Annotated in this window: 51 protein-coding genes (1 of these 51 cut by a window edge); 26 read left to right on the top strand and 25 right to left on the bottom strand. The window is 63.9% G+C overall.

Annotation, left to right across the window (positions count from 1 at the left end; translation table 11 throughout):
- The 9 genes from nusA to ACIPK7_RS26935 form a co-directional block, all read left to right on the top strand.
- Positions 1-271, top strand: the 3' portion of a protein-coding gene (gene nusA, locus ACIPK7_RS26975; RefSeq protein ID WP_017518943.1) for a transcription termination factor NusA. Its footprint begins 1,211 nt before the window's first position; the window shows 271 of its 1,482 coding nt (coding positions 1,212-1,482); its start codon lies beyond the left edge, outside the window; the stop codon is at positions 269-271.
- A 27-nt stretch (positions 272-298) separates the two neighbouring features.
- Positions 299-2,836, top strand: a complete 2,538-nt coding sequence (infB, locus tag ACIPK7_RS26970) for a translation initiation factor IF-2 (protein WP_401091305.1) — start codon at positions 299-301, stop codon at positions 2,834-2,836.
- 106 nt (positions 2,837-2,942) lie between these two features.
- Complete coding sequence (gene rbfA / locus ACIPK7_RS26965; RefSeq protein WP_045216758.1) at positions 2,943-3,329, top strand: 30S ribosome-binding factor RbfA; 387 nt, start codon at positions 2,943-2,945, stop codon at positions 3,327-3,329.
- Positions 3,330-3,332: 3 nt separating this feature from the next.
- Entirely contained in the window at positions 3,333-4,247 is a 915-nt protein-coding gene (truB, locus tag ACIPK7_RS26960) for a tRNA pseudouridine(55) synthase TruB (protein ID WP_401091303.1), read from the top strand.
- A 98-nt stretch (positions 4,248-4,345) separates the two neighbouring features.
- On the top strand, positions 4,346-4,615 hold the full coding sequence (gene rpsO, locus ACIPK7_RS26955) for a 30S ribosomal protein S15 (RefSeq protein WP_017518939.1): 270 nt from the start codon (positions 4,346-4,348) through the stop codon (positions 4,613-4,615).
- A 169-nt stretch (positions 4,616-4,784) separates the two neighbouring features.
- Positions 4,785-6,890 (top strand): polyribonucleotide nucleotidyltransferase, encoded by a 2,106-nt coding sequence (gene pnp / locus ACIPK7_RS26950; protein WP_192435596.1) that lies wholly within the window; start codon positions 4,785-4,787, stop codon positions 6,888-6,890.
- A gap of 94 nt (positions 6,891-6,984) precedes the next feature.
- Positions 6,985-8,406, top strand: a complete 1,422-nt coding sequence (locus ACIPK7_RS26945; RefSeq protein WP_192435597.1) for a DUF4013 domain-containing protein — start codon at positions 6,985-6,987, stop codon at positions 8,404-8,406.
- Between the two features lie 193 nt (positions 8,407-8,599).
- Positions 8,600-8,947: a BON domain-containing protein gene (locus ACIPK7_RS26940; RefSeq protein ID WP_192435598.1), complete on the top strand. Its 348-nt coding sequence runs from the start codon at positions 8,600-8,602 to the stop codon at positions 8,945-8,947.
- 46 nt (positions 8,948-8,993) lie between these two features.
- On the top strand, positions 8,994-9,191 hold the full coding sequence (locus ACIPK7_RS26935) for a CsbD family protein (RefSeq protein WP_081520707.1): 198 nt from the start codon (positions 8,994-8,996) through the stop codon (positions 9,189-9,191).
- A gap of 63 nt (positions 9,192-9,254) precedes the next feature.
- On the opposite strand, the gene ACIPK7_RS26930 is transcribed toward ACIPK7_RS26935, so the two are convergent.
- From ACIPK7_RS26930 to ACIPK7_RS26890, 9 genes are all read right to left on the bottom strand, one after another.
- Positions 9,255-10,709, bottom strand: coding sequence for a rhomboid family intramembrane serine protease (locus ACIPK7_RS26930; protein WP_401091300.1), 1,455 nt, complete (start codon positions 10,707-10,709; stop codon positions 9,255-9,257).
- Positions 10,710-10,781: 72 nt separating this feature from the next.
- Positions 10,782-11,105 carry a DUF2845 domain-containing protein gene (locus ACIPK7_RS26925; protein ID WP_401091298.1) on the bottom strand — a complete coding sequence of 108 codons (324 nt, stop codon included), beginning with the start codon at positions 11,103-11,105 and terminating at the stop codon, positions 10,782-10,784.
- Positions 11,102-11,392, bottom strand: a complete 291-nt coding sequence (locus tag ACIPK7_RS26920; protein ID WP_139791700.1) for a DUF2845 domain-containing protein — start codon at positions 11,390-11,392, stop codon at positions 11,102-11,104. Before ACIPK7_RS26920 ends, ACIPK7_RS26925 begins: the two co-directional genes overlap by 4 nt.
- 11 nt (positions 11,393-11,403) lie before the next feature.
- Positions 11,404-14,532, bottom strand: a complete 3,129-nt coding sequence (locus ACIPK7_RS26915) for a DUF748 domain-containing protein (RefSeq protein WP_401091296.1) — start codon at positions 14,530-14,532, stop codon at positions 11,404-11,406.
- A gap of 100 nt (positions 14,533-14,632) precedes the next feature.
- Positions 14,633-15,247, bottom strand: coding sequence for a response regulator (locus tag ACIPK7_RS26910; protein ID WP_401091294.1), 615 nt, complete (start codon positions 15,245-15,247; stop codon positions 14,633-14,635).
- A gap of 191 nt (positions 15,248-15,438) precedes the next feature.
- Complete coding sequence (locus ACIPK7_RS26905; protein ID WP_401091292.1) at positions 15,439-16,617, bottom strand: acetyl-CoA C-acetyltransferase; 1,179 nt, start codon at positions 16,615-16,617, stop codon at positions 15,439-15,441.
- 98 nt (positions 16,618-16,715) lie between these two features.
- Entirely contained in the window at positions 16,716-17,594 is an 879-nt protein-coding gene (locus tag ACIPK7_RS26900) for an oxygenase MpaB family protein (protein ID WP_192435603.1), read from the bottom strand.
- Positions 17,595-17,676: 82 nt separating this feature from the next.
- Positions 17,677-19,614, bottom strand: a complete 1,938-nt coding sequence (acs, locus tag ACIPK7_RS26895) for an acetate--CoA ligase (protein ID WP_401091290.1) — start codon at positions 19,612-19,614, stop codon at positions 17,677-17,679.
- Positions 19,615-19,675: 61 nt separating this feature from the next.
- Positions 19,676-20,767, bottom strand: a complete 1,092-nt coding sequence (locus ACIPK7_RS26890) for a DJ-1/PfpI family protein (protein ID WP_401091288.1) — start codon at positions 20,765-20,767, stop codon at positions 19,676-19,678.
- Between the two features lie 100 nt (positions 20,768-20,867).
- Here ACIPK7_RS26890 and ACIPK7_RS26885 point away from each other — a divergent pair, with 100 nt between their 5' ends.
- A complete protein-coding gene (locus ACIPK7_RS26885) occupies positions 20,868-21,842 on the top strand; it encodes a GlxA family transcriptional regulator (RefSeq protein WP_401091286.1) in 975 nt (324 codons plus the stop codon).
- A 46-nt stretch (positions 21,843-21,888) separates the two neighbouring features.
- Here the strand turns inward: ACIPK7_RS26885 and pgi are convergent, their stop codons facing one another.
- The 11 genes from pgi to dksA form a co-directional block, all read right to left on the bottom strand.
- Positions 21,889-23,553 carry a glucose-6-phosphate isomerase gene (pgi, locus tag ACIPK7_RS26880; RefSeq protein WP_401091284.1) on the bottom strand — a complete coding sequence of 555 codons (1,665 nt, stop codon included), beginning with the start codon at positions 23,551-23,553 and terminating at the stop codon, positions 21,889-21,891.
- Positions 23,554-23,637: 84 nt separating this feature from the next.
- Complete coding sequence (panD, locus tag ACIPK7_RS26875; protein ID WP_045216800.1) at positions 23,638-24,018, bottom strand: aspartate 1-decarboxylase; 381 nt, start codon at positions 24,016-24,018, stop codon at positions 23,638-23,640.
- Positions 24,019-24,140: 122 nt separating this feature from the next.
- Positions 24,141-24,992, bottom strand: coding sequence for a pantoate--beta-alanine ligase (gene panC, locus ACIPK7_RS26870; RefSeq protein ID WP_401091282.1), 852 nt, complete (start codon positions 24,990-24,992; stop codon positions 24,141-24,143).
- Entirely contained in the window at positions 24,992-25,789 is a 798-nt protein-coding gene (gene panB, locus ACIPK7_RS26865) for a 3-methyl-2-oxobutanoate hydroxymethyltransferase (RefSeq protein WP_192435609.1), read from the bottom strand. The genes panC and panB overlap by 1 nt, the downstream gene beginning before the upstream one ends.
- Positions 25,790-25,930: 141 nt before the next feature.
- A complete protein-coding gene (gene folK / locus ACIPK7_RS26860; RefSeq protein WP_401091280.1) occupies positions 25,931-26,416 on the bottom strand; it encodes a 2-amino-4-hydroxy-6-hydroxymethyldihydropteridine diphosphokinase in 486 nt (161 codons plus the stop codon).
- On the bottom strand, positions 26,413-27,825 hold the full coding sequence (locus ACIPK7_RS26855) for a polynucleotide adenylyltransferase PcnB (RefSeq protein WP_401091278.1): 1,413 nt from the start codon (positions 27,823-27,825) through the stop codon (positions 26,413-26,415). Before ACIPK7_RS26855 ends, folK begins: the two co-directional genes overlap by 4 nt.
- Positions 27,826-28,587: 762 nt before the next feature.
- On the bottom strand, positions 28,588-30,024 hold the full coding sequence (locus tag ACIPK7_RS26850) for a sigma-54 dependent transcriptional regulator (protein ID WP_192435612.1): 1,437 nt from the start codon (positions 30,022-30,024) through the stop codon (positions 28,588-28,590).
- Between the two features lie 26 nt (positions 30,025-30,050).
- The gene (locus ACIPK7_RS26845) at positions 30,051-33,002 is read right to left on the bottom strand and encodes a sensor histidine kinase (RefSeq protein WP_192435613.1); all 2,952 of its coding nucleotides are present in this window, start codon (positions 33,000-33,002) and stop codon (positions 30,051-30,053) included.
- Positions 32,986-33,162, bottom strand: coding sequence for a hypothetical protein (locus ACIPK7_RS26840; protein ID WP_015478907.1), 177 nt, complete (start codon positions 33,160-33,162; stop codon positions 32,986-32,988). The genes ACIPK7_RS26845 and ACIPK7_RS26840 overlap by 17 nt, the downstream gene beginning before the upstream one ends.
- 178 nt (positions 33,163-33,340) lie before the next feature.
- Positions 33,341-34,228, bottom strand: coding sequence for a tRNA glutamyl-Q(34) synthetase GluQRS (gluQRS, locus tag ACIPK7_RS26835; protein ID WP_401091275.1), 888 nt, complete (start codon positions 34,226-34,228; stop codon positions 33,341-33,343).
- 70 nt (positions 34,229-34,298) lie between these two features.
- Entirely contained in the window at positions 34,299-34,742 is a 444-nt protein-coding gene (gene dksA, locus ACIPK7_RS26830) for an RNA polymerase-binding protein DksA (protein ID WP_015478905.1), read from the bottom strand.
- 333 nt (positions 34,743-35,075) lie between these two features.
- Between dksA and ACIPK7_RS26825 the strand changes: the two genes are divergently transcribed.
- Together ACIPK7_RS26825 and sfsA are read left to right on the top strand one after the other, a co-directional pair.
- Positions 35,076-36,248, top strand: coding sequence for a pyridoxal phosphate-dependent aminotransferase (locus ACIPK7_RS26825; protein WP_401091274.1), 1,173 nt, complete (start codon positions 35,076-35,078; stop codon positions 36,246-36,248).
- Positions 36,248-36,955 (top strand): DNA/RNA nuclease SfsA, encoded by a 708-nt coding sequence (sfsA, locus tag ACIPK7_RS26820; protein ID WP_192435616.1) that lies wholly within the window; start codon positions 36,248-36,250, stop codon positions 36,953-36,955. The genes ACIPK7_RS26825 and sfsA overlap by 1 nt, the downstream gene beginning before the upstream one ends.
- A 107-nt stretch (positions 36,956-37,062) precedes the next feature.
- On the opposite strand, the gene ACIPK7_RS26815 is transcribed toward sfsA, so the two are convergent.
- Positions 37,063-37,398 (bottom strand): Rieske 2Fe-2S domain-containing protein, encoded by a 336-nt coding sequence (locus tag ACIPK7_RS26815; protein WP_192435617.1) that lies wholly within the window; start codon positions 37,396-37,398, stop codon positions 37,063-37,065.
- A 269-nt stretch (positions 37,399-37,667) separates the two neighbouring features.
- On the opposite strand from ACIPK7_RS26815, the gene ACIPK7_RS26810 reads away from it, so the two are divergent.
- The 5 genes from ACIPK7_RS26810 to ACIPK7_RS26790 are packed head-to-tail and all read left to right on the top strand — an operon-like array spanning position 37,668 to position 42,335.
- Entirely contained in the window at positions 37,668-38,723 is a 1,056-nt protein-coding gene (locus ACIPK7_RS26810; protein WP_401091272.1) for a hemin-degrading factor, read from the top strand.
- Between the two features lie 10 nt (positions 38,724-38,733).
- Complete coding sequence (locus ACIPK7_RS26805) at positions 38,734-39,627, top strand: hemin ABC transporter substrate-binding protein (protein WP_401091270.1); 894 nt, start codon at positions 38,734-38,736, stop codon at positions 39,625-39,627.
- 50 nt (positions 39,628-39,677) lie between these two features.
- Positions 39,678-40,661 carry a FecCD family ABC transporter permease gene (locus ACIPK7_RS26800; RefSeq protein WP_401091333.1) on the top strand — a complete coding sequence of 328 codons (984 nt, stop codon included), beginning with the start codon at positions 39,678-39,680 and terminating at the stop codon, positions 40,659-40,661.
- A complete protein-coding gene (locus ACIPK7_RS26795) occupies positions 40,661-41,428 on the top strand; it encodes a heme ABC transporter ATP-binding protein (RefSeq protein ID WP_401091268.1) in 768 nt (255 codons plus the stop codon). The genes ACIPK7_RS26800 and ACIPK7_RS26795 overlap by 1 nt, the downstream gene beginning before the upstream one ends.
- A 10-nt stretch (positions 41,429-41,438) precedes the next feature.
- Positions 41,439-42,335 (top strand): ChaN family lipoprotein, encoded by an 897-nt coding sequence (locus tag ACIPK7_RS26790; protein WP_401091266.1) that lies wholly within the window; start codon positions 41,439-41,441, stop codon positions 42,333-42,335.
- 525 nt (positions 42,336-42,860) lie between these two features.
- Here the strand turns inward: ACIPK7_RS26790 and ACIPK7_RS26785 are convergent.
- The 3 genes from ACIPK7_RS26785 to ACIPK7_RS26775 all read right to left on the bottom strand — a co-directional run bounded on the left by ACIPK7_RS26785 (position 42,861) and on the right by ACIPK7_RS26775 (position 45,833).
- Complete coding sequence (locus ACIPK7_RS26785; protein ID WP_192435622.1) at positions 42,861-43,661, bottom strand: Crp/Fnr family transcriptional regulator; 801 nt, start codon at positions 43,659-43,661, stop codon at positions 42,861-42,863.
- A 104-nt stretch (positions 43,662-43,765) separates the two neighbouring features.
- Positions 43,766-44,038: a TfoX/Sxy family protein gene (locus ACIPK7_RS26780; RefSeq protein WP_024767178.1), complete on the bottom strand. Its 273-nt coding sequence runs from the start codon at positions 44,036-44,038 to the stop codon at positions 43,766-43,768.
- 232 nt (positions 44,039-44,270) lie between these two features.
- Entirely contained in the window at positions 44,271-45,833 is a 1,563-nt protein-coding gene (locus ACIPK7_RS26775; RefSeq protein ID WP_401091264.1) for an AAA family ATPase, read from the bottom strand.
- A gap of 216 nt (positions 45,834-46,049) precedes the next feature.
- Here ACIPK7_RS26775 and mrcB point away from each other — a divergent pair, with 216 nt between their 5' ends.
- From mrcB to ACIPK7_RS26760, 3 genes are read left to right on the top strand one after another with little or no spacing between them, the layout of a single operon-like run.
- Entirely contained in the window at positions 46,050-48,374 is a 2,325-nt protein-coding gene (gene mrcB, locus ACIPK7_RS26770; RefSeq protein WP_139791701.1) for a penicillin-binding protein 1B, read from the top strand.
- Between the two features lie 16 nt (positions 48,375-48,390).
- Entirely contained in the window at positions 48,391-49,215 is an 825-nt protein-coding gene (locus tag ACIPK7_RS26765) for a tetratricopeptide repeat protein (RefSeq protein WP_192435625.1), read from the top strand.
- Complete coding sequence (locus tag ACIPK7_RS26760; protein ID WP_401091261.1) at positions 49,215-49,544, top strand: YqcC family protein; 330 nt, start codon at positions 49,215-49,217, stop codon at positions 49,542-49,544. Before ACIPK7_RS26765 ends, ACIPK7_RS26760 begins: the two co-directional genes overlap by 1 nt.
- Before the next feature lie 6 nt (positions 49,545-49,550).
- On the opposite strand, the gene ACIPK7_RS26755 is transcribed toward ACIPK7_RS26760, so the two are convergent.
- Positions 49,551-50,000 carry a DUF4124 domain-containing protein gene (locus ACIPK7_RS26755; protein ID WP_192435627.1) on the bottom strand — a complete coding sequence of 150 codons (450 nt, stop codon included), beginning with the start codon at positions 49,998-50,000 and terminating at the stop codon, positions 49,551-49,553.
- 403 nt (positions 50,001-50,403) lie between these two features.
- On the opposite strand from ACIPK7_RS26755, the gene ACIPK7_RS26750 reads away from it, so the two are divergent.
- The 6 genes from ACIPK7_RS26750 (at position 50,404) to msrQ (ending at position 56,339) form a co-directional block, all read left to right on the top strand.
- Complete coding sequence (locus ACIPK7_RS26750; protein ID WP_401091259.1) at positions 50,404-52,134, top strand: acetolactate synthase 3 large subunit; 1,731 nt, start codon at positions 50,404-50,406, stop codon at positions 52,132-52,134.
- Between the two features lie 2 nt (positions 52,135-52,136).
- Entirely contained in the window at positions 52,137-52,628 is a 492-nt protein-coding gene (ilvN, locus tag ACIPK7_RS26745) for an acetolactate synthase small subunit (RefSeq protein ID WP_081520739.1), read from the top strand.
- Positions 52,629-52,672: 44 nt separating this feature from the next.
- Positions 52,673-53,689 carry a ketol-acid reductoisomerase gene (ilvC, locus tag ACIPK7_RS26740; RefSeq protein ID WP_017516327.1) on the top strand — a complete coding sequence of 339 codons (1,017 nt, stop codon included), beginning with the start codon at positions 52,673-52,675 and terminating at the stop codon, positions 53,687-53,689.
- 149 nt (positions 53,690-53,838) lie between these two features.
- Complete coding sequence (pssA, locus tag ACIPK7_RS26735; RefSeq protein ID WP_017516328.1) at positions 53,839-54,663, top strand: CDP-diacylglycerol--serine O-phosphatidyltransferase; 825 nt, start codon at positions 53,839-53,841, stop codon at positions 54,661-54,663.
- Positions 54,664-54,720: 57 nt separating this feature from the next.
- Entirely contained in the window at positions 54,721-55,731 is a 1,011-nt protein-coding gene (gene msrP / locus ACIPK7_RS26730) for a protein-methionine-sulfoxide reductase catalytic subunit MsrP (protein ID WP_192435630.1), read from the top strand.
- On the top strand, positions 55,731-56,339 hold the full coding sequence (gene msrQ / locus ACIPK7_RS26725; RefSeq protein ID WP_401091258.1) for a protein-methionine-sulfoxide reductase heme-binding subunit MsrQ: 609 nt from the start codon (positions 55,731-55,733) through the stop codon (positions 56,337-56,339). The genes msrP and msrQ overlap by 1 nt, the downstream gene beginning before the upstream one ends.
- Positions 56,340-56,515 lie beyond the last annotated feature (176 nt).

Genomic DNA, 56,515 nt, shown 5'->3' with positions numbered 1-56,515 from the left:
CGTCAACGAGCTGCGCTCGCGTGCCAAGGACCGCCTGCTGACCAAAGCCATCGCCACTGAAGAGAAACTCGCCGACGCACAACCTGCCGAAGACCTGCTCAGCCTCGATGGTATGACCAAAGAGCTGGCCGTGGATCTGGCACTGCGTGGCGTAACCACCCGTGAAGATCTTGCCGAGCAATCTATTGACGATCTGCTCGACATCGACGGCATGGACGAAGAGCGTGCCGGCAAGTTGATCATGGCCGCCCGGGCCCATTGGTTCGAGTAAGCATTCGCGGCCTGAGGAGAGAAGTGCATGACGCAAGTCACGGTGAAAGAACTGGCCAAGACGGTCGATACGCCGGTGGAGCGCCTGCTGCAGCAGATGCGCGAAGCCGGTCTGCCCCATAACGATGCCGAGCAGGTAGTGACCGACAGCGAGAAGCAAGCGCTGCTGGCCCACCTGAAAGGCAGCCACGGTGATCGCGCGGATGAGCCGCGCAAGATCACCCTGCAACGCAAGACCACCTCGACCATTCGAGTCGCTGGCAGCAAGACCGTCAGCGTCGAGGTTCGCAAGAAGAAGACCTACGTCAAGCGTGACCCTGAAGAGGTCGAGGCCGAGCGTCAGCGCGAGCTGGAAGAGCAGCGTGCCGCCGAAGAAGCTGTACGTGTGAAGGCCGAGGAAGAGGCTCGCCAGCGCGCCGCTGCAGAAGAGGCTCGCCGTCAGGCCGACGCCGCTCGCCAGACCGCTGGTGTCGCTCCTGCGGCTGCCGCCCCGGCCTCCGCCGAGGCACCGCGTACCGCTGCTCCGGCTGCCGTGCCCGCTGCTCCGGCCGCTGCCGCTCCTGCTGCGGACGACCGCAAGAAGGACGAAGTGCGCCGCGCGCCCAAGCGTGACGAAGAAGACGAGCGTCGTGATCGCAAGCATGCCCAGCATCGCCCGTCGATCAAGGAAAAGGAAAAGACCACTGCCCCGCGCGTTGTTCGCAGCGGTGGTGGCGACGACGACGACAGCTTTGGCCGTCGTGGCGGTGGCCGCGGCAAAGGCAAGCTGAAGAAGCGTAACCAGCACGGGTTCCAGAGCCCGACAGGACCGATTGTGCGTGAAGTGAATATCGGCGAAACCATCACCGTGGGCGAGCTCGCTGCCCAGATGTCGGTGAAGGGTGCCGAGGTCGTCAAGTTCATGTTCAAGATGGGCACCCCGGTGACCATCAATCAGGTACTCGACCAGGAAACCGCTCAGCTGATCGCCGAAGAGCTCGGCCACAAGGTCAAGCTGGTTAGCGAGAATGCCCTGGAAGAGCAACTGGCCGAATCCCTGAAGTTCGAAGGCGAAGCCGTCTCCCGCGCGCCGGTCGTGACCGTCATGGGCCACGTCGACCACGGCAAGACTTCGCTGCTCGACTACATCCGTCGTGCGAAGGTTGCAGCTGGCGAAGCCGGCGGCATCACCCAGCACATCGGCGCCTACCATGTGGAAACCGACCGCGGCATGGTCACCTTCCTCGACACCCCTGGCCACGCTGCGTTCACCGCGATGCGTGCCCGTGGTGCCCAGGCGACCGATATTGTCATCCTCGTGGTGGCAGCGGACGACGGCGTAATGCCGCAGACCCAGGAAGCCGTACAGCATGCGAAAGCGGCTGGCGTGCCGATCGTGGTTGCGGTGAACAAGATCGACAAGCCCGACGCCAACCCGGACAACATCAAGAACGGCCTGGCCGCTCTGGATGTGATCCCGGAGGAGTGGGGCGGCGATGCTCCGTACGTTCATGTCTCCGCCAAGCTGGGTACCGGCGTCGACGAGCTGCTCGAAGCCGTACTGCTGCAGGCTGAAGTGCTCGAACTCAAAGCCACTCCTTCGGCCCCGGGCCGTGGCGTGGTAGTCGAGTCGCGTCTGGACAAGGGCCGTGGCCCGGTAGCCACCGTGCTGGTCCAGGACGGCACCCTGCGTCAGGGCGACATGGTCCTGGTCGGCGTCAACTACGGCCGCGTTCGGGCGATGCTCGACGAGAACGGCAAGCCGATCAAGGAAGCGGGTCCGTCCATTCCAGTCGAGATTCTCGGCCTGGACGGTACGCCGGATGCGGGTGACGAAGTCTCGGTGATTACCGACGAGAAGAAAGCTCGCGAAGTCGCTCTGTTCCGCCAAGGCAAGTTCCGCGAAGTGAAACTGGCTCGTGCCCACGCCGGCAAGCTGGAAAACATCTTCGAGAACATGGGCCAGGAAGAGAAGAAGACCCTCAACATCGTCCTCAAGTCCGATGTCCGTGGTTCGCTGGAGGCCCTGCAGGGTTCGCTCAGCGGCCTGGGCAACGACGAAGTGCAGGTTCGCGTGGTCGGTGGCGGCGTCGGTGGTATCACCGAGTCCGATGCCAACCTGGCGCTGGCCTCCAACGCGGTGCTGTTCGGCTTCAACGTCCGTGCTGACGCTGGTGCGCGCAAGATTGTCGAGTCCGAAGGCCTCGACATGCGTTACTACAACGTGATCTACGACATCATTGAAGACGTCAAGAAAGCCCTGACCGGCATGCTCGGCAGCGATGTTCGCGAGAACATCCTGGGTATTGCCGAAGTGCGTGACGTGTTCCGCTCGCCGAAGTTCGGCGCGGTCGCGGGCTGCATGGTCACCGAGGGTCTGGTGCACCGCAACCGTCCGATCCGTGTACTGCGCGACGACGTGGTTATCTTCGAAGGCGAGCTGGAGTCCCTGCGTCGCTTCAAGGATGACGTCTCCGAAGTTCGTGCCGGCATGGAGTGCGGTATTGGCGTGAAGAGCTACAACGACGTCCGCGTCGGCGACAAGATCGAAGTGTTCGAGAAGGTCGAAGTCGCTCGTACTCTGTAAGGGTATTCGAGCGTGAACGCAGCGCCCGGGCCAGCTGAATTGCTGCCCCGGGCGTTTGCCGCTTTCAGACCCGGAGCCTCGCGGCTCGGGTAAGCAGGTTAGAAAAATGGCTAAAGAGTACAGCCGTACCCAGCGTATCGGCGACCAGATGCAGCGCGAACTGGCGCTGCTGATCCAGCGTGAAATCAAGGACCCGCGTCTCGGCCTGGTGACCATCACCGGTGTCGACGTGGCCCGTGACCTGTCCCATGCCAAGGTGTACGTCACCGTGATGGGCCAGGACGACAACGCCGAAGTGGTGAAGCAGAACACCAGCATCCTCAACGATGCTGCCGGCTTCCTGCGTATGCAGCTGGGCAAGGCGATGAAGCTGCGCACCGTGCCGCAACTGCACTTCAGCTACGACGCCAGCATCCGCCGTGGTGCCGAGCTGTCGGCGCTGATCGAACGCGCGGTGGCTGCCGATCGTCGCGGCGGCGATTCCGAGGAGTAACGCGTGGCCCAGGTGAAACGCATTCGCCGTGCAGTCAACGGTGTGCTGATTCTCGACAAGCCGCTGGGCATGAGCTCCAACCAGGCGCTGCAGAAGGTGCGCTGGCTGCTCAATGCCGAGAAGGCCGGCCACACCGGCAGCCTCGACCCGCTGGCGACCGGCGTGCTGCCGCTGTGCTTTGGCGAGGCGACCAAGTTCTCCCAGTACCTGCTCGACGCCGACAAAGCCTACGAGACGATTGCCAAGCTGGGCGTCACTACCACCACCGCTGATGCCGAGGGTGAAGTAGTCGAGCAGCGCGAAGTGACCGCTGGTCGGGAAGCCATCGAGGCCCTGCTGCCTCGCTTCCGTGGCGACATAGAGCAGGTGCCGCCGATGTACTCGGCCCTGAAGAAGGACGGCCAGCCGTTGTACAAGCTGGCCCGTGCGGGAGAGGTAGTGGAGCGCGAGGCGCGTTCTGTTACTATTGCGCGCCTGGAAATGCTCGCGTTCGAGTCGCCCTATGCGACCCTGGCGGTTTCCTGCAGCAAGGGCACCTACATTCGCACCCTGGTCGAAGATCTCGGCCGCGAACTCGGTTGTGGCGCACACGTCGCCGCCCTGCGCCGGACACAGGCAGGTCCCTTCCAGCTGAACCAGTCGGTCACGCTGGATGAGCTCGAGAAAGTCCATGCCGAGGGTGGCAATGAAGCCCTCGACCGCTTCCTGCTGCCGGTGGATGCCGGCCTGGAGCACTGGCCGCTGCTGCAGTTGTCGGAGCACAGCGCCTATTACTGGCTGCATGGTCAGCCGGTACGCGCCCCCGATATGCCGAAGTTCGGCATGTTGCGGGTGCAGGATCATGAGGGCCGCTTCATCGGTATCGGTGAAGTGGTCGAAGACGGGCGCCTGGCGCCGCGTCGACTGATTCGGTCTTAAGACCGAAACCGAGGGTGGCTGTCAGCAGGCACGGTCACTCCTCTTATTATGAACACAGGGATAAGTCCCTGGCCTGTTACCTCAGAGGAAGCCCCATCATGGCACTGAGCGTCCAAGAAAAAGCCCAGATCGTTAACGAGTACAAGCAAGCTGAAGGCGACACCGGTTCCCCGGAAGTGCAGGTTGCACTGCTGTCCGCCAACATCAACAAGCTGCAGGATCACTTCAAGGCCAACGGCAAAGACCACCACTCCCGTCGTGGCCTGATCCGTATGGTTAACCAGCGTCGTAAGCTGCTGGACTACCTGAAGAGCAAGGACACCTCTCGTTACAGCGCCCTGATCGGTCGCCTGGGCCTGCGTCGCTAAGACGGCAAGCCTGAAGTGGGAAGCTGGGAGTCCGGGGTCGTTGGGCGGTGTATACCGCTCATCGGCTCTGGCTCCCGGCTTTCTCGCTTTTATAGGGAATGAAAACGGGTCCGACTCCCGGCATTTCCACAATTTCCCCCAAGGCAACTAAAGCGAAGGTAGAAAAACCGTGAACCCGGTAACCAAGAAATTCCAGTTCGGTCAGTCGACTGTAACCCTCGAGACTGGCCGCATCGCCCGCCAGGCCACCGGTGCCGTCCTGGTCACCATGGACGACGTCACCGTGCTCTGCACCGTCGTCGGCGCCAAGCAGGCCGACCCAAGCAAGAGCTTCTTCCCGCTCTCCGTGCACTACCAGGAGAAGACCTACGCAGCCGGCCGCATCCCTGGCGGCTTCTTCAAGCGTGAAGGCCGTCCTTCCGAGAAGGAAACCCTGACCTCGCGCCTGATCGACCGTCCGATCCGCCCGCTGTTCCCGGAAGGCTTCATGAACGAAGTGCAGGTTGTCTGCACCGTCGTTTCCACCAACAAGAAGTCCGATCCGGACATCGCTGCCATGATCGGCACCTCCGCCGCCCTGGCGATCTCCGGCATTCCGTTCGCCGGCCCGATCGGCGCTGCCCGCGTTGGCTTCCACCCGGAAATCGGCTACATCCTCAACCCGACCTACGAGCAGCAGCAGAGCTCCAGCCTCGACATGGTCGTGGCCGGCACCTCCGACGCCGTGCTGATGGTTGAATCCGAAGCCGACGAGCTGACCGAAGACCAGATGCTGGGCGCTGTGCTGTTTGCACACGAAGAGTTCCAGTCGGTTATCCGCGCCGTTGCCGAGCTGGCTACCGAAGTCGGCAAGCCGACCTGGAACTGGGCTGCCCCGGTGGAGAACACCGCCCTGGTCAATGCCATCAAGGCCGAGTTCGGTGCCGCTATCTCCGAAGCCTACACCGTCACCGTTAAGCAAGACCGTTATGCCGCCCTGGGCGCCCTGCGTGACGAAGTTGTCGCTAAGTTCGCCGGCGAAGGCGAAGGCCAGTTCTCCGCAGCTGAAGTCAAAGACGTCTTCGGCCTGCTGGAGTACCGCACCGTTCGCGAAAACATCGTCAACGGCAAACCGCGCATCGACGGCCGTGACACCCGCACCGTTCGTCCGCTGCGAATCGAAGTCGGCGTACTGGGCAAGACCCACGGCTCGGCGCTGTTCACCCGTGGCGAAACCCAGGCTCTGGTCGTTGCCACCCTCGGCACCGCCCGTGACGCTCAGCTGCTCGACACCCTCGAAGGCGAGCGCAAAGACCCCTTCATGCTGCACTACAACTTCCCGCCGTTCTCGGTAGGTGAGTGTGGCCGCATGGGTAGCGCGGGCCGTCGTGAAATCGGCCACGGCCGTCTGGCACGTCGCAGCGTTGCTGCCATGCTGCCGACCCAGGACGAGTTCCCCTACACCATCCGCGTCGTTTCCGAGATCACTGAATCCAACGGTTCCAGCTCCATGGCTTCCGTTTGCGGTGCTTCCCTGGCTCTGATGGACGCCGGTGTTCCGGTCAAGGCGCCGGTTGCCGGTATCGCCATGGGTCTGGTGAAGGAAGGCGACAAGTTCGCCATCCTGACCGACATCCTGGGTGACGAAGACCACTTGGGCGACATGGACTTCAAAGTCGCCGGTACCGACAAGGGTGTTACCGCCCTGCAGATGGACATCAAGATCAACGGCATCACCGAAGAGATCATGGAGATCGCCCTGGGCCAGGCCCTGGAAGCTCGCCTGAACATCCTCGGCCAGATGAACCAGATCATCGCCGCTCCGCGCGCGGAGCTGTCGGAAAACGCTCCGACCATGATCCAGATGAAGATCGACACCGACAAGATCCGCGACGTCATCGGCAAGGGCGGCGCCACCATTCGCAGCATCTGCGAAGAGACCAAGGCCTCGATCGACATCGAGGACGATGGCAGCGTGAAGATCTACGGCGAAACCAAGGAAGCTGCCGAGGCCGCCAAGCAGCGCGTTCTGGGCATCACCGCGGAAGCCGAGATCGGCAAGATCTACGTTGGCAAGGTTGAGCGCATCGTGGACTTCGGTGCCTTCGTCAACATCCTGCCGGGCAAGGATGGTCTGGTGCACATCTCGCAGATCAGCGACAAGCGCATCGACAAGGTCACCGACGTTCTGCAGGAAGGCCAGGAAGTCAAAGTCCTGGTTCTCGATGTGGACAACCGTGGCCGCATCAAGCTGTCGATCAAGGATGTAGCCGCTGCTGAAGCCTCCGGCGTGTAAGCAATCGGTGAAATGAAGGAGGGCCCCTTGCGGGCCCTCTTTTTTTGCCTTGAAAATGCGCTATTCGCCGATCTCGCTCCAAGGATGCCCCGAGATGGACAAGCGTTACTGCCACTACCACAGTGCTCAGCCCGCGACGTGGCATTGCCAGCCGTGCGAGCGGCATTACGGCGATTGCTGCATTCCCCTCAACGCCGATGCTCCCGAGTACGCGCCGGCGTGTCCGTTGTGCCGCGGCCACCTGCGCTTCCTTGGAGCAGCCAACACCGCGCAACCTTTCTGGGAGCGCCTGCCGAAGTTCTTCGCCTACGGCTTCCAGACCGGGCCGCTGGCATTCTGCGCCTTGCTGGCACTCGCTTGTGTGTTCATGCCAGCCATGATCGTGCTTTGGGTCGCATTGCTCAGCGTGGCGACCAAGTACCTGCATAGCGTGATCGAAACCGCGAGCTTTGGCGGTCAGGACGCCCCGGGCCTGATCGAAGCCTTCAGCGCCGACAGCCTGCGGACCTTCTTTCAGCAACTGGCGGTCTTCCTGATCGCCCTGGTCCTTCTCTGGCTGGCGGCCGACTTCCACAGCGAGGCCGTTTACTGGGCCGCCAACATCGGCCTCATGCTGGTGCTGCCGGCGAGCATCATCCGCCTGTCCCTGGACAAGAGCCTGGGCTCCGCGCTCAGCCCCAGTGAAGTAGGGCAGGTCATTGCCGCCATGGGCTGGCGTTACCTCATTCTCTGCGTGTTCCTGTTCATCCTCTGGCAATCGCCCACCTATGTCGGCTGGTTGCTCTCCAACGGACTGCCACGCGTGGTAATGGTCCCGATAGTGGCGGGGCTGACCGGTTATTTCTCCGTGGTGATGTGCGCCATGATGGGCTATGCCGTGTTCCAGTATCAGGGCGAGCTGGGCTACGTCTCCGCCGGGGAAGACGCACCAGCCGGCTTTGCCGCGCCGGAATGGCATCGCCGCAAGGCGCTGGCCGAGGCGGAAGTGCGGGTCAAGGAGGGGCAGACCGGCGCCGCCCTGGAGATTCTGGTCGCCGCCCTGCGTGAAGGACGCCAGGACCTCAAGCTGAACGAGCGTTATCACCAACTGCTCTTCGCCTTGAATGAGCGCGCCGAGTGCCTGAACCATCTGCCGCATTATCTTGGCCTGGCCAGCCGGCTCAATCCGCAGTTGGCCGCCAGCGCATTCCTCAATGCCCGACAGTTGCAGGCAGATTACTTACCGGAGGATCCGAGCGTGTGCGAGCGCATTGCCGAGGTCCTGATCGAGCGCCACAAGGCCCGAGAGGGGCTGAGCCTGCTGCGCAACCTGCACAAGCGTTTCCCGGATTACCCCGGCATTCCGCGCGCGTACCTGATGGCGGCACGGGCGTTTTCGGAACGGCTTGGGCAGGTCGAGCCCGCGCAGCAGCTACTGGCCTTCATTCGTCAGCGCTACCCCGCGTTCGAGCAGATGGGGGAGGTGGTACAACTCGAGGCGGTGCTCGCTAAGTTGGGGCGCAACTCTGGCACCTGATCGTGCAACCTGCATGAAGCGCAACGGCAGTTTTTGCAAACTGCAAGCGACAGGCGCTTTTGGCATTTATTCAACTTGTTGATTTATAAGGTTTTTGCTGAATTAGAAAAGCTGGCACAGGGCTTGCGATAGTCCTAGTGCAACTGCTGCCAGGCACGGGCCGCAGTTTTCCAATAATTCAGGAGAAACCGCCATGAAACGTTTCAACAAACTGGCTCTCGCCGCTGCCACTGCAACCGCCCTGAGCTTCTCGTTCGCCAACTCGGTGTTCGCCCAGCCGACGACTCTGGCCGCCAACGAGACAGTCCAGAAAACCGAAGAGGCGGTCTCTGATACCTGGATCACCAGCAAGGTGAAGTCCAGCCTGATCGCTGACAAAGACATCAGCGGCACCAACATCAAAGTCGAGACTAACAAAGGTGTGGTCTCGCTTTCCGGTAACGTCAAGACCGACGCCGAGAAGGAACTGGCGATCAAGACCGCCAAAGGCATCAAGGGCGTGACTGCCGTCTCCGCCGATGGCCTGAAATCGGTCGAGTAAGAACCACAGGCTCTTACCCTATCCAACCTCAAGCAGGAGGATCGCCATGAACACTGACGTCATCAAAGGCAAGTGGAAGCAGCTGTCCGGCACCATGAAGGAAAAGTGGGGCAAGCTGACCGACGACGATGTGCAAGCGGCAGACGGACACGCCGAGTACCTGGTCGGCAAACTGCAGGAACGCTACGGCTGGACCAAAGAGAAAGCGGAAGAGGAAGTCCGCGATTTCAGCAGCCGTCTGTAGATTCCAGGGACAGGGATGGTCCAAGCCCCGCCGGTTCGCCGGCGGGGCTTTTTCATGGGCGAGTCAGGGGGCGAGGTGCTGCTGGTAGATCGTCAGCTGTCGGGTCGGATCGGCTTCCGGGTAGTGCTGACGGAGGAAGCGCGAAAGTTCGCGCACGGCCTGCAGGTCGCCTTTCTGCCCCATCTGCTTTGCCAGTTGCAAGGTCAGGCCGGGCAGCGGTTCGGGAAGTTGGCCCGAGCGCGACAGACGACGCCAGCAGTTCAGCGCCTGGGCGGATTCATTGCGTTGGAGCAGTTTGCGCAATAGGTGCAATTGAATAGCTGGGTGGGCCAGCAACCCGGCGCCACTAGCGGCACTTTCCTCGGCGAGACGGCGCAGTAGCGCATCGGCTGTCGTGGAGGGTGGCAAGGCGAACAATTGCTTGAGGGTTTCACTCATCAGTGCGCGGTCCTGTCTCCCCTTGGCTACGCCGTAGAGGCGCTCGACCAGCACCGGTTGTCCAGGAAATTGCCGCAGCAGCTCCGGTCCGCGTGCAGCGGCCTGGTCGAGGGCAAAGCGGCCAATCTGTTCGTCCAGCGACGCTAGCGCGCGCTTGAAGGGGGCCTCGGGGTCTTCCTTGCTCAGGTAGGCCTCGTCCACCGGCATGCGCCCCAGCTTGCGGGGTAGCCAGACGGCAAGAAAACCGGAAACCAGGCCGCCGATGTGCGCGTAGTAGTTCACGTGGTCGGCGGCACGAACCAGCCCGAACAGTTCCTTGCCCAGCCACAGTGGCAGGATCCACAGCGCCGGTGCCTTGAGGTAGCCCATCAGGGGCCCGAGCCAGTAGAAGAACTGGATGCGCCGTAGGCCGTAGACGCCGATATACATGCCCATCAGGCCGGAAATGGCGCCTGAGGCACCGATACCCGGCACCCAGGAAGGATCGAGCGCCCACCACAGCAGGCCTGAGCACAGGCCGCTGAACAGGTAGAGGCCCAGATACAGGGCGCGGCCCAGCGCCGCTTCGAGGGTGAAGCCGAAGATGAACAGGAACACCATGTTGCCGGCCAGATGCCAGAAACTGCCGTGGAGGAACATCGAGCCAAACAAGCCCAGCACTGTGAAGCGCTCGGGGATGAAGCCGAAACGCAGGCTGCTGGTCTGATCGCGCGCCGCTTCAGCCCTTAGGCGTGACGCCTGCCAGGCGGCGTCCTGCTGGAAGGCGGGCATGGCGCGCAGTTCGTGGCCGAACTCCAGGTCCGAGAGTACCAGCCAGGCCAATCGCTGCCGGGGAAGGGCTTCGAGGGCTCGCTGCTGATCGGCTTCCAATCGGTCGCGGCGTTCCAGCGAGGCGCTGAACAATGGCCGCTCATGGCTGAGCAGGTCCTGTTCGAGGTAGATGCGCACGGCTTCTTCGCGCCGGGTGCTGTCGCCACCCTGGTAGCCGAAGTAGATCAGGACGTTGATGACGATCAGCAGCAGCGTGATGACGGGAGGTTTCTTCCAGTCCAGCGGGTGCTCGGCGGGGACGATAACCATGGCGACCGGTCCTTGGCCCGAATGGCGTAAATGCGTGAGTGGCGGCGAGACTAGCACTCGCCACCGCGGCTGTCAGTTGCCGCTGCGCTTGCTCTGGATATCGCTCAGGCGGTTGCCCTCGAAGCGGACGAAATACAGCATGCCGCTCCAGGGACCGTAGATCCATTCTTCCACGGCTACTTCCATCGACTCGCCATAACGCGGGCCGGGTACCTGCTTGTACCCGAGGAAGGAGCGGCTGACAGGCTCGCCGCACCGGCTGAGTACGTCGCTGGTGACATCGCCGGTGCTTATGAGTTTGCTGCTGCAGCGCAGGCTGGCGGCCTGTGCGTCAAGGGCGGTGAAGGTAAGGGGCAGCGCAATGGCCGCCAGCAGCAGTGCGAGGGGGGTCTTCAATTGCGTTTGAACTCGATGCTTTTGAGTTTGTTGGCTTCGAAGGTGAGGATGTAGCTGGTGCCATTGCGCGGACCATAGACCCACTCCTCGACCCGGTACTCGCGGCGATCGTAACCGCCGAGGGTGTAACCGACTTCGTCACGGTGATCCGGCGCGCCGCACTTCTGCTCGACTTCCCAGGCGCGGTCGCCGGCGTTGATCAGGGCGCTTCCGCAACGCATGCTTTCCGCCTGGGCGCCCGCCGCGCAAAGCAGCAGGGCGCAGGACATCCAGGTCAGGGCTTTCATCGACCGACTCCTTATTCGCTATCAAGGTGAAGCTGGGTGGCCACACTGCCACCATTCTCCGCTTCGCCGAAGCTGACGTCGATGAGGTAGATGCGGTCGTCACCCAGGCCACCCTTGGCGACCAGGTAGTCCTTGATCTGGGTTGCGCGCTCCTGACCGAGCTTGCGCAGCAGCAACTGGCTGTCGCTCCAGGAATCGAGCACGGCCTGGCGCATCTTCGCCGAACGCTCGTCCTTGCTCAGGTCCTGCCATTCCGCTGGCGGTTGCTTCTTCAGGCGCGCGCGGTAAACGCCTTCGAGCAGGACCGGCTGCAGGTCTTCCGGCACTTCCAACTGGCTCGCGTCGCTGGGTACCTTGTCGCCGCGGCGCTGCAACATGCTGTAGTAGTTCTTCTGGTATTCCTGCTTCAGGCGCTTGTCGGCCAGTAGCGGGCCATCGCTGGCGGCCGCGGCGACGCCTTCGACTTCCAGCTTCAGCGCCGGACGCTGCTTGAGGGCTTCGGCCAGCTTGTCGAGATTGCCCTGGGCGCTGGCGTCCAGCTCGCTGGAGCCGGGGGCGAACACCACGTTGCTCAGGTCCGGCCCGCCACCGCCACTGGCCAGGCCGGCGATAAAGTTGAACGGGGCTTGCACCGCGCGCACGACCAGGTTGCGCAGGGTTTGCCAGACGATGGGCATGACGCTGAACTGCGGGTTGTTCAGGTCGCCTTCCACCGGCAATTGGATGTCGATGTTGCCGTTGGCGTCCTTGAGCAGGGCGATCGCCAGTTTCACCGGCAGGTCCACTGCGTCCGGGCTGTCGACCTTCTCGCCCAGCTGGAGGTGTTCCACCAGCACCTTGTTGTCGGCTTTGAGCTTGCCCTGGGTGATCTGGTAATGCAGATCCAGATTCAGCCGGCCCTTGCGGATGCGGTAGCCGGCGAACTTGCCGGAGTAAGGCGTCAGGGTGGTCAGTTCGACACGCTTGAAGCTGGTGGCGATGTCCAGTTTCTCCAGCGGCGAGAACGGGTTTAGGCTGCCCTTGATGGTGACCGGCGCGTACTTGTCGACCTTGCCTTTCACGTCTACCGAGGCGGGTGCCGGATTGCGGTTGTCGATTGTGCCGATCTCGCCGGCCAGTTGCTGGATGGCCGTGGCGAAGTCCGGGCGCAGGGTCAGGTCGGCGAAGTTGGCCGAACCGTTGTTGATCTTCACGCCACCGATACGGATGCCCAGCGGCTTGCTGTTGCTGCCCGAGGCGCTGCCCTTGCTCGCCGACGACGAGCTGGACTCTGGCTGCGGGATAATCAGCTCGCTGACGTTGGTGCTGCGATCCTCGTTGATGATGAAGCGTGCGTAGGGCTCTTCCAGTGAGACGGTCTGGATCACCAGGCTGTCGCCATGCTTGTAGGCCAGGCCGTCGAGGGTCAGCTTGGTCCATTTGACGAAGTCGCGGCTCTTGAGAGTATCCAGGGTGTGCAACTGGGTGACCTGGGCGCTTCCGGTGACGCTGAAAGCCAGCGGTTCGGTGCTCTTCAGGTCAACGTTCAGGTCGCTGGACAGCAGGCCGCTGCGCAGTTCCAGGCGAATGAACGGGTCGATGTAGGCTTGGGCAACGCGCAGGTCGATGTCGCGGGTCGAAACCTTAAGCTTGGCGCTGACCGGGCTGGGGATGACCTGGCCATTGGCTTCGATCTGCCCGCGCGGGCCGAGACCGGCCTTGAGCTTGAGCTGCAGTGGCGAGGTCAGGCCGCTGTCGACGTTCTGCAGATCCAGGTCCAGCGGGCCGATTTCCAGGGCCACCGGTTTGCCCGGCGCGCGATCAGCCAGGTGAGCCTTGTAGCCGCGCAGTTGGGTGTCGCGCAAAACCACATGCCATGGCTTCGGCGGCTCGGTCGGTCTGGTCTGCTCGGTTGCCTGTGCAGGCTTGTCAACCGCGGCGGGCTTGGCTCCTGGGTTGGTTTCTGGCTGGGACGGTACGGCCGGTTTGGCTGGCTCGGTCTGGGCTGTTGTGGCGGCAGCGCTGGGCTGGGTTTGCGGTTGGTCGGTCGGCGCCTTCTGCTCCTCGCCGGCTGCAGCTACCGCCTCGCTGGCAGGCGCTGGCTTGGGAGCGGCCTGCGCTTGCGGCGAGGGTTCCTCGGGGCGCTTGTAGGGTTTGAAGTTGGCGAAGAGCTTCTGCCAGTCCAGCTGGCCGTCCTTCTCCCGCGCCGCCCAGGCTTCCAGTCCTTGGCTGCGGATCTGGCCGACCACCACTTCCTGCTTGACGAGGTCCAGGGTGGTTTCGGCGACATCCAGGGTGGCAAGCTTGGCCAGTGGTTTGCCTTCGGGGGAACTGAGGTCCAGGTCACGCAGCTTGATGGCGGCCTTGTCCAGCAGGAGTTGCGTCCCCTTCGAAAGATCCAGGTGGTAGTCGGAGGCCACGCTCAGGATGCCGTTGTTCAGGTTCAGCGGTGCATTGTCCCGCACGTAGGGCCACCAGGCCTTCAGCGGCACGCCATCGAGGGTGAAGCTGCCCTTGGAAGTGAAGGGCACGATGCTCAAGTCACCCTTCCAGTCGAGCTTGCCGCCGTGGGGGCCGGTGGCGACCAGGGTCATTTCGGCGCCGTCCTCAGGCAGGGTGCTGAGGTTGTGCAGCTCGAAGCCCATTGGGTCGAAGACGAACTCCACTGGCTCGCTGGGGCGGCGGTCGAGGAAATGCAGGCTGCCTTCGGCGAGGCGGATGCGGTCGATGCGCAGGGGGAAGGGATCGCTGGGCTCTTCCTGGGCCGGGGCCGGCGCACTGGGCGGCAGCTTGAACAGTCTGCTCAGGTTCAGCGTGCCGTTCTCGGCGAACAGCAGTTCGGTGTGCGGTGCGTCCAGTTCGACGTCGGCGAGGTGCAGCCTGCGCTTCCACAGGCTGTCGAGTTCGAGGTTGGCGTAAAGGCGCCGGAAGCGCACCTGCTCCTGTCCATCGGCACCCAGATGCAGGCCCCAGAGGGTGAGTTCAAGGCTGAATGGGTTGAACTCGATGCGCTCCAGACGCGCCGGAACGGTCGAGTAGTGGGCCAGTTGCTGGTTGGCTATCCGCAGTCCAACGCCGGGCAGGATGAGAAAACCCAGCAGGCAATAGAAGAGGGCCAACAGCACTACCGCGCCGAAGGCGCGTTTCAATCCTTTGGGCATGGCGAGAGTCGTTTCCGTCGTGACGTGCTACAGGAGTATGGCACGGCTGTGATTCTTCGATTCGATAGCCGCCTTCGGACGCGGTTTTCAGTGATGTCGGTCAGTCATTCAGGCGATGGGTGCGGGCGAATTCGACCAGGCCCACGAGGCTTTCCAGGTTCAGCTTCTCCAGAATGCGCGTCTTGTAAGTGCTGACAGTCTTCTGACTGAGGAACAGTTCCTCGGCAATGTCCTTGTTGCTCATGCCTCTCACCAGGCTGCGCAGCACGACCAGTTCCCGCGGCGTGAGGCTAGCCACCGGGTCGGTATTCTTGTCGATGCTCAGGGCCTTTTCCGGGAAGCAGCGATAGCCCGAAATCAGCATACGCGCCGCGTTGAGGATGGCGCTGGTGTCCTTGTTCTTGCTGACGAATCCATGCGCGCCGGCCGCTTCGACCTTGCTGGAGTACAGGCGTTCATCCTGCGAGCTCAATACCAGCAGGCGAATGTTCTCGTCGAAGATATGGATGCGCGCCAGCAGGTCGAGGCCGTCCATGCCGGGCAGATTGAGATCGAGTATCACCAGATCGGGGCGTTCCTTGCGTACGGCATCCAGCCCGCCGTGGCCATCGGACGCTTCACGGACCACTTCGAACTGCGGATCCTGCTCCAGCAACGAGCGGATCGCCAAACGCATTGCGGGGTGGTCTTCGATCAGCACCACACGCTTCTTCATAACTGACTCCCTGAGTCCGAATAATTGCGCGCATTGATCTTGAAGATAGACCAGTTGTTCAAGCACCTACGGAATATTCCTATGTGTAGGACTGAAAGTATGCGGGGAATCAAGTTGGCGGGGGGTGGCCCTCCCAGCGTGCGCGGAGACTTGCTGGGCAGAGTGAATTCTGCTCAGCAAGCCAGCGGGTGTTACCGCTGCAGAGCCAGCGCCACACCCTGCCCACCGCCGATACAGAGCGTCGCGAGGCCTTTTTTCGCATCGCGGCGCAGCATCTCGTGCAACAGGGTGACGAGCACGCGGCAGCCCGATGCGCCGATGGGGTGACCAAGGGCAATGGCACCGCCGTTCACATTCACCTTTGCAGCATCCCACCCCAACTCCTTGCCAACCGACAGTGCCTGGGCGGCGAACGCCTCGTTGGCTTCGATCAGGTCCAGGTCGGCAAGCTGCCAGCCGGCTTTCTCCAGGCAGCGGCGGGTGGCCGAGACCGGGCCGATGCCCATGATGGCCGGATCGACACCCGCGTTCGCGTAGGCGGCGATGCGGGCCAATACCGGCAGACCCAGTTCGGCGGCCTTGGCAGCGCTCATCAGCAGGACGGCGGCGGCGCCGTCATTGAGGGTCGAAGCGTTGCCGGCGGTCACGCTGCCGTCCTTCTTGAACGCCGGCTTGAGCTTGGCCAGGGACTCGGCTGTAGTGCCGGCGCGTGGCTGCTCGTCGGTGTCGAAGCGCAGCGGTTCGCCCTTGCGCTGGGGAATCTCGATGGGAGTGATCTCGGCCTTGAAGCGGCCTGCTTCGATGGCCGCGGTCGCCTTTCGCTGGGACTCGGCGGCGAAGGCGTCCTGCTCCTCGCGGCTGATGCCGTACTTCTCCACCAGGTTCTCAGCGGTGATGCCCATGTGATAGTCGTTGAAGGCGTCCCACAGGCCGTCCTGGATCATGCTGTCGATCAGCTTGGCGTGGCCCATGCGCAGGCCGGTGCGGGCGCCGGGCATGAGATAGGGGGCGAGGCTCATGCTTTCCTGGCCACCGGCAATGATGACCTGGGCGTCGCCACAGCGGATCGCCTGGGCGGCCAGGTGCAGTGCCTTGAGGCCGGAGCCGCAGACCTTGTTCACCGTCATCGCCGGTACGCTGTTGGGCAGGCCGGCGGCGATGGAGGCCTGGCGTGCCGGGTTCTGGCCGGCGCCGGCGGTCAGGGTCTGGCCGAGGATCACCTCGTCGACCCGGGCAGGGTCCAGGCCGGTCTGTTGCAGCAGGCTGCGAATGACTGCAGCGCCCAATTCATGGGCCGGCAGTGCGGAAAGCGAACCCTGGAAGCTGCCGATGGCGGTACGGGTGGCAGCGACGATGACGACTTCTTGCATGACACGAATCCTCTGTCGGAAGCGGCGAGGCCGCAGCGAACGGTCATGGTTGCATGCCCGCCGCCGGCTCACCACCCTCCGAACCGGGTGGTCACGCTTCAGCGCAGAGGTGGTAAACCCATGCGGCGGCGTGCGCGGTGCAGTGAGCCATTGCGTACCGCCCAGCGCAGCAATGGCACGCTGCGCCTCACGCTGGAGCGGATCAGCTGCCGTTGCAGGCTTCCCAGGCTCAGACCGAGCTGATCGGTCGCCCAGTCCGGCAGCAGGTCGATGCCGGCACGCATCATCAGCATGCCGAAGGGCTTGGCGAGGAAGCTCGGGGCGGGGGCGTTGAACAGGACACTGACCACCTCGCGGGTGCGTTCGTCGTAGCGAAGCTGCGGTCGCATGCGTTGCAGGTAGGCGGCTACTTCCGCGCGGGAGCGTGGTACATCCCGTGCGCCGAGACGCTCGGCGATGAGGGCTATCTCATCGTAGTAACGATCCTGCTCTTCGCCGGAAAGGTCCGGGTTCAGGTAGCGCAGGTGCGAGGCGAGGAAGCAGCTGACTTCGGCGACGTGCACCCAGGTCAGCAGGTCCGGGTCGCTGGCCGCGTAGGATGTGCCGTCGGGGAGCGTGCCGTGCACGTTGTCATGGATGCGCCGCACACGTTCGATCAGCTTCTCGGCGTCACCGCGCGAGCCGTAGGTGGTGGCGGAGATGAACTGCCCGGTGCGGCGCAGGCGGCCGAGCATGTCGGCGCGGAAGTTGGAATGGTCCCAGACGCCGCCGAGGGCGGCCGGGTGCAGCATCTGCAGGAGCAGGGCGCTGATGCCGCCGATGAGCATCGAGCTGAAGTCACCGTGGACTCTCCAGCTCACGGAGTCCGGCCCGAACAGGCCGGGGTCGCCCTGGGGCGACTCGAAGTCGACCCCGCCCAGGGCGAGGCCGGTCAGGCTGAGTACCTGGCTTTCGATATGACGGCGGACGGTTTCCATTGCGGCGGACAGGCCTCGGGGCAAGGACGACAGGTCTGTTGTCTAAACCTAGCATCTTTGCGCCCGCGGCCTGTAGCGCACATCAACGGTTCAGGCGATTGTCGATCAGCCCCTGGACCACGCCGGGGTCGGCCAGGGTCGAGGTGTCGCCCAGGTTTTCCAGTTCGTTGCAGGCGATCTTGCGCAGGATGCGCCGCATGATCTTGCCCGAACGAGTCTTGGGCAGGCCCGGTGCCCATTGCAGCATTTCCGGCTTGGCGAAGCTGCCGATCTCCTTGCTCACCAGGGCCAGCAGCTCCTGCTTGAGCGCGTCGCTTGGCTCGATGCCGTTCATGGCGGTGACGAAGGCGTAGATGCCCTGGCCCTTGAGGTCGTGCGGATAACCGACGACGGCGGCCTCGGCGACCGAGTCGTGCAGTACCAGTGCACTCTCCACCTCGGCGGTGCCGATGCGGTGGCCGGAAACGTTGATCACATCGTCCACGCGGCCGGTGATCCAGTAGTAGCCATCCTCGTCGCGGCGCGCGCCGTCGCCAGTGAAGTAGTAGCCGGGGTAGGGCTTGAAGTAGGTATCGATCATCCGCTGGTGGTCGCCGTAGACACTGCGGATCTGGCTCGGCCAACTCGCTTTGATCGCCAGGACGCCGGAGGCGGGGCCGTCGATTTCCTTGCCCTGTTCATCCAGCAGTACCGGTTGCACACCGAAGAAGGGACGGGTGGCAGAGCCCGGCTTGAGGTCGGTGGCGCCGGGCAGTGGGGTGATCAGGATGCTGCCGGTCTCGGTCTGCCACCAGGTATCGACGATAGGGCAGCGCTTCTCGCCCACGACGTTGAAGTACCATTCCCAGGCTTCCGGGTTGATTGGCTCGCCCACCGAGCCAAGCAGGCGCAGACTGCTGCGGTCGGTCTTCTGCACCGGGGCTTCGCCCTCGCGCATCAGGGCGCGGATTGCGGTCGGCGCGGTGTAGAAGATGTTCACCTGGTGTTTGTCGATCACCTGCCAGAAGCGCGAGGCGTCAGGATAGTTCGGCACACCCTCGAACATCAGGGTGGTGGCGCCGTTGGCCAGCGGGCCGTAGACGATGTAGCTGTGGCCGGTGACCCAGCCCACATCCGCCGTGCACCAGTAGATGTCGCCGTCGTGGTAGTCGAACACGTACTTGTGGGTCATTGCCGCGCCGAGCAAGTAGCCGCCGGTGGTGTGCAGTACGCCCTTGGGTTTTCCGGTGGAGCCGGAGGTGTAGAGGATGAACAGCGGGTCCTCGGAGTCCATTGGCTCGGGTGCGCAGTCCTCGCTGACTTCGCGCAGCGCCTCGTGGTACCAGATGTCACGGCCTTCGACCCACGGGATCTCGCCCTGGGTGCGCTCGACCACCACCACGGTGGAAACGTTCGGGCAGTCGGCCAGGGCCTTTTCCACGTTCTTCTTCAGCGGGACGTACTTGCCGCCGCGCACGCCTTCGTCGGCGGTGATCACGGTCCGGCAGTCGGCATCGTTGATGCGGTCACGCAGGGCATCCGGGGAGAAGCCGCCGAACACCACCGAGTGGATCGCGCCGATCCGCGCGCAGGCGAGCATGGCGTAGGCCGCCTCGGGGATCATCGGCATGTAGATGCAGACCCGGTCGCCTTTCCCTACGCCGCGGCTCTTGAGCACGTTGGCCAGGCGGCAGACATGGCTGTGCAGCTTGCGGTAGGTGATGTTGGCGGATTCGCTGGGGTTGTCGCCTTCCCAGATGATCGCGACCTGCTCGGCGCGCTGCTCCAGGTGGCGATCGATGCAGTTATAGGTGACGTTGAGCTGGCCGCCCTTGAACCAGGTGGCCTGGCCCTTCGACAGATCGCCATGGTGTACCGAGTGCCAGGGCTTGAACCAGTCGAGGAACGCCTTGGCCTGCTCGCCCCAGAAGGCTTCCGGGTCGTCTATCGATTGCTTGTAGAGGCGCTGGTACGCGTCATTGTCGAGGTAGGCACGCTTGCGTACGGCCTCCGGTACGGGGTGAAGGCTGATCTCGTACATGGGGAATCCTTGTTGTTGTTGAGCCGAGATGCCCCAAGGGTGCATCCAAGGACAGGCGGGTTCAAGGGTTGTCCATGTTGTTTCGACGCGCCACCGCGCCGGATCGTTCAGAGGAGGCGTATTCCAGCTGGGCGGCGACCAGCCGCCGGGTCGATTCGCCGTAGCGCCGGGCTATCGCATCGAGCGTGCTGTCGAGCGTCGGGATCGCCGTGGCGCCGAGTCCTGGCAATGCTGGGTGGTCGGCAGGCGAGTCCGGCAGGAACAGTAGTCCACCGGCACTGCTGGCGGGTTGTGCGGCGCTGCCCCGTACTTCTGTTCGGAAGGTCCGCGCCCAGGCGTCCACGGCCAGCGCCAGGCTGACTTCATCGAAGCCCTGCTCCAGTGGGACGCTGAAAACCTCGTGGTTCCAGAGGGCGAGGTAGTTGCCGGCGGCGGTCAGGTAGCCGCTGGCGCCGAGGCTGAAGCGCTGGCTGTCGTGCCGTGGCGACCAGTCCTGCACGCCGAACTCCCGAGCGAGCCTGGCGGCCCTGGGTTTGCCGGCGATGGCCTCCACCAGTGCAAGAGACAGCGGTAGCGCAGCGGTAACACCGGAGGTGGTGATCACTTTGTCGTCCACTACATAGCGGCGATTTTCCTCCCAGTCCGCATCGGGGTAGTCCTCGAGGCGTTGCTTGCGCGAGTACCAATGGCCGGTGGCGCGTCGGCCATGCAACAGCCCCGCGTTGCCCAGCACCAGGACGCCATCGCAGATGCCGACGATGGTCGCGCCCTGCGCCGCCTGAGCCTGGACGAAAGCCAGCAAGGCGGGGTCTTTGCTGTCATGCACGGCGGGCACTATCAGGTAGTCGGCACCCTGTGGATAACGTTGCGCAAATGCCTCCAGCGTGGCCTGCGGCTGAAGTCGCAGGGCAGGCATCAGTTGCACCGGACCGGGCTCCGTCGCGAGGGCGAGCACTTGCGCTGCGCCCGAGCGGTGCAGTACGCCGAGAGGGACGACATAGTCCGCGAGTTCGGTCATGTGGTTCTGTGCGATGACGGCGATGACTGGGCGCTCACGGCCGAAGCGCGCTTGATAGGGCGCAAGCGCCTCGTCGTCAGCCTGCGCGGCGTGGGTGCAGAGCAGCAGGATGAGGAATAGCAGGAAAGTGTCCATGAATGTCTCCGGGTGGGATTTCCATCCTGCCGGCGATAAGACTGTCAGTTCTGACGCTGATAGATGAAAATCTGTCAATCGCCGCCAGGAATTCTCCCCGATGAATGCCCCTCACCGCGTTCTGCTGCTGATCTTCCCGGACTTCCAATTGCTCGATGCCACCGGGCCGGCCGATGTGTTCGCCGCAGTGGATGAGCACCTGCCCGCCGCTGCGCGCCCCGCCTACCTGCTCGAGGCGATATCGCCCGATGGTGGGTTGGTTCGCTCCAGCACTGGACTGGAAGTGGCGACCAGGGCTTTGCCGGAGCCGCAGCAGGCGGCCGGCTGCACTGTGCTGGTGGCGGGCGGCCATGGGGTGCAGGCGGCCCTTCAGAACGGTGAAGTAGCGCGATGGCTGGCACAGGCCGCAACCCACGCCGCGCGCTGCGGTTCAGTGTGCACCGGGGCCTTTCTGCTGGCGCAGGCAGGGCTGCTGGAGGAGCGCCCGGCAGTTACCCACTGGCGATACGCCGAACTGCTACAGCGGCTGTTTCCTCGCTTGCGGGTCATGCACGACTCGCTGTTCGTCCGTGACGAGAAGTTCTACAGCTCCGCCGGTGTGACGGCCGGGATAGACCTGTGCCTGAGCCTGGTGGAGGAGGACCATGGCCGTGACCTGTCGCTGCGGGTTGCCCGTGGGTTGGTGATGTACCTGCGTCGACCTGGCGGGCAGCGTCAGTTCAGCGCCGAGCTACTGGCGCAGCAGGCGCCGCCGGGCGGACAGATGGAGCGCTTGGTGAAGTGGCTGCGTGAACGGCTGGCGGAAGCCCTCGATGTCGAGGGGATGGCCGCGCAGATGGCCGTATCAGTGCGCACCCTGCATCGGCATTGCCAAGCGGAGATGGGTATGACTCCCGCGAAGCTGTTGCTGGAGTTGCGTCTGGAAAAGGCCAGCCAGTTGTTAGAGGCGGGCGAGTCGTCGCTCAAGCGCGTGGCGCAGCACGCAGGTTTTGGCAACGAGTACAACTTGCGGCGCGCCTTCGTGCAGGCGCTGGGCGTGACACCCGGGGAGTTTCGGCAGCGATTCTGCCGCTAGCAGGAGGCGGACGGATGCGCAGGGTACGCACCCGTCCGTTTCGCCATCAGCCGCGGTGACGGCCGCGGAAGAAGTCGATCAGGCCTTGGGTGGAACCATCCTCGGCGGCGCTTTCCTCGCTGCCGACCAGGCGGCCGTAGACGGCCTTGCCCAGCTCCTTGCCCAGCTCCACGCCCCACTGGTCGAAGGCATTGATGCCCCAGAGGATGCTCTGTACGTACACCTTGTGCTCGTACATGGCGATCAGCGCGCCTAGGCGGCGGGCGCTGATGCGCTCCAGCACCAGGGTGTTGCTCGGGCGGTTGCCCGGGATCACCTTGTGCGGCGCCAGGCGTTGCACTTCGGCCTCGTCGACCCCCTTGGCGCGCAGCTCGGCCTCGGCCTCGGCGCGGCTCTTGCCGACCATCAGCGCCTGGCTCTGCGACAGGCAGTTGGCGTACAGCCACTGGTGGTGATCGGCGACTGGGTTGTAGCTGGACACCGGGACGATGAAATCTGCCGGGATCAGGTGGGTGCCCTGGTGCAGCAACTGGTGATACGCGTGCTGGCCGTTACACCCCACGCCGCCCCAGATCACCGGGCCGGTGCCGGCGGATACCGGTGTGCCGTCCTGGCGCACGCTCTTGCCGTTTGACTCCATGTCCAACTGCTGCAGGTGGTCGGTGATGTTCCGCAGGTAGTAGTCGTAGGGAAGGATCGCGTGGCTGCGCGCGCCCCAGAAGTCGCCGTACCAGACGCCCAGCAGGCCCAGCAGCACCGGGATGTTCTTCTCGAACGGCGAGGTCAGGAAGTGCTGGTCCATGCTGTAGGCGCCGGACAGCAGCTCCTTGAAGTTGTTGATACCCACCGACATGGCGATCGGCAGGCCGATGGCCGACCACAGCGAGTAACGACCACCAACCCAGTCCCACATCGGGAAGACGTTCTCCGGGCGGATGCCGAAGGCCGAGGCGGCTTCCTTGTTGCTGGAAACGGCGATGAAGTGGCGATACAGCTCCGCCTCGCTGCCACCCTGGGCCAGGTACCAGGCACGGGCGGCCTGGGCATTCTTCAGGGTTTCCAGGGTGCCGAAGGACTTCGACGAGACGATGAACAGCGTGGTCTCGGCGTTGAGCTTGGCGGTCATCTCGCGGAATTCGCTGCCGTCGATGTTCGCCAGGTAGTGGCAACGCACGCCTTTCTGGGCGAAGGGTAGCAGCGCCTCGGAGACCAGTTGCGGGCCGAGGAAGGAACCACCGATGCCGATGTTCACCACGTCGGTGATCGGCTTCTCCGTGTAGCCGCGCCACAGGCCGTTGTGCACGGCAGCGACCAGTTCGGTCATCTGGTGCAGAACACGGTGCACCTCGGGCATCACGTCAGCGCCATCGACCATCACCTTGTCGCCGATGGGGCGGCGCAGCGCGGTGTGCAGCACCGGGCGGCGTTCGGAGGCGTTGATCACCTCGCCACGGAACATCGACCCGATGGCCTCGCCCAGCTTGGCTTCCTCGGCGAGCTTCACCAGCAGGTCGAGGGTGTCCTGGCGGATCAGGTTCTTCGAAAAGTCGAGGAACAGGCCACAGGCGCTAAGGGAGAAACGCTTGAAGCGCTCCGGATCCTCGGCGAATGCCTCGCGCATGGTGAAGTTCTGCAGATCCTGGCGGTGGGCGGCCAAAGCCTGCCAGCTTGCCAGTTTGGTGGCATCCAGCGGGGTGAGGTGGTGTTCCATGACGTACCTTCGGGTAAGACGTGCGTGTTTGAACGAGGCTTTGGAACTGGGGAAGGCCCGTTGGTTCCGAGCCTTCCCCGCGGCTCAGGCGAGCTGAACCGGGATGGCGTTGCTGGTATGGCTGAGTTCGTTGCCGGGCGCCATGTACAGCATGCGCGGCTTGTAGCCTTCCAGCTCGGCGTCGCTGAACTGAGCGTACGCGCAGATGATCACCCGGTCACCCACCTTGGCCTTATGGGCGGCGGCGCCGTTGACGGAAATCATCCGCGAACCTTCCTCGCCACGGATGGCATAGGTGGTGAAGCGTTCGCCATTGTCGACGTTATAGATCTGGATCTGCTCGTACTCGCGGATGCCGGCGAGATCCAGCCATTCGCCGTCGATGGCGCAGGAGCCTTCATAGTCGAGCACAGCGTGGGTGACTTCGGCGCGGTGCAGTTTGGCTTTGAGCATGATGCTCTGCATGGCGGGGCTCCTGTTTTTCTTCTGGTCGAGGAGAGCGGGGCGAGTATGCCCGAGCACCCGAAGTCGCTCAAGGCAGCGACTGGCGCGGCTTCGAGGCGAATATTCGGGCGTCGGGCGGGGAATCAGTCGATGTGGAAGGCGAGGTTGTCGATCAGCCGGGTGGTGCCTAGGAAGGCGGCAACCAGAATCACCAACTGATGGTCTTGCGCGGTGGCCGGGCGCAGGCTGGTGGACTCGCGGGCCTCAAGGTAGTCGATACGCAGGCCGGCCGCTTCGATCTGCTGGCTGCCCTCGGACAGTAGCGCGGGGAAGTCGCGCTCGCCCTGGCGGATACGCTCGGCAAGGTGCTTCAGGGTGCGCTGCAGGACAGGCGCGATGGCGCGCTGTTCCTCAGTGAGGTAGCCGTTGCGCGATGACAGGGCGAGGCCGTCCTCGGCGCGCACGGTGGGCTCGCCAAAGATCTGGATCGGCAGGTTCAGGTCGCGCACCATCTTGCGGATCACCGCCAACTGCTGGAAATCCTTCTCGCCAAATAGCGCCATGTCGGGCTGGACCATGTTGAACAGCTTGCAGACCACCGTGGCGACACCATCGAAGTGACCCGGACGGCTGCCGCCGCACAGGCCCTCGGAGACTCCGGTGACATGCAGTTTGGTCTGGCCTTCCATGCCGTCGGGATACATCTCCTCGACAGAGGGGGCGAACAGCAGGTGGCAGCCGGCGTTGAGCAGTTTCTCCTGGTCCGCGACCAGGGTGCGCGGGTACTTGTCCAGGTCTTCGCTGGGGCCGAACTGCAGCGGGTTGACGAAGATGCTCGCCACCACGAAGTCGGCGCGCTGGCTGGCCTTGGTCACCAGCGCGGCGTGGCCTGCGTGCAGGTTGCCCATGGTCGGCACCAGCGCGATGCGCTTGCCTTCGCTACGGGCACGCGCCACGGCGGCGCGCAGCTCGCGGACTGTCTTGACTGTATTCATCAGGCGAAACCGTGCTCCGGGCCAGGGAAGGTGCCGTCCTTGACTGCCTTTACATAGGCGGCGAAGGCGGACTGGATGTCGGGCTGGCCTTCGAGGAAGTTCTTCACGAACTTCGGCGAACGGCCGGACAGAGACAGGCCGAGCATGTCGTGCATCACCAGTACCTGGCCGTCGGTCCCGGCGCCAGCACCGATGCCGATGACCGGGATCTTCACGGCTTCGGTGATCTCCTGCGCCAGGGCGGACGGCACGCACTCCAGCAGCAGCGCGGCGGCGCCGGCCTGCTCCAGGGCGATGGCGTCTGCGCGCAGCTGGCGTGCCTGGTTTTCCTGGCGGCCCTGGACTTTGAAACCGCCGAACAGGTTGACGGCCTGCGGGGTGAGGCCCAGGTGCGCACACACCGGGATTCCTATCTGGGCCAGGCGGTTGATCGGCTCGGCGAGCCAGGCGCCGCCTTCGAGCTTGACCATGTGGGCGCCGGCCTGCATCACTTTCACCGAGTCGCGCAGCAGCTGGTCCAGCGAGGTGCCGGATTCGAACGGCAGATCGGTGACGATCAGCGCGCCCTTGTTACCGCGTTTCACGGCGGCGGTGTGGTAGGCCATGTCCTCGACGGTCACCGGCAGCGTGCTGTCGTGACCTTGCAGCACCATACCCAGGGAGTCACCGATCAGCAGCATTTCGGCACCGGCCAGGCTGGCGGTGTGGGCGAAAGTGGCATCGTAGGAGGTCAGCATCGCGATCTTTTCGCCGCGTTGCTTGAGACCTTGCAGGGTGGTCAGGGTGACATCAGGCATGAAAGTGTCCTCGGTTCTGCGCCGGGCAGGGGCAAACGGGGCCCTATAGTCCGGATCGAAAAAGGCTAAGTCAATTGCAGGTGTTACCGGACTGTTACGGCGTTACTGCCAGTGCGCCCAACGCCTGGGGCGCAGCATGCCTCAGGACAGGCGCTCAAGGCCGCTGAACGGACAGGCGGCGAGCAGCTCGGGGAGGGTGCGCCCGTCGGGGAAACGCAGCTGCGGAGCTAGGTCCGCCAGCGGGTAGAGCACGAAGGCGCGGGCGTGCATGTGGTAGTGCGGTACGGTCAGGCGCGGCTCGTCGATCAGGCGCTCGCCGAACAGCAGGATATCGAGGTCGAGGGTACGCGGCCCCCAGCGCTCGTCCTTGCGCACGCGGCCCTGCTCCAGCTCGACGGTCTGCAGGGCGTCGAGCAGCGCGAGGGGCTCCAGGTCGGTATCCAGAGCGGCCACAGCATTGACGTAGCGTGGCTGGTCTGGCGGGCCCAGCGGGTCGCTGGCGTAGAGCGGGGAGACTACCGCCACCTTGGTAGCGGGGACCTGCGCCAGCGCCTTCAGAGCGGCTTCCAACTGCTGGCGCGGCTCGGCGAGGTTGCTGCCGAGCCCGATGTATACGCGTTCGCTCATTCGCTGCTGGCGCCTTCGGTGCGCGGGCCGCGACGACGACGATTGCTGCCGCCACGGCGGCGCTTGCGCGGTGCGGGGCTGCCGCCTTCTTCCTGCTGGCTGGCCAGATTGCGGATCATGCCGCGGCGTTCACCGTCGCTGGCTTCCTGGTAGTCGGTCCACCAGTCGCCGAGGCCACCGGTTTCCTCGCCAGCGCTCTCGCGCAGCAGCAGGAAATCGTAGCCGGCGCGGAAACGCGGGTTTTCCAGCAGCAGGTCGGCCTTCTTGCCCTGGCGGCGCGGCAGGCGCTCCTGCATGTCCCAGATCTCGCGGATCGGGATAGTGAAGCGCTTGGGCACTGCAGTGCGGCGGCACTGCTCGAGGATCAGCTCATGGGCGGCTTCCTGCATCGCCGGGATCGGCGGCATGCCTCGGTCCTGCAGCTTCAGCACGCGGGCGGGCAGGGCCGGCCAGAGTAGCGCGGCGAACAGGAAGGCCGGGGTGACCGGCTTGCCCAGGCGGATGCGCTCGTCGGTGTTGGCCAGGGCCTGGCGCATCAGTTTGCCGGCGTACTCGGGGTCGTCCTTCAGCGCCTTGGCGCTCGCCGGGAACAGCGGGGCGAACAGCTCGTACTCGTTGAGCAACTCAAAGGTGCGTTCGGCCTTGCCGCTGAGGAACAGCTTGAGGATTTCGTCAAACAGGCGCGCCGACGGGATCTCATTGAGCAGCGGCGCCAGGCGGCGGATCGGCGCGGCACTGTGCTTCTCGATCTCGAAGTCCAGCTTGGCGGCGAAGCGCACGGCCCGCAGCATACGCACCGGGTCCTCGAGGTAACGCTGCTCCGGATCGCCGATCAGACGGATCAGGCGGTTGCGGATGTCGCGCACGCCGTGGGCGTAGTCGAGGATGCGCTCGCCGGTGACGTCGAAGTACAGGGCGTTGATGGTGAAGTCGCGGCGCTGAGCGTCGTCTTCCAGAGTGCCGTAGACGTTGTCACGCAGAATACGGCCGGCCTCGTTGCGGGAGGCGTGGGCGTTATTGGCGCCCTCGTCATCTTCGCTGACCGGATGGTTGGCGCGGAAGGTGGCAACCTCGATGATCTCGCGGCCGAAATGGACGTGGACCAGTTTGAAGCGGCGCCCGATCACCCGCGCATTGCGGAATTCGGCACGCACCTGCTCGGGCGTGGCGCTGGTGGCCACGTCGAAGTCCTTGGGCGGAATACCCAGCAGCGGGTCACGTACGCCACCGCCGACGATATACGCCTGGTAGCCGGCCTTGGTCAGGCGCTCCACGACGTTCACCGCGTTCCTGCTGAACTGTTCCCGCCGCAGCGAGTGCTGATGATTGCCAACGACTTCCGGAGTGGTGCGGACAGCGCGCGGACGGCGCAGTGGGGATCGGATGGACTGGATCAGCTTTTTCAGCATGTGTGCACTATCGGGAATAGGTGTGTGGATGGCATACGCAGGTCTCGGCAAGCCGTCTGATTACGGCGTTTCCTGGAGGATAGCGGGTGTCTGCCGCTGCCTTGAAACAAATGGCAGCAAATCGAATGCCGTCTGCGCCGCGGCGATTCTAGCATCGTGGGATGGGATGATGAAGAAAACTGAGGAAAGGGACTTGCGGGGAGAGAGCGGGGGGTGTAGCGAAAGCTACTGGGGGAGCCGAGGCTCCCCCCCAAATAGGTGCGTGCTTTGTTTTTATTATGATTACCGGGCTTGTTGTTTTTGTTTGTAGACCCGACCCTCAAAGCTACCTGCTTCGGGGAACCTTCCACACTTGGAAGGTGTTCAATAGCAAACGGATTGCTTTGGTCGCTGAGTGAGCAATGATCTTTCGATCCAACCAGTTTTGCGTGCTGTCTCAAGACAGTTTTATTCTTCTTGACTGGTTGCGGGACTGGTCCCGACGGCTACCCTTCTCCAAAAGAATCAGTTAGCTGCGCCTCCGCGATCTTGTTTTTGTTGTGCTGGAGTCGTTTCGTCTTGTTCTTATTGTGAGTGGTCGTGCTTGTTATTGTTGTTGTGCCAATAACAAAGCAGATGCCGTGCCAACTTTTGCGAATCCTTATTTTTCAAGGGTTTGCGAGGATTCTCCCCCAGGCGGTAGGCACAAAAAAGCCGGGTTCCCGTTACCGATGAACCCGGCTTTTGTTACGGAGCTTGTCTCCGGTAACAGTGTGAGACCTCTTACGAGTCAGCCGATGCGCCGGATTTGCGGCGCGGGATGCCCAGGCGCTGGCGGCGTTCCCACAGGCATTTGCGGCTGATACCCAGCTTGCGCGCCAGCTCGGTCTCGGTCATGTGGTCCTGGTGCTCGAGGACGAAGTGCTGGAAGTAGTCCTCCAGCGAAAGGTCCTCGGTGGGCTCGTGGTTGCTGGCGCTGCCGTTGGTGGGGCGCAGGTCGCCGTCATCGCCGAAGTCGTCGTCCAGATCATCCAGCTCGATGTCAATGCCCAGCAGGTCCGCCGGGATTTCCTGGCCTTCGCTGAGGATCACCGCGCGCTCGATGGCGTTCTCCAGCTCGCGCACGTTACCCGGCCACGGGTAGTGACGGATGGCCTGTTCGGCTTCGTGGGAGAAGGTCAGCGCCGGGCGCCCCATCTGGGAGCACTGGCGCGCCAGGAAGGAGCGGGCGATTTCCATCACGTCGGGGCCGCGCTCGCGCAGAGGCGGGAGCTTCAGCGAGATGACGTGCAGGCGGTAATAGAGGTCTTCGCGGAACTGGCCGGTCTTGGCCAGCATCTTCAGGTCACGGTGGGTGGCGGCGATCAGGCGCACGTCGACCTTCTGCGACTGTACCGAGCCGACCCGACGAATCTCGCCTTCCTGCAGCACGCGCAGTAGGCGTGCCTGGGCCTCGAGCGGTAGTTCGCCGATCTCGTCGAGGAACAGGGTGCCGCCGTCGGCCGCTTCCACCAGGCCCGCACGGCCGGCGCTGGCACCGGTAAACGCACCTTTCTCATGGCCGAACAGTTCGGATTCGATCAGGGTTTCCGGGATCGCCGCGCAGTTCACCGAGATCAGCGGCGCCTTGGTGCGCTTGGATAGGTTGTGCAGAGCGCGGGCGACCAGTTCCTTGCCGGTACCGGACTCACCCTGGATCAGCACATTCGAGTCGGTGGGCGCTACCTTGCGGATCTTGGTGTAGAGCTCCTGCATGGGGGCGCAGGAACCGATGATGCCGATCTCGCCGTCCGCGGGGGCGGTGTTACCGCTGCTACGGTCGGCGGCCTTGGCGTTACCGCGGGCTTCGGCGGGAGCGTTACGGCTCTCCTGGCGATCCTTGAGGATGCGCGCCACAGCCTGGAGCATCTCGTCGTGGTCGAACGGCTTGGCGATGTAATCCACCGCGCCCATCTTCATCGAGTCCACTGCCGAGCGCAGGCTGGCGTAGCTGGTCATGATCAGCACCGGAGTGCCCTGGGCCAGCTTGATCAGTTCGGTGCCGGGTGCGCCGGGCAGGCGCAGGTCGCTGACGATCATGTCGAACGACGGAATGCTGTAGCGCTCCTGCGCCTCCTGCACCGAGCCAGCTTCGCTGACCTGGTACTGGTTGCGCTCGAGCAATCGTCGCAGGGCGGAACGGATGATGGTTTCGTCTTCGACGATGAGGATGTGTGCCATGTATTCAGCTCTCTCGACGTGCTCGTTTACTGCTCGGCCGTCGGGCCAGGATGCCGCGGCAAGGTGACGCTGATGCGGGTTCCGCATTCGCGTTCGGGGTCAGCCGGGCTGTCTATGGTGATTTGCCCATAATGCTCTTCCACGATCGAATAGACCAGTGCGAGGCCCAGGCCGGTTCCTTTGCCCGGGTCCTTGGTGGTGAAGAACGGCTCGAACAGGCGGTCGATGATCGACTTGGGTATGCCGCTGCCTTCGTCCTCGACGATCAGGTCGATGGTCTGCTCGGAAGCTTCTGTGCGCACGCGGATCGCGCCATTGGGCGGGGAGGCGTCGCGGGCGTTGGACAGCAGGTTGATCAGCACCTGGGCCAGGCGCTGGGAGTCGCCTTCCACCCAGTGTTCCGGATCGCACAGGTTGAAGAACTGCACGTCGATGCTGCGCTTGTTCAGCGACAGCAGGCCGATGGCTTCCTGGGCGACGTCCGCCAGGCATACCGGCTCGGCCGCGACCTGCTTGCCGCCGGCGTGGGCGAAGCTCATCAGCGACTGCACGATGCGCGACACTCGCTTGGTCTGTTCGAGGATCTGCCCGCTGATCTCGGTCAGCTCGCCATCGCCTTCGCGTTCTTCCCGCAGGTTCTGCGCCAGGCAGGCGATGCCGGTGATGGGGTTGCCGATCTCGTGGGCCACGCCGGCGGCGAGGCGGCCGATGGAGGCCAGGCGCTCGGAGTGGATCAGCTTGTCTTCCAGGGACTGGGTTTCGGTGAGGTCTTCGACCAGCAGTACCAGGCCACTGTTACCGGGCGCGAGGGGTTCCTCGATGGCCGCCTTGTGCAGGTTCAGCCAGCGGGTCTGGCCCTCGATGGTCAGGCGCTGCTTGTGCAGGTGTTCGTCCGGCGCGTCGATGAAGCCTTCCAGCAGGCCGCGCCATGGATCGGGCAGGGCGGCCAGGCGCGAGCCGACCACGCGCTGCGCGCTGACCCCGGTGAGGTCCTCGATGGCGCGGTTCCACATGAGGATTTCCTGGTCCTTGGCCAGCGAGCACACGCCCATTGGCAAGTCCTGCAGGGTCTGGCGGTGGTAGCGGCGCAGGGTGTCGAGTTCGGCAGCGAGGCCAGTTAGCCGGGAGTGGTAGTCCTCCAGGCGGCTCTCGATGAAGTGGATGTCTTCGGTGACGTAGGCTTCGCTGCTGGCCTTGTAGGGCAGGAAGGTTTCCACCATGTCCTGTGCCACGCTCGGGCCCATGAGGCCTGAGAGGTTCGCTTCGATGCGGTCTCGCAGGCGGCGCAGGGCGTAGGGGCGGCGTTCGTCGAAGGGCAGGTGCAAGTCGCGCAGGGCCTGCTCCACTTCGCGCTGGGCGGTTTTCGCGCCCAGTGGCTTGGCCAACTGGCTGGCGAACTCCTGCGGGGAAACGGCGATCAGTTCGCGGCGCTGCGGGCGGCGTACGTTGTCCACGGCGCAGGCCTCGGCGGCGCCTTTCTCTTCATCGCTGGCTTCGGTGAACAGCGAGACCAGGGTGAACACCAGCACGTTGGCGGCCAGCGAAGCGAGCGCGGCGAGGTGCCAGGTAGTGTCGTCGAGTACATAGAGCGAGTTGAACAGCGGCAGATAGATGCTCTGCATGTTCGCTACCAGCGGGGTGAGCATGGTCGCGCCCCACACCAGCATCCCCGCCACGAGTCCTGCGATGAAGCCGCGGCGGTTGGCGGTCGGCCAGTAGAGCACGGCTAGCGCGCCGGGGAGAAACTGCAGGGTGGCGACGAAGGAAACGATGCCCAGGTTGGACAGGTCCTGCTCCGCGCCCAGCAGCAGGTAGAAGGCATAGCCGGCCATGATGATCGCGGCGATCAGTGCGCGGCGGGTCCACTTCAGCCAGCGGTAGATGTTGCCTTCGGCTGGCGGCTGGTAGAGCGGCAGCACCAGGTGGTTGAGCACCATGCCCGAGAGCGCCAGGGTCATCACGATGATCAGGCCGCTGGCGGCGGAGATGCCGCCGACGAAGGCGGTCAGCGCCAGGGCCGGGCTGTCCACCGAGATGCCCAGGCCGAGGGTGAAGTATTCCGGGTTGGTCGAGGCGCCCAGGTGCAGGCCGGCCCAGAGGATCGGCGGCACCGCCAGGCTCATCGGCAGCAGGAACAGCGGCAGGCCCCAGCTGGCGCTGAGCAGCGCGCGCGGGTTGAGGTTCTCGGTGAAGGTCATGTGGAACATGTGCGGCATGACGATGGCTGAGGCGAAGAACACCAGCAGCAGCGTGCGCCACGGCCCTTCGGCGAGCGGCGTGTGCAGGGTGCTCAGGGCTTCCTGGTTCTGCAGCAGCCAGACTTCCAGGCCGTCCGGCCCGCCGAACACGCCATAGAGGGCGAACAGGCCGATGGAGCAGAGCGCCACCAGCTTCACCAGCGACTCAAAGGCGATGGCCATCACCAGCCCTTCATGACGCTCGCGGGTGGCGATGTGACGCGCGCCGAAGAGGATGGCGAACAGCGTGATCAGCGCACAGAACGCCAGCGCCGCGCGGTTGGGCTCGGATTCACGGGTGAGGATGCTGATCGAGTCGGTCACCGCCTGGATCTGCAGCGCCAGCATTGGCAGCACGCCGATCAGCATGAACAGCGTGGTCAGCGCGCCGGCCCAGGTGCTGCGGAAGCGGAAGGCGAACAGGTCGGCCAGCGACGACAGCTGGTAGGCCCGCGTGATCCGCAGGATCGGATAGAGCAGCACCGGCGCTAGCAGGAAGGCGCCGGAGACGCCCAGGTAGATCGCCAGGAAGCCGTAGCCGTACTGGTAGGCCAGCCCGACCGTGCCATAGAAGGCCCAGGCGCTGGCGTATACGCCCAGCGACAGGGTGTAGATCAGCGGATGGCGCACCAGCCGGCGCGGAATGAAACCGCGCTCGGTGATCCAGGCGACACCGAAGAGGACCATCAGGTAGGAGGCGCTGATCAGGATCAGCTGGGTGAGGCTAAAGCTCGTCAGCATCGCGCTGGCTCTGCAGGATGAAGGTGACGACGATCAGGATCAGCCACAGCAGATACGGGCGGTACCAGGCGCCGTGGGGATCGATCCACCAGTCCATGATGGCCGGTGAGAACAGGTAGATGCCCACGACCAGAAGCAACACCAGTCGGTAGATGTACATGTCGTCTCTCTCTTGGTTCGGCGGGCAGGCTACCTGTGCGCACAGTCGCCGGCAAGCCGGCGGCCGTTGCCGGCACCGGGGAGCCCTTGTAGGAGCGAGCTTGCTCGCGAACAGGCCCGATGACGCGGTTCGGGTTCGCGAGCAAGCTCGCTCCTACAGAAGAGCAGTCTTTACCAGTCTAGAGCCGCGCATCTTCCAGCGTCAGGCTGTGGGGGATCGCATTGGCATCCCAGTGCGCGCTGCCCCAGGCGAGCACCTCGTGCGGCGTGGCCTGCAGCAGCTCGGTGGGCGGTTTCTGTCCCAGTGCCTTCAAGGCGCGCACCAGCAGCGGGGCGGCCTGGTCGGCTTCCAGTGGCGGCGATCGGTAGGACTTGCCGAGCTTGTGGCCGTCGGGCTGGATGATCAGCGGCACGTGCAGGTAGCGCGGGGCGGCGATGCCCAGCAGTTCCTGCAGGTAGAGCTGGCGCGGGGTGTTGTCCAGCAGGTCGGCGCCGCGAACGATGTCGGTAACACCCTGCCAGGCATCGTCCAGCACTACCGCCAGTTGGTAGGCGAACAACCCGTCGCGGCGGCGGATGACGAAGTCGCCCACTTCGCGGCCCAGGTGCTGATGGAATTCGCCCTGCAGGCGATCGGTGAAGCGGTAGTCCAGCTCCGGCACGCGGATGCGGATGGCGACGTCGCCGTGCCAGTCATGCTGGGCATCGCGACAGGTGCCGGGATAGATGCCGTTGCTGCCTTCGAGTTGTTTGCGCGAACAGGTGCAGGCATAGGCCAGGCCGCTGCGCAGCCATTGCTCGACCTGGGCGGCGTAGGCCTCGCCGCGCTCGCTCTGGCGCTCGACTGGGCCGTCCCATTCGAAGCCGTAGCGCTCGAGCGTCTCTAGGATGGCTGCCTGGGCGCCAGGCATTTCGCGCGGTGGGTCGAGGTCTTCCATGCGCACCAGCCACTTTCCCCCCACGGCGCGCGCGTCCAGGTAGGAAGCCACTGCCGCCACCAGCGAGCCGAAGTGTAGGTAGCCGCTGGGCGTGGGGGCGAAGCGTCCGACGTAGCGGGAGGCGGGCATGGCTGGGCGTCTCTTTATTCAGCACCAACGAAACGGGGCGCCGCAGCGCCCCGTTCGGGATCAACCAGACTCAGGAGCCCAGCTGCTTTTCCTTGATTTCCGCCAGGGTCTTGCAGTCGATGCAAAGGGTGGCGGTGGGGCGGGCTTCCAGACGGCGGATGCCGATCTCGACGCCGCAGGAATCGCACCAGCCGTAATCGTTGTCTTCGATCAGCTGCAGGGTCTCGTCGATCTTCTTGATGAGCTTGCGCTCGCGGTCGCGGGCGCGCAGCTCCAGGCTGAACTCTTCTTCCTGGCTGGCACGGTCGGCCGGGTCGGGGAAGTTGGCCGCTTCGTCCTGCATGTGGTGCACGGTGCGGTCCACTTCTTCCATCAGCTCAACTTTCCATTTGTTGAGGATGGAGGTGAAGTGCGCGCGCATGCGATCACTCATGTACTCCTCGCCCTTGGTTTCCTGGTAGGGCTCGAAGCCACGAATCAGTTGGCTGCTCTGTTGCTTTGCTTTGGTGGGCATGGATGACCGCCTCTCACTTCGCTAATCCTCTCGCGGATGGTCCCTCTCCGGCACCGCCGGCCCCGCGCTCGCAGCGGGCGAACTTACCAGAACGATAACCGCGATGCTACTCCCGGTTATCGAGCCTGCCAGTACCCGCACATGACCTGATCGCCAGGTCGGCGACCCACCGGTCATCGCCAGTGGGTTTTTCGACAAACCTGAGCAGAATCGTCGGCGTTCGCCAGACGAAGCCTGCAAGTTCCCGGAGGCCACGCATCGAAGGCGCGGCTGCCCAGAATTCATCAGTGGCCTGTTAGAATCCCGGCTCTGTCGCAAAGTTCGGAATATTCCATGGCCACCACCTTCAGTGCGCGCAGCCGCGCCATCGAACCCTTCCACGTCATGGCGCTGCTGGCGCGGGCCAACGAGCTGCAGGCCGCGGGCCACGACGTCATCCACCTGGAAATCGGCGAGCCGGACTTCACCACCGCCGCGCCCATCGTCGAGGCCGGGCAGAAGGCCCTGGCAAATGGTCACACGCGCTATACCGCCGCACGTGGTCTGCCGGCCCTGCGTGAAGCCATCGCTGGCTTCTACGCCCAGCGCTACGGCCTGTCGATCGACCCGCAACGTATTCTCGTGACGCCCGGTGGCTCCGGTGCCCTGCTGCTCGCCAGCAGCCTGCTGGTGGACCCGGGCAAGCACTGGCTGCTGGCCGATCCGGGCTACCCGTGCAACCGTCACTTCCTGCGCCTGGTGGAAGGCGCTGCGCAACTGGTGCCGGTTGGCCCGGAGAGCCGTTACCAGCTCACCCCGGAACTCATTGAGCGGCACTGGGATCAGGACAGTGTAGGCGCTCTGGCGGCGTCGCCGGCGAATCCTACGGGCACCCTGTTGCACAAGGACGAACTCGCCGCGCTGTCTTGCGCTCTGAAGGCGCGCGGCGGCCACCTGGTGGTGGACGAGATCTACCACGGCCTGACGTACGGCCTGGATGCTCCCAGCGTGCTGGAAGTGGATGACGACGCCTTCGTCCTCAACAGTTTCTCCAAATATTTCGGCATGACCGGCTGGCGCCTGGGTTGGCTGGTGGCGCCGTCCGAAGCGGTGGGCGAACTGGAGAAACTGGCGCAGAACCTGTACATCAGCGCGCCGAGCATGGCCCAGCATGCGGCGCTGGCCTGCTTCGAGCCGGCGACCCTGGCGATCCTCGAAGAACGCCGCGAAGAGTTCCGCCGCCGCCGCGACTACCTGCTGCCGGCGCTGCGCGAACTGGGCTTCGGTATCGCCGTGGAGCCGGAGGGTGCGTTTTATCTGTATGCGGATATCAGCGCCTTCGGTGGCGATGCCTTCGCCTTCTGCCAGCACTTCATCGAGACCGAGCATGTGGCCTTCACGCCCGGCATCGATTTCGGGCGTTACCAGGCCTCGCAACACGTGCGTTTTGCCTACACCCAGAGCGTCGAGCGCCTGCAGCAGGCGGTGGAACGCATCGCCCGTGGTCTGAAGACCTGGCGTCCCTGATGCGCTTCGAACCGGCGCTGATCGAGGCGCGCCTGATCAAACGCTACAAGCGCTTCCTGGCGGACATCGAGACCGCCAGCGGCGAGCGGCTCACCATCCACTGCCCCAACACCGGCTCGATGCTCAACTGCATGAGCGAAGGCTGCCGCGTCTGGTTCAGCCGCTCCGATGATCCCAAGCGCAAGCTGCCGGGGACCTGGGAGTTGGTGGAAACCCCGCAGGGCCGGTTGGCCTGCGTGAATACCGGGCGCGCCAACCGGCTGGTGGAGGAGGCGCTGCTGGCCGGCACGGTGACCGAGCTGGCCGGCTTCGACGAGCTGCGCCGCGAAGTCACCTACGGGCAGGAGAACAGCCGCGCAGACTTCCGCCTGATGTACGCCGGTAAGCCTGTGTACGTGGAAGTGAAGAGCGTGACGTTGGGCTTCGATGACACCTCGGTAGCCGCCTTTCCCGACGCAGTTACCCAGCGCGGCGCGAGGCACCTGCGCGAGTTGGCGGCGCTGGCGCGCCAGGGCATGCGTGCGGTGTTGCTGTATGCGGTGAACCTGTCGGATATCGAGGCGGTTCGCCCGGCTGCGGAAATCGATTCGGCTTATTCTGCCGCGCTGGTGGCGGCGCGCAACGCCGGGGTTGAGGTGCTGGCGTATGGGGCGCGAATCGATACCCGGGAGATTCGGCTGGAGCAGCCGTTGCAGGTGTTGCTCTAGGCGGGAGACGGTGCGGGGCTGTTCGCGAGCAAGCTCGCTCCTACGCAGGGGCGAACGGTCTGGACCTGCGGGAGCGAGCTTGCTCGCGAAGCTATCCGAAAACCTTGTTACCCCTGGGCCTCGTCCAGCGGCTCCAGCCAGATCCCCCGCTCATCCTCTCGGCAGGGCAACGCCTCCAGTACATCCCCCAGGCACGGCCCCTGGATGCACTCGCCTGTCTCGATCAGGAACAGCGCGCCATGGTGGCCGCACTGCAGCAGGCGTCCACTGGCATCGAGGTACTGTTCAGCGTCGTAGCCTAGCGGGATTTCCCGGTGCGGGCAGCTGTTGCGGTAGGCATAGACACGGCCCTGGTGGCGCACGGCAAAGAGATTCAGGCCAGCGGCCTTGAAGCCCCTGCTCTGGCCTTCGGCTAGGTCATGCGGGGCGCAGAGCAGGATCATCCGGGTCTTCCATTCAGGTACGGCATCACGAGGCGGACATTATCCGCGCCCATAGGGCGGTACCGGAAGAGGGTGCACTTCCCTGTGCTGAATAGCGTGTGCTGAAGAAGGGCTGGGCTGGCGTGTTGCCAGCGAAAGCGGCGCCGACCTTACGCCTCTCCGGCATTTAATGCAAATAATTATCAAATAGATTTCCTGGTTTTCCTGTGGCAAGGTTCGTCCATGCTGCCGCGCCGCGGCAGGACACCTTTCGAACGAGGAATTCTGCGATGACGACCCTGACTGCGCCGGCCTCCGAGCTGTACTGCGCCTGGCAAGCCCTGCGCGCCGAGAAACCACGCCTGCGCGTCCGGGACGCGGCGCAACACCTGGCCGTGAGCGAGGCCGAGCTCACCGCTAGCCGCCTCGGCGTGGATGCCGTGCGACTACGCACCGACTGGGCCGAGCTGCTGCCGGCGCTGGGGGCGCTGGGCCAGATCATGGCGCTGACCCGCAACGAGCATTGCGTGCATGAGCGCAAGGGGCCGTACCGCGACTTCACCGTCTCCGCCAATGGCCAGATGGGCCTGGTGGTTTCCCCGGACATCGACCTGCGCCTGTTTCTCGCCGGCTGGGCCAGCGCCTTCGCCATCAGCGAGGAGACCGCCCACGGCACCCTGCGCAGCATCCAGATATTCGACCGCCAGGGCACCGCCGTGCACAAGGTCTTCCTCACCGAGCAGAGCGACCTCGCCGCCTGGGACCCGCTGGTTCGCAGCTTCACCGCCGCCAAGCAAAGCGCCGAGCTCGACCTGACTGCGCCAGAGCCCAAGGCCGCACCGCTGGCCGATGGCGAAATCGATGTCGCCGCCCTGCGCGAAGGCTGGGCGGCATTGAAGGACACCCACCACTTCTTCGCCCTGCTGAAGAAACACAAGGTCCAGCGAACCCAGGCGCTGCGTCTCGCCGGCCGTGAATGGGCCGAGCCGCTGGCCACTGGCGAACTGCCGCGCCTGCTGGAAGCGGCGGGGGCCAACCAGTTGCCGATCATGATCTTTGTCGGCAACGCGCACTGCATCCAGATTCACACCGGCGCCGTGCAGAACCTCAAGTGGATGGACGACTGGTTCAACGTCCTCGACCCGCTGTTCAACCTGCACCTGAAGACTCCGGGAGTGGTCGAACTGTGGCGCGTGCGCAAGCCCAGCAGCGACGGCGTGGTCACCAGCTGGGAGGCCTTCGACACCAATGGCGAGCTGGTGCTGCAGGTGTTCGGTGCGCGCAAGCCCGGCGTTCCGGAGCTGCAGGTCTGGCGCGAACTCGCCGAATCCTTCCCGGCACTCTGAGGGACGACACATGAAGATTTCCATGACTGCACGTGCGCTGCTCGCTGGGCTTTGCCTGACTGCCACCAGCGCTCTGGCCGAATCGCTGCCGCAACGCTGGGTGAGCGCCGGTGGTTCGCTGAGCGAATGGGTCGTCGCCCTGGGCGGCGAGGCCAAGCTGGTGGGTGTCGACACCACCAGCCTGAACCCCGCATCGCTCCACGCGCTGCCGAAAATCGGCTATCAGCGGCAGCTTGCCGCCGAAGGCATCCTCGCGCTGAAACCGGACATCCTGCTGGGCAGCGAAGAGATGGGTCCGCCGCCGGTACTGCAGCAACTGCGTGCCGCTGGTGTGCGGATCGAGACGCTCTCGGCCAAGGCTGACGAGAAGACCGTGCGCGACACCATCCAGCGTCTGGGCGAACTGCTTGGTGCGCCGGACAAGGCCAGGCAGGTCATGGCGGACTTCGATGCGCGTCTCGCCGCGCAGGGGGCGTGGGTGAAGAAAGCCCAGTCCGCGCAAGCTGCGCCCGGTGTCGTCCTGCTGGTCGGGCACGCTGGCGGCAACCTGCTGGTGGCCGGGCAGGACACTTCCGGCGACTGGCTGATCCAGCACGCCGGTGGCCGCAACCTGGCGACCCATATTGGCTACAAGACGCTGTCGACCGAAGCCCTCACCGCGCTGAACCCGCAGGTGGTGGTGCTCAGCGATCGCGCCCTGGACGGCGACAAGGCCCGCGCCGCGCTGACCCAGCAGAACCCCGGATTGGCCGCGACCAGCGCGCTGCGTGAAGGTCGCGTCCTGGTGCTCGATCCGACCCTGCTGGTGGGCGGTCTCGGTCCGCGCATCCCGGACGGGCTGGCTAGCCTCTCCCAGGCCTTTTATCCTTCCGCGCAGGCCCTGAACACGGGAAGTCGTCCTTGACCCGGATCGTTACCGCTCGACCGCTGTTCCTGCTCCTCGGTTTCCTTCTGCTGCTGGTCGTCTGGCTCTCACTGGCTCTCGGGCCGGTGAGCCTGCCGCTGGGCGATACCCTGCGCGCGCTGGCGCGCATGGCCGGGCTGCCAGTCTCCGCCGATGGCCTCGGCCAAGCCGAGCTGATCGTCGGGCAGATCCGCCTGCCGCGCACTTTGCTGGGCATTGCGACTGGCGGCGTGCTGGCGCTGGCCGGCGTGGCCATGCAGGGGCTGTTCCGCAATCCGCTGGCCGATCCCGGCCTGATTGGTGTATCCAGCGGTGCTGCGCTGGGGGCGGCCATCGCCATCGTCTTCGGTGCGTCCATTGGAGGCTTGCCCGAGGCCTTCGCTCCTTATCTGCTGTCCGCCTGCGCTTTTGCCGGCGGCCTGTCGGTGACGGCGCTGGTCTACCGGCTGGGGCGCCACAACGGCCAGACCAGCGTGGCGACCATGCTGCTCGCCGGCATCGCGCTGACCGCGCTGGCGGGCGCGCTGATCGGCCTGTTCACCTACCTCGCCGATGATGCCACGCTACGCACCCTGACGTTCTGGAACCTCGGCAGCCTCAACGGCGCGAGCTACCCGCGACTGTGGCCGCTGCTGCTGATCACCTTGCTAGTGGCCTGCTGGCTGCCGCGCCGGGTGAATGCCTTGAATGCGCTGCTGCTGGGCGAATCCGAAGCGCGTCACCTGGGCTTCGATGTCGAGCGGCTGAAACTCGAACTGATCCTCTGCACCGCGCTGGGCGTCGGCGCGGCGGTGGCTGCCGCCGGGATGATCGGTTTCATCGGTCTGGTGGTGCCGCACCTGCTGCGCCTGATCGTCGGCCCGGATCACCGGGTGCTGCTGCCCGCCTCGATGTTCGGCGGTGCGATCCTGCTTCTACTGGCCGACCTGATCGCGCGGCTGGCGCTGGCGCCGGCGGAACTGCCGATTGGCATCGTCACGGCGTTGATCGGTGCGCCGTTCTTCCTTTATCTGCTGATCCGGGGGCGTTCCTGATGCTGTGCGCAGACAAGCTGCTGGTGAAGCGCGGCGCCCAGACCGTCCTGCAGGAAGTGAGCGTGACGCTGCAGCCGGGCGAAGTGCTCGGCGTCCTCGGCCCCAATGGTGCGGGCAAGAGCACCCTGCTTGGCGCCATGAACGGGGAACTGCCGCTGGCCGGCGGATCAGTGAGCCTCGACGGCCGCCCGCTGGACTCCTGGCAAGGTACCGAGCGCGCTCGCCGGTTGGCCGTGCTGCCGCAATCGTCTTCGCTGAACTTCGCATTTCCCGTTGAGGCCGTGGTGGGCTTCGGCCGGCTGCCCCACGACAGTGGCCGCCAGCGTGACGAGGAAATCATCCGCGAAGCCATGGCCGCCGCTGATGCTTCACACCTGGCCGGTCGCAGTTACCTGGCGCTCTCCGGGGGAGAACGCCAGCGCGTGCATCTGGCTCGAGTGCTGGCGCAACTGTGGCCGGGCGGGGCGGAACAGGTGCTGCTGCTGGATGAGCCGACCTCGGCGCTCGACCCGCTGCACCAGCACACTACGCTGCAAGCAGTGCGCGATTTCGCCGGGCGCGGCGCGGCGGTGCTGGTAATCCTGCACGACCTGAATCTCGCGGCGCGTTACTGTGATCGCCTGTTGCTGCTGCACGAGGCGCGCGCGCATCTGCTCGGGACCCCTCGCGAAGTGCTGCAGGCCGAGCCGCTGCGCACTGTCTTCGGCCTCGATGTGCTGGTGCAGGAGCACCCGGAACGCGGCCACCCGCTGATCATCGCGCGCTAATGGAGCCCCAATGAAGAAGGTCCTGCTCGTCGCGCTGCTGGCGCTGCTCGCTGCCTGCCAGAATCATGTGGCGGCGCCGCCGCTGCCGGTCTGGCAGAGCCCGGAAGGGCACGACAGCGCTGAACTGGGCGTCATCCGCGATCTGCGCAGCGGTGAAGAGCTGTCGCCGGCGCAACTGCTCGACCGACTGGCTGCCGCACCGCGGGTGATAGTCGGCGAGCAGCACGACAACCCCGATCACCATGCACTCGAGCTCTGGCTGGCGCGCGCACTGGCCGAGCGCCGCCCGACTGGCAGCGTGCTGCTGGAGATGCTCAACCCCGATCAGCAAAGCGCCGTGAGCGCTGCCCAGTCCTCGGCAGCGAAGGGTGATACGCCGAAAGACCTGATCGGTGCGCTGCGCTGGCAATCGGGCTGGGGCTGGTCACAGTACGGTCCGCTGGTGACCTGGCTGGTGAAACAGCCGGCGCCGCTGCTGGCCGCCAACCTGGATCGCAGCGAGATCATGGCCATCTACCGGAACAAGCCCGAATTGCAGGGGCCGGCCTCCACGGCGGCCTCGGTGCGCGATACGCTGCTGCAGGACATCCGCGAGTCCCACTGTGGCCTGCTGCCGGACAGTCAGCTGCCGGCGATGCTGGCAGTGCAGCAGCAGCGCGATCGGCGCCTGGCCGAACGTTTCAGGGCGGCGCCCGAACCTTCCCTGCTGATTGCTGGCGGATTCCATGCGCGCCGCGATCTGGGCGTTCCGCTGCATCTGCAGGACCTGGACGCCGCTCAAGGGCTGAAGGTAGTGATGCTGGTGGAAGTGGGCAGGGCGGTGGAGCCGGCTCAGGCGGACTTCGCCTGGTACACACCGGCGCAGCCGCCGACGGATTACTGCGCGCAGATGCGCGGCAAGCTGTGAAGGGGCCGGAGGGCCCTTTTTATGAATGCATGAATGGCGATCGCTGCAGAAATCGCGGACAAAAAAAGACCCGGCAAAGTGCCGGGTCCAAACCGTGATTAGCCTGATGAGGAGATAATCTGAAGAGTCCGACTGTGGTCTCTCGAGCTTATCCAACTGGCCTCGCAGCCAGTTGTTGTAATAATAACCATTATCATTTGAGAGTCAACACCTTTCTTCGACCGATCCGAAGTTTTTCTGGTGGACGTGAATGCGCCGCGCGAAGGAAAAAAATCGAGGCAAAAAAAAGACCCGGCAAAGTGCCGGGTCGAAACCGTGATTAGCCTGATGAGGAGATAATCTGAAGAGTCCGACTGCGTGGTCTCTTGAGGTTATCGATCTGGCCTCGCGACCAGATGACTCAATAATAATCATTATCATTTGAGAGTCAACCTCTTTTCTGCAGATTTTTTCTCGCCCGCGAAATACCGCCTGCGCAAACGAAAAAGCCCGGCGCTGGTCCGGGCTTTCTCAGGTGGAAGCGGATCAGTCGGCCTGGCGTTGTAGACGCAGCTGGGTGACTTCCTTGTTCAGCAGGTCGATGCGCCGCGCCATGCCTTCGATGAGGCTGTGGGCAATGCGCGGGTTGCTCTGCATCAGGCTGAGGAACTGGTCCTTGGGAATCACCATCACGGTGCACGGTTCGCTGGCGATCACCGAGGCGCTGCGCTTCTCGCGGGTGAACACGGCCATGGCGCCGAAGATCTCGTCTTTCTGCACATCACCGACCTTCTGCCCGTCGACGAAGGCTTCGGCGTGGCCCTCGATGATGATGAACACGTGCTCGGCGTCGTCACCCTGCTGGATCAGCTGGGCGCCGGCAGCGAAGTGCTGGAAGCCGGTGGCCGGGCGGATCTCCGGCTGCTTGAGATGCGCCAGGGCATCCGACAACAGCGCGGTGTGGCCAATCAGGTAGTGCAGGAACTGCTCCTGACGCTGCTCGTGGCTGTGGATGTGACGGAATACTTCGCTGCGCAAATAAGGGATCAGGCACAGCGGCTCTTCGCTGACATAGCGGCAGGGCGGCAGCTCGATGCCCTGGCGCAGACCGACAAGGTCGCCTTCCTGCAGGTAGAACAGCGGGCGTTCATCCACCAGAGCATGGACTAGGCCGTTCTCGATGAGGAATAGGTGCTTGCCGGGCAACTCGCCTTCCAGATCGTCGGAGCGCTCCAGCCGGATGGCTTCGCCCGCGGGCTCAAGGCCGGCAAGCAGCTGCGCCGGAATGCCCTGTAGCCGATTGATCAGTCGATCGGCATAGGCGGGTTGTTCACCGAGTAGGTACATGGCCGTAATTCCTTGATATGGCGACGGTCGAGGGCGCACGAAGGGCCCTGAAACCATAAGCGGACAGGCACCTTGCGTAAACATTTTCCCACAGAGCTTGTGAGCTAGCTCTTGTTACGTGCTGGAAATGTCTCAAGCTCGCCGAGAAGGGCCGCTTTGTGCGCAGGGGGCAGGTCGTTCCAGTGCACATCCAGTAGTGCGCCCTCGATGGCATAGAGCAGCACTTTGGAGGCGCGGAAGCCCCGCGCGCGTACGGCCCGATAAGCGCCGACAGCGCCCAGGCGTCGTAGGTCGCCGGCGTTGTGGATGCCCACGGCGTGGAGCCACTGGGCGGAGGTTTTGCCGAGGTTCTTCAGGTGCAGCAGTTCGTCGTTCATCGTCTGTCCTTGCGATGGGCGCGATGGGTGTCAGGTCTTGAAGGGGCCGAGAACTGCTCGTAGCGGCCGGACACTCTGGAGGAAGTGTAGCGGTGACTGGGAAAAACGTGGCTTTGTGATATCGCCAAAAAAATTCGGGGCAGGGCGTTGTTGTCGTCGAAGGCTGGCCGGGCGGCGTCGCTACCGGCCGGAGATCGCCACGCGTGGGCGACTCCGGCCGACAGGCGGTGGATCAGAGGCCAGGCAGGCGCTGGCGGATGCTGGCAACCAAGGCGTCGAGGTTGGCGGCTTCCGGGGTGTTGACGCGCTTGCTGTGCTGCTGCTCCTCGGCGCTCAGGTCGTCGCGGCTGGCTAGCTGCGCCTGGACGACTTCCAGGGTGGCGTCAGAAGGGTCGTTGCCGTCGTTCTGGCGCTGGGCCAGCCAGCCGGCGATCACGGCTTCAGGTGCGTGGCAGTCGAGGATCAGGAAGGGCACGCCGGTTTCCTCGGCGATTTCCCATGCCGCGGCGCGCTGCTCGCGCTTGAGGAAGGTGGCGTCCAACAAGACCGGGTAGCCGGCGCGCAGAATGTCCACGGCCAGTTCGTTGAGGCGCTGGTAGGTCGCGGCGGTGGAGTCGGCGTCATAGATGCCGCTCTTGAGCTGGCCCTGCTGATCGGTCTTCTGTTCACCGAACAGGCGCTTGCGTTCCACGTCCGAGCGCAGGCGAACGGCGCCCAGCGCTTCCACCAGGCGCAGGGCAACCTGGCTCTTGCCGACCGCGGAAACGCCGACGGTGACGGCCAGGAAGCGCGAGGGAATGGCGCTGTAGCTTTCCGCCAGGTTGGCGTAGTTGCGGTACTGGCGCAGGGTCGCGGCTTTCTGCACGGCGTCGGTCTGGTGCGCCAGGCTGAAAAGCGCGATCTTGGCGCGAACCAGGGCGCGGTAGGCCTTGTAGAAGTTCAGCAGGGCCAGGGATTGGTAGTCACCGGTGTATTCCAGGTACTGGCTGACGAAGCGCCGCGACAGGCATTTCAGGCCGCGGTCCTCCAGGTCCATCGCGAGGAAGGCGTAATCGGCGGTGACATCGGTGAAGCGGAACGGCTCGTTGAATTCGATGCAGTCGAACAGCACGGCCTTGCCATCGATGATCGCGGCGTTACCCAGGTGGATGTCGCCATGGCATTCGCGGATGAAGCCGTTTGCCTTGCGCTGCTCGAATACGCTGTGCAGGCGCTCGAAGCTGGATTCGGCCCAGGCTTCCAGGGCGCCGAGTTGTTGCAGGTCGGCCTTGTCGGAGAGCATCGGGCGGATCTGCTCGAAGTTCTGTCGCACCGGCGCCATGCAGGATTCTGGTGTGCCCAGCGGGTGCTCGATCGGTACGACCGGAGTGCGTAGATGGAAATCGGCGATCTGCTTGGCCAGGCCGTCGATGTGCTCGGCGCCCAGCTCTCCACGGGCCTGCACTTCGCTGAGCAGTTGGCTTTGCGGGAATTCGCGGCACTGGAGCATGTACTCGAAGGCCGGACCCTCACCGTTCAGTTGCGGCGCGGACTCGCTGCCGGTGATGGCGATCACGTCAAGGTACAGGCCTTCGGTCAGGCGCTGGTTCAAGCGCAGTTCTTCCTCACAGAAGTGCTTTCGCTTGGCCAGGTCGGTGAAGTCGAGGAAGCCGAAGTTCACCGGCTTCTTGATCTTGTAGACGTAGGAGCCAGTGAGCAGCACCCAGGAAATGTGGGTTTCGATGACCCGGAAACCGTCGACCGGATGTGGGAAGAGGGCGGGGTTCTGCAGGGCTGCGAGTAAGGTCTGGCTCACGTGATGTCCTTTCCGATCGAATTTCTGAAGGCAGGCATTATGGCGGCTGGGTAGGCAGCTGCAAACTCTGCGGCCGGCCGGCAACCAAATGGCCATCGTGGGGTCATAGCTCGGCGACTGCCGACTTCGCGAGATGCGCGGCAATTCGCATCAAGCCCGGACGCCCGCTGGAGCGGCGTCTGTCTCCTGTGGATAAAGTACGTATAATGCGCCGCCATGACGCGTCCCCGATCTTCCAAACCTCGTAAAAAAAGCGGCAAATCGTCGCCCGCCATGCGCAAGTGGCTGGGCTGGGCTCTCAAGCTCGGTCTGGTTGGCGTGGTGGTGCTGGCCGGTTTTGCCGTGTACCTCGATGCGGTTGTCCAGGAGAAGTTCTCCGGCAAACGCTGGACTATTCCCGCCAAGGTCTATGCCCGGCCGCTGGAGCTGTTCGTCGGCCTGAAACTGGGCAAGGACGACTTCCTGCGCGAGCTGGATGCCCTGGGCTATCGGCGCGAGACTTCGGTCGCCGGGCCGGGCGCGGTGTCGGTGGCCGGCAATGCCGTCGACCTGAACACACGCGGCTTCCAGTTCTATGAAGGTGCCGAGCCGGCGCAGCGCATCCGTGTGCGCTTCTCCGGCGACTATGTGGCCGGCCTGAGTCGCGCCAACGGTGGCGACCTCGCTGTCGCACGCATGGAGCCGCTGCTGATCGGCGGCCTGTACCCGGCGCACAACGAAGACCGCATCCTGATCAAGCTCGACCAGGTGCCGCCGTACCTGATCGATACCCTGGTGGCCGTGGAAGACCGGGACTTCTGGACCCACCACGGGGTTTCGATCAAGTCCATCGCCCGCGCCGTCTGGGTCAACGCCAGCGCCGGCCAGTTGCGCCAGGGCGGCAGCACGCTGACCCAGCAGTTGGTGAAGAACTTCTTCCTGACCAACGAACGCAGCCTGTCGCGCAAGCTCACCGAAGCCATGATGGCGGTGCTGCTGGAACTGCATTACGACAAGCGCGAAATCCTCGAGGGCTACCTCAACGAGGTGTTCCTCGGCCAGGACGGCCAGCGCTCGGTGAACGGCTTCGGCCTCGCCAGCCAGTACTTCTTCAGCCAGCCGCTGTCGGAGCTCAAGCTGCCGCAGGTCGCTCTGCTGGTCGGCATGGTGAAAGGGCCCTCCTATTACAACCCGCGCCGCAATCCTGAACGTGCGCTGGAACGCCGCAACGTGGTGCTCGACGTGCTCGCCGAGCAGGGCGTGATCACTGCCGACGAAGCGGCTGCCGCCAAGCAGACGCCGCTGGGTGTGACTCGCCAGGGCAGCATGGCCAACAGCTCCTATCCGGCTTTCCTCGACCTGGTGAAACGCCAGCTGCGCGAGGATTACCGCGACGAGGACCTGACCGAAGAAGGCCTGCGTATCTTCACCAGCTTCGACCCCATCCTGCAGATGAAGGCCGAGTCCGCCGTCAGCGAAACCTTCAAGCGCCTCGAAGGCCGCAAGGGCGTCGCCGAAACCGAAACCGCGATGGTCGTGACCAATCCGGAAACCGGTGAGATCCAGGCTTTGCTCGGCAGCCGCGACCCGCGCTTTGCTGGCTTCAACCGCGCCGTCGATGCGGTGCGGCCGATCGGTTCTCTGGTCAAGCCGGCGGTCTACCTGACCGCGCTGGAAAAGCCGAGCCAGTACACCCTGACCAGTTACATCCAGGATCAGCCGTTCCAGGTGAAGGGCAAAGATGGTCAGGTCTGGACGCCGAAGAACTATGAAGGCACCGCCAACGGAACCATCTTCCTCTACCAGGGGTTGGCCCGTTCGCTGAACCTGTCTACTGCCAGGCTGGGTCTCGACCTGGGCGTGCCGAACGTTCTGAAGACGCTGGAGCGACTAGGCGTTTCGCCGAACTGGCCGGCTTATCCGTCGATGCTGCTGGGGGCCGGTGCTCTGAGCCCGATGCAGGTGGCGACCATGTACCAGACCATCGCCAGCGGCGGTTTCAATACTCCGCTGCGTAGTATTCGCAGTGTGCTGGCGGCCGACGGGCAGCCGCTCAAGCGTTATCCGTTCCAGGTCCAGCAGCGCTTCGATCCGGGCGCCATCTATCTGCTGCAAAGCGCCATGCAGCGCGTGATGCGCGAGGGCACCGGGCGTTCCGTCTACAACCAGCTGCCGGCGTCCCTGACCCTGGCGGGCAAGACCGGCACCACCAACGACTCCCGCGACAGCTGGTTCTCCGGCTTCGGTCAGGACCTGCTGGCGGTGGTGTGGATCGGTCGCGACGACAACGGCAAGACGCCGCTCACCGGCGCCACCGGTGCGCTGCAGATCTGGACCAGCTTCATGCGCAAGGCCAATCCGGCGCCGCTGGACATGCCTATGCCGGATAATGTCGTGCAGGCCTGGGTCGATCCGCATACTGGGCAGGGCACAGACGCCAACTGCCCCGGTGCGGTGCAGATGCCTTATATTCGTGGAAGCGAGCCTGCGCTGGGCGCAGGTTGCGGAAACCAGACGCCGGCCGGCGAAGTCATGGATTGGGTGCGTGGCTGGTTGAACTGATGCAAGAGGATTGGAAGTGAGAAAAGCTTGGTTTGCAGCGTCGGCGACTCTGGCGCTTCTGTCCGGTTGTGCCTCCCCCCAGCACGGCGCGATTCCCGTGCAGGACTCCGGTACCTCCGTCTCCAACTCGGAGCGCGTCGGCCGCAGCGGTGGCAACACCCAGGCGCCGGTACGTGCCGGAGCCGGCCAGAGCATCCCGCAAGGTGACTCCGGCGTTACCGTGATGGTCCCGCAGGATGCCGGCGTGGCACCTATCCAGACCTTCCCGGCACAAACCGGCGCTGCGCCGATCAGCACTGCGCCGATGACCACCTCCGGAGGTGCCAGCGGCTCGAACTATTCGTCGCAGCAGCCGATTTCCACCAGCGGCGGCATTACCTCCAGCGGTGGTTTCCAGTCGCAGACCTACCAGCAGCCGGCGTACCAGACCCAGCAGGCGGCGCCGTCCTCCCAGAACGTTTATCAGGGCCCGTCCGGGATTCCGTCGAGCAACTCCGGCCTGTCGGCGGACGAGCAGCTGGATGGCCCGGTGCTGGCGCTGTTGACCTCCGCTTCGCAGCAGCAGGGCGGTGGTGATCTGAACGGCGCTGCTGCCAGCCTGGAGCGTGCCCAGCGTATCGCTCCGCGCGAGCCGCAGGTGCTCTACAAGCTGGCCCAGGTTCGCCTGGCCCAGGGCGATGCCGCGCAGGCCGAGCAGGTAGCGCTGCGAGGTCTGTCGCTGGCCAATGGTCGCCCGACCATGCAGGCCAGCCTGTGGGATCTGATTGCCAAGTGCCGTGACCAGCAGGGCAATGCGGCCGGTGCCGCCGAAGCGCGGCAGAAAGCCAAGGTGACCCTGTAATGGACGGGCGTGTGCTGGCCGTTGCCGATCAGTTGCTGCTGATCGAGCGGGAGCTGCGTGCGATCGGGAAGTGGGGAGTTGAGAGCCCGTCGACGGACAGGCTCTCCAGCATCGAGCCCTTCTGCGTGGACACGTTGGCGCTGGAGGAGTGGCTGCAGTGGATCTTCCTGCCGCGGATGAAGTTGATCATCGAGAGTGGCGCGGACCTGCCCAGTGCCTCAGGCATCCGCGCCATCGCGGAAATGGCTTACGCCAATGAGGGCGCACGAGTGGTGGCGTTGCTGGATGCCCTTGGCGCCTTCGATCAACTGATCAGCCCGACGCCCTGAGGGGCATCAGTTGCAGTTTTCGCGCAGGCTCTTCTCGCTGGTGGCGATGCGCCCCTGGCGTTCTTCTTCGGTGATCCGCCGCAGATCGCCGTTACCGTCGTCCACCCGGATCCGCGGGTTGTTCTTCAGTTGGGCCAAGTCGGTGCGCAGCTTTTCGCATTGCTGAATGCGCTCGGCTTCCTGCTGTGCCACTTCCTGGCGCACCTTCTCGTCGGCGGCCTTCTGCTTTTCGTCCGTGCTGGGTGGCAGCGTAGGCTTGGCGGCAGCGGGCGGCGGGAAGTTGCTCGCCTTGGGCGGGGCGGTATTGGTGTTGACGGCGGCGGCGTCGGTGCCTTCCGGCGGTTGGGCGCCGAAGTGGGTGATGCCCTGGGCATCGACCCATTTGTAGACCTGCGCGGCCATCACGGTCGGGGCCAGTGCGAGCAGCAGGCTGCCCATGAAAATCGTCCGTCGCATGCGTTGTCGATCCTTGGGATGCGGAGTCTGTTGGTAACTATAACCAAAACGTGCGCTTATTCACTCTGAGAAAGTTCACATCCCTGCTTCATTCAAAGCCATATATGGCTTGACTTGGCCGCTTCGTTTCAGAAGAATCCAAGGTTCGCTGCAGTGGGCCGGCCGCAAGCTGGTTTTACTCGGCAGACAAGAGGTGCTACCCGCGCCGCAAAGTTTCACCCTGTTTCGCGTTACCTCGCGCTGGGTGGAGGCTCTCCGTAACACAAACAGGAGCGTCTCCAGGTTCTGCTCAATCGGCAGTCGACGTAGCCGGCGATTACATTCGCCCATGTCTGCCGGGCAGCCATCCAAGTCGGTCCCCCACGTTGGGGGTTTCCGTATATAGCGTTCTAGAGGTGACAACGTGGAACTTTTATCCGGCGCTGAAATGGTCGTCCGCTCCCTGCGTGACGAAGGCGTTAAGTACATCTACGGGTACCCGGGCGGTGCCCTCCTGCATATCTACGACGCTCTCTTCAAAGAGAACGAAGTAACCCATATCCTGGTTCGCCACGAGCAGGCCGCGACCCACATGGCCGACGGCTATGCGCGCGCCACCGGCAAGCCGGGCGTGGTGCTGGTGACCTCCGGTCCCGGCGCGACCAACGCCGTCACCGGCATCGCTACCGCCTACATGGACTCCATCCCGATGGTGGTGATCTCTGGCCAGGTGGCGAGCAACATGGTCGGTACCGATGCGTTCCAGGAAACCGACATGGTCGGTATCTCCCGCCCGATCGTGAAGCACAGCTTCATCATCAAGCACCCGTCGGAAATCCCGGAAGTCATCAAGAAGGCCTTCTATATCGCCCAGTCCGGTCGTCCCGGCCCGGTGGTGATCGATATTCCGAAGGACATGGGCGATCCGACCCAGAAGTTCGAGTACAACTACCCGAAGAAGGTCAAGCTGCGCTCCTACAGCCCGGCGGTCCGTGGTCACTCCGGTCAGATCCGCAAGGCTGCCGAGATGATGCTCGCCGCCAAGCGCCCGATCATCTACGCCGGTGGTGGCGTGATCATGGGCAATGCCGCCGAGCCGCTGACCGAAGTCGCGCGCATGCTCAATGTGCCGGTCACCAACACCCTGATGGGGCTGGGTGGCTATCCGGGTGCCGATCGCCAGTTCGTCGGCATGCTCGGCATGCACGGCAGCTACACCGCGAACCTCGCGATGCACCACGCTGACGTGATCTTCGCTGTCGGCGCACGCTTCGACGACCGCGTGATCAACGGCGAGACCGCTGCCAAGTTCTGTCCGAACGCCAAGATCATCCACGTCGACATCGACCCGGCCTCGATCTCCAAGACCGTCAAGGCCGACATCCCGATCGTCGGCCCGGTGGACAGCGTCCTGACCGAAATGGTCGCGATCCTCAAGGAAATCGGCGAGACCCCGAACAAGGAAGCCCAGGCTGCCTGGTGGAAGCAGATCGAGGAATGGCGCGGCACCCGCGGCCTGTTCCCGTACAACATGGGCGACGGCAGCATCATCAAGCCGCAGACCGTGATCGAGACCCTCTGCGAAGTCACCAACGGTGATGCCTTCGTCGCTTCCGACGTGGGCCAGCACCAGATGTTCGCGGCGCAGTACTACCGCTTCAACAAGCCCAATCGCTGGATCAACTCCGGTGGCCTGGGCACCATGGGCTTCGGTTTCCCGGCCGCCATGGGCGTGAAGCTGAACTTCCCCGAAGCCGACGTCGCCTGCGTGACCGGTGAAGGCAGCATCCAGATGAACATCCAGGAGCTGTCCACCTGCCTGCAGTACGACCTGCCGGTGAAGATCGTCAACCTGAACAACGGTGCGCTGGGCATGGTCCGCCAATGGCAGGACATGCAGTACAACAGCCGTTATTCGCACTCCTACATGGAATCGCTGCCGGACTTCGTCAAGCTGGCTGAGGCGTATGGCCACGTCGGCATGCGCATCACCGACCTGAAGGACCTGAAACCGATGATGGAAGAAGCCTTCGCGATGAAGAATCGCCTGGTCTTCCTCGACATCCAGGTCGATACCAGCGAGCACGTCTACCCGATGCAGATCCGCGGTGGTGCGATGCGCGACATGTGGCTGAGCAAGACGGAGCGTACCTGATCATGCGACACATCATTTCCCTGCTGCTGGAAAACGAACCCGGTGCGCTCTCTCGCGTGGTCGGCCTGTTCTCCCAGCGCAACTACAACATCGAAAGCCTGACCGTCGCCCCGACCGAGGACCCGACGCTGTCGCGCCTGACCCTGACCACCGCCGGTCAGGATGAGGTCATCGAGCAGATCACCAAGAACCTCAACAAGCTCATCGAGGTGGTAAAACTGGTGAACCTCTCGGAGAGCGCGCACATCGAGCGCGAGCTGATGCTGGTGAAAGTGAAGGCCACCGGCGCCCAGCGCGCCGAGGTCAAGCGCACCACCGACATCTTCCGCGGACAGATCGTCGACGTCACCAGCAGCGTCTATACCGTACAGCTGGCCGGTACCAGCGACAAGCTGGATAGCTTCATCCAGGCCGTCGGCACCGCGTCGATCCTCGAAGTTGTCCGTAGCGGCGTCACCGGCATTGCCCGTGGCGACAAGACTCTCAGCATCTGATTTGAAATACGGCCCACGAGGCCAACTGACAGGGGATTACCCAAATGCGCGTTTTCTACGATAAAGACTGTGACCTCTCCATCGTTCAGGGCAAGAAAGTTGCCATCATCGGTTACGGTTCCCAGGGCCACGCCCACGCCTGCAACCTGAAAGACTCCGGCGTCGACGTTACCGTCGGCCTGCGTGCGGGTTCTTCCTCCGTTGCCAAGGCTCAAAACCACGGCCTGAAAGTCGCCGAAGTGGCTGAAGCCGTTGCCGCTGCTGACCTGGTCATGATCCTGACCCCGGACGAATTCCAGGGCCGCCTGTACAAGGACGAGATTGAGCCGAACCTGAAGAAGGGCGCTACCCTCGCCTTCGCTCACGGCTTCTCCATCCACTACAACCAGGTCGTACCGCGTGCTGACCTCGACGTGATCATGATCGCGCCGAAGGCTCCGGGCCACACCGTTCGCTCCGAGTTCGTCAAGGGCGGCGGCATCCCTGACCTGATCGCCATCTACCAGGACGCTTCGGGCAATGCCAAGAACGTCGCTCTGTCCTACGCCTGCGGCGTTGGCGGTGGCCGTACCGGCATCATCGAAACCACCTTCAAGGACGAGACCGAAACCGACCTGTTCGGCGAGCAGGCTGTTCTGTGTGGCGGTTGCGTCGAGCTGGTGAAAGCCGGTTTCGAAACCCTGGTCGAAGCCGGTTACGCTCCGGAAATGGCCTACTTCGAGTGCCTGCACGAACTGAAGCTGATCGTTGACCTCATGTACGAAGGTGGCATCGCCAACATGAACTACTCGATCTCGAACAACGCCGAATACGGCGAGTACGTGACCGGCCCGGAAGTGATCAACGCCGAATCCCGTCAGGCCATGCGCAACGCTCTGAAGCGCATCCAGGACGGCGAATACGCCAAGATGTTCATCTCCGAAGGCGCCACCAACTACCCGTCGATGACCGCCAAGCGCCGCAACAACGCCGCTCACGGCATCGAAGTCATCGGCGAGCAGCTGCGCGCCATGATGCCGTGGATCGCCGCCAACAAGATCGTCGACAAGACCAAGAACTAAGGTCTTTTCGACGAACGAAGAAACGCGGCGCTTGCCGCGTTTTTTCGTTTAGGGGCGGTGATCTGGTATAAAGCGGGGGCGTCGGGTGAGTCTGCGCAGTAGCGTGCCCCGGCGAATCTCAGCCTCAACGAGTTCTCAAGGAATCGTCCATGAGTGAAGGTCACGAGGAGCCGAACAAGGCTTCCGACACCGAAGAAAGTCTGCTGCCCATCGATGAACACATCGAAGAGGGGCATGACGCCGAAGGTCGCAAGGTTCGTCATCGCGGCATCTACCTGCTGCCCAACCTGTTCACCACCGCGGCACTGTTCACCGGCCTCTACGCCATCATCAATGCCATGAACGGCGACTTCTCCAACGCCGCTATCGCCATCTTCGTCGCCATGGTCCTCGACGGCCTCGACGGTCGTGTGGCCCGCCTGACCAATACCCAGAGTGCCTTCGGTGCCGAGTACGACTCGCTGTCCGACATGGTTGCTTTTGGTGTCGCTCCGGCGCTGGTTGCCTTCGAGTGGGCGCTGAGCAGCCTGGGCAAGGTCGGCTGGATGGTCGCCTTCATCTATGTGGCGGGAGCTGCTCTGCGTCTGGCACGCTTCAATACTCAGGTGGGCAAGGCCGACAAGCGCTACTTCATTGGTCTGGCCAGTCCGGCTGCCGCGGCGCTGGTTGCCGGTACGGTGTGGGCGTTCGCCGACTTCGACGTGCAGGGTGCCAAGGTTTCCCTGCTGGTTGCCCTGATGGTCGCTGCCGCTGGCATGCTGATGGTCAGCAACATCAAGTACTACAGCTTCAAGGATCTCGACCTGCGTGGTCGCGTGCCGTTCATGGCGATCCTGGTGGTGGTGCTGGCATTCGCCGTGGTCTTCACCGACCCGCCGCGCATCCTGCTCCTGCTGTTCCTTGCTTACGCCACCTCCGGCCCGGTGCAATACTTGTTGCAATTGCGCCGTCGCAAGCAGCCGCCTGCCGTGTAATTTCCAGCGGGCTCCGCAGTCTACTGGCGCATACAGCCAGTCGTTGCGGAGCCCGTCATGCTGATCAAGTCGTCCCGCCTTTCCGATTGCCACGAATCGGAAGTCACTCCTGAATCCCTCTATCTCTCCCGCCGCCACTTTCTCGGTGGTGCGATGGCGGCTGCCGCACTGTCCGGACTGCCCCGGCTGAGCCTTGCCGATGGCGGTCGCTATGCTGATGTGGCCGAAGCGGCTGCTCCTTCCTGGTTGGCGGAGAAGCTGTCGGCTACCCGCTGGGATGCCGTGACGGTGAAAGATGAAGCCATTACGCCATTCAAGGACGCGACCACCTACAACAACTTCTACGAGTTCGGCCCCGACAAGGGCGATCCCGCCGCCAATGCCGGCGCGCTGAAGACCGAGCCGTGGTCAGTCGTGATCGATGGGGAGGTGGGCAAGCCTGGCAAGTATGGTCTCGAAGACTTCATCAAGCCCTATCAACTGGAGGAACGCATCTACCGGCTGCGCTGTGTCGAAGCCTGGTCAATGGTCATTCCCTGGATTGGCTTCCCGATATCCGACCTGATCAAGCGAGTGGAGCCGACCAGCAAGGCAAAGTACGTACGCTTCGAAACGCTGGTGGATCGCAAGGACATGCCGGGTGTGCAGTCCAACTTCGCCCTGATCGACTGGCCCTATGTGGAAGGGTTGCGTATGGACGAAGCCATGCATCCGTTGGCGATATTGGCAGTCGGCATCTATGGCCGGGTGCTGGCGAACCAGAACGGAGCACCGCTTCGCCTGGTGGTGCCGTGGAAGTACGGGTTCAAGGGGGCCAAGTCCATCGTGCGGATCAGCTTCGTGGAAGAGCAGCCCAAGACTACCTGGCAAAGCCTGGCGGCTGATGAGTACGGTTTCTATGCCAACGTCAATCCGACCGTGGACCATCCTCGCTGGAGTCAGGCGCGCGAGCGGCGCCTGCCCAGTGGACTATTCAGCCCCAATGTTCGTCCTACCCTCATGTTCAACGGCTACGCCGATGAGGTCGCTTCGCTTTATGCAGGCATGGACCTGAGGATGGATTACTGATGCGCTATCCGTTCTGGCGGGCCGGGGTGTTTCTGGCTGCGATGCTGCCGCCCCTTTATTGGCTGTACCAGGCGTGGATCTTCGATCTCGGCCCGGACCCGGGCAAGGCGTTGGTCGACCGGCTGGGGCAGGGCGGTCTGATCCTGTTGCTCATAACCCTGACCATGACTCCCCTGCAGAAGATCACCCGCTGGGGAGGCTGGGTACAGGTGAGGCGGCAGTTGGGTCTGTGGTGCTTCACTTATATAGTGCTGCACCTGGGCGCCTATGCCGTCTTCATCCTGGGTCTGGACTGGGCGCAGTTGGGCGTAGAACTGCGCAAGCGTCCCTATATCATCGTGGGGGGCATTGCCTTCCTCGGTCTGCTCTCCCTGGCGATCACCTCCAACCGGTACAGCATGCGAAAGCTCGGGGCGAGCTGGAAGAAACTGCATCGCCTGATATATGTCATCCTCGGTCTGGGGTTGCTGCATATGCTGTGGGTCGTACGCTCCGATCTTGAGCGCTGGGCGGTCTATGCAGCCATAGGCCTGATCCTGATGCTTCTGCGGACGCCGCCGGTGGCGCGTCGCCTACCTTTCCTGCGGGGCCGTCCGGCGGCGAACTGAAGAAAGTTTAAATTAGTCGTTGACGGCCGATTTAAACTCCCTATAATGCGCACCACTCCCAGCGACGAAGCGCTGAAAGAACTTGAGAATCAAGTACTTACAGGTGTTCTGAGGTGAGAGTGGTGGTCAGGCGGGTGATTCACTTGCCGCTCTTCATTCGCTGCTTCGGTAGCGGG

The sequence above is a fragment of the Pseudomonas sp. NPDC086581 genome, from assembly GCF_044746165.1.
Classification (GTDB): domain Bacteria; phylum Pseudomonadota; class Gammaproteobacteria; order Pseudomonadales; family Pseudomonadaceae; genus Pseudomonas.
Note: the sequence above shows the minus strand (reverse complement) of the source record. Positions and strands in the feature narration are given on the sequence as shown.

Excerpts from the sequence above, each read along its gene's own strand:
- ilvN (WP_081520739.1), top strand. The coding sequence starts at position 52,137 with ATGCGACACATCATTTCCCTGCTGCTGGAAAACGAACCCGGTGCGCTC.
- ACIPK7_RS26785 (WP_192435622.1), bottom strand. The coding sequence starts at position 43,661 with ATGTACCTACTCGGTGAACAACCCGCCTATGCCGATCGACTGATCAAT.
- acs (WP_401091290.1), bottom strand. The coding sequence starts at position 19,614 with ATGTACGAGATCAGCCTTCACCCCGTACCGGAGGCCGTACGCAAGCGT.
- ACIPK7_RS26855 (WP_401091278.1), bottom strand. The coding sequence starts at position 27,825 with ATGCTGAAAAAGCTGATCCAGTCCATCCGATCCCCACTGCGCCGTCCG.
- folK (WP_401091280.1), bottom strand. The coding sequence starts at position 26,416 with ATGAGCGAACGCGTATACATCGGGCTCGGCAGCAACCTCGCCGAGCCG.
- ACIPK7_RS26945 (WP_192435597.1), top strand. The coding sequence starts at position 6,985 with ATGGACAAGCGTTACTGCCACTACCACAGTGCTCAGCCCGCGACGTGG.
- ACIPK7_RS26915 (WP_401091296.1), bottom strand. The coding sequence starts at position 14,532 with ATGCCCAAAGGATTGAAACGCGCCTTCGGCGCGGTAGTGCTGTTGGCC.
- ACIPK7_RS26805 (WP_401091270.1), top strand. The coding sequence starts at position 38,734 with ATGAAGATTTCCATGACTGCACGTGCGCTGCTCGCTGGGCTTTGCCTG.
- infB (WP_401091305.1), top strand. The coding sequence starts at position 299 with ATGACGCAAGTCACGGTGAAAGAACTGGCCAAGACGGTCGATACGCCG.
- rbfA (WP_045216758.1), top strand. The coding sequence starts at position 2,943 with ATGGCTAAAGAGTACAGCCGTACCCAGCGTATCGGCGACCAGATGCAG.
- rpsO (WP_017518939.1), top strand. The coding sequence starts at position 4,346 with ATGGCACTGAGCGTCCAAGAAAAAGCCCAGATCGTTAACGAGTACAAG.
- ACIPK7_RS26850 (WP_192435612.1), bottom strand. The coding sequence starts at position 30,024 with ATGGCACACATCCTCATCGTCGAAGACGAAACCATCATCCGTTCCGCC.
- ACIPK7_RS26780 (WP_024767178.1), bottom strand. The coding sequence starts at position 44,038 with ATGAACGACGAACTGCTGCACCTGAAGAACCTCGGCAAAACCTCCGCC.
- ACIPK7_RS26940 (WP_192435598.1), top strand. The coding sequence starts at position 8,600 with ATGAAACGTTTCAACAAACTGGCTCTCGCCGCTGCCACTGCAACCGCC.
- mrcB (WP_139791701.1), top strand. The coding sequence starts at position 46,050 with ATGACGCGTCCCCGATCTTCCAAACCTCGTAAAAAAAGCGGCAAATCG.
- ACIPK7_RS26920 (WP_139791700.1), bottom strand. The coding sequence starts at position 11,392 with ATGAAAGCCCTGACCTGGATGTCCTGCGCCCTGCTGCTTTGCGCGGCG.
- ACIPK7_RS26815 (WP_192435617.1), bottom strand. The coding sequence starts at position 37,398 with ATGATCCTGCTCTGCGCCCCGCATGACCTAGCCGAAGGCCAGAGCAGG.
- panB (WP_192435609.1), bottom strand. The coding sequence starts at position 25,789 with ATGCCTGATGTCACCCTGACCACCCTGCAAGGTCTCAAGCAACGCGGC.
- panC (WP_401091282.1), bottom strand. The coding sequence starts at position 24,992 with ATGAATACAGTCAAGACAGTCCGCGAGCTGCGCGCCGCCGTGGCGCGT.
- pgi (WP_401091284.1), bottom strand. The coding sequence starts at position 23,553 with ATGGAACACCACCTCACCCCGCTGGATGCCACCAAACTGGCAAGCTGG.
- gluQRS (WP_401091275.1), bottom strand. The coding sequence starts at position 34,228 with ATGCCCGCCTCCCGCTACGTCGGACGCTTCGCCCCCACGCCCAGCGGC.
- ACIPK7_RS26885 (WP_401091286.1), top strand. The coding sequence starts at position 20,868 with ATGAATGCCCCTCACCGCGTTCTGCTGCTGATCTTCCCGGACTTCCAA.
- ACIPK7_RS26790 (WP_401091266.1), top strand. The coding sequence starts at position 41,439 with ATGAAGAAGGTCCTGCTCGTCGCGCTGCTGGCGCTGCTCGCTGCCTGC.
- ilvC (WP_017516327.1), top strand. The coding sequence starts at position 52,673 with ATGCGCGTTTTCTACGATAAAGACTGTGACCTCTCCATCGTTCAGGGC.
- msrP (WP_192435630.1), top strand. The coding sequence starts at position 54,721 with ATGCTGATCAAGTCGTCCCGCCTTTCCGATTGCCACGAATCGGAAGTC.
- ACIPK7_RS26935 (WP_081520707.1), top strand. The coding sequence starts at position 8,994 with ATGAACACTGACGTCATCAAAGGCAAGTGGAAGCAGCTGTCCGGCACC.
- ACIPK7_RS26755 (WP_192435627.1), bottom strand. The coding sequence starts at position 50,000 with ATGCGACGGACGATTTTCATGGGCAGCCTGCTGCTCGCACTGGCCCCG.
- ACIPK7_RS26910 (WP_401091294.1), bottom strand. The coding sequence starts at position 15,247 with ATGAAGAAGCGTGTGGTGCTGATCGAAGACCACCCCGCAATGCGTTTG.
- ACIPK7_RS26905 (WP_401091292.1), bottom strand. The coding sequence starts at position 16,617 with ATGCAAGAAGTCGTCATCGTCGCTGCCACCCGTACCGCCATCGGCAGC.
- ACIPK7_RS26825 (WP_401091274.1), top strand. The coding sequence starts at position 35,076 with ATGGCCACCACCTTCAGTGCGCGCAGCCGCGCCATCGAACCCTTCCAC.
- ACIPK7_RS26795 (WP_401091268.1), top strand. The coding sequence starts at position 40,661 with ATGCTGTGCGCAGACAAGCTGCTGGTGAAGCGCGGCGCCCAGACCGTC.
- ACIPK7_RS26930 (WP_401091300.1), bottom strand. The coding sequence starts at position 10,709 with ATGGTTATCGTCCCCGCCGAGCACCCGCTGGACTGGAAGAAACCTCCC.
- ACIPK7_RS26840 (WP_015478907.1), bottom strand. The coding sequence starts at position 33,162 with ATGTACATCTACCGACTGGTGTTGCTTCTGGTCGTGGGCATCTACCTG.
- dksA (WP_015478905.1), bottom strand. The coding sequence starts at position 34,742 with ATGCCCACCAAAGCAAAGCAACAGAGCAGCCAACTGATTCGTGGCTTC.
- ACIPK7_RS26890 (WP_401091288.1), bottom strand. The coding sequence starts at position 20,767 with ATGGACACTTTCCTGCTATTCCTCATCCTGCTGCTCTGCACCCACGCC.
- pssA (WP_017516328.1), top strand. The coding sequence starts at position 53,839 with ATGAGTGAAGGTCACGAGGAGCCGAACAAGGCTTCCGACACCGAAGAA.
- panD (WP_045216800.1), bottom strand. The coding sequence starts at position 24,018 with ATGCAGAGCATCATGCTCAAAGCCAAACTGCACCGCGCCGAAGTCACC.
- sfsA (WP_192435616.1), top strand. The coding sequence starts at position 36,248 with ATGCGCTTCGAACCGGCGCTGATCGAGGCGCGCCTGATCAAACGCTAC.
- ACIPK7_RS26845 (WP_192435613.1), bottom strand. The coding sequence starts at position 33,002 with ATGCTGACGAGCTTTAGCCTCACCCAGCTGATCCTGATCAGCGCCTCC.
- ACIPK7_RS26810 (WP_401091272.1), top strand. The coding sequence starts at position 37,668 with ATGACGACCCTGACTGCGCCGGCCTCCGAGCTGTACTGCGCCTGGCAA.
- ACIPK7_RS26900 (WP_192435603.1), bottom strand. The coding sequence starts at position 17,594 with ATGGAAACCGTCCGCCGTCATATCGAAAGCCAGGTACTCAGCCTGACC.
- ACIPK7_RS26760 (WP_401091261.1), top strand. The coding sequence starts at position 49,215 with ATGGACGGGCGTGTGCTGGCCGTTGCCGATCAGTTGCTGCTGATCGAG.
- msrQ (WP_401091258.1), top strand. The coding sequence starts at position 55,731 with ATGCGCTATCCGTTCTGGCGGGCCGGGGTGTTTCTGGCTGCGATGCTG.